The organism is Streptomyces sp. NPDC054757, from assembly GCF_053612185.1.
Window position 1 is genome coordinate 1 of the sequence record NZ_JBSHBW010000022.1, and the last position, 56832, is coordinate 56832.

A 56832-nucleotide genomic window follows, 5' to 3' on the forward strand; every position below is an offset into this window, starting at 1 on the left:
GTTCAACGCTGGGACCAAAGGTCCTTTTTTTATTTCCCGAAGCGCACCGGATCGCCGAGTGCGTGAGAATGATCGCGGTACCCGAAGACAGGAGCCCCACCCATGTCCACCAACTCTCCCGACGACCGACCGGAGCGCGAGCCGCGTCGCCGGGACGGCGGTGACCAGGGCGGATTCCGCGGTGGTCGTGACAGTCGACCCAGCGGCCCGAGCCGGGACAGCGACCGCGGTGGCTACCGCCGGGACGACAGCCGTGGCGGAAGCCGCGGTACCGGTGGCAGTGGCGGGGGCTTCCGTGGCGGTCGTGATGACCGTTCATCGGGCGGCCCGCGCCGTGACGATCGCGGAGGACGTCCGGGCGGCGCCGGTGGGTACCGGGGTGGCCAGCGTGATGACCGTGGTGGCCGTCCGGCCGGTGGTGACCGCGGTGGGCGTCCGGGCGGTGACGGAGGCGGTTTCCGGCGAGATGACCGGCGTGATGGCCGTCCGTCGTTCCGGCGTGATGACAGTCGCGGCGACCGGCGTGATGACGGTCGTGGTGGGCGTCCTGGCGGTGGTTTCGAGCGTCGTGATGACCGGGGCGGTGACCGTGGTGGGTACCGCGGTGGTCGTGATGACCGTTCGTCCGGTGGGCCGCGTCGTGATGACCGTTTCTCGGGTGGTCCGCGTCGGGATGGTGAGCGCAGTGGTGGTTTCCGCCGTGACGACCGTTCCGGCGGTGGCGGCTTCCGCCGTGACGACCGGGGCAACGACCGCGGCGGGTTCAGGGGTGGTCGTGACGACCGTCCTTCGGGTGGTCCGCGCCGCGATGACGACCGCGGTGGCCGTCCGGGTGGTGGTTTCCGGCGTGACGATCGGCGTGATGACCGTCCGTCGTTCCGGCGTGATGACAGCCGTGATGATCGTTCGTCCTTCCGCCGTGACGACAGTCGTGGTGGGCGTCCCGGTGGTGGTTTCGAGCGTCGTGATGATCGGGGCCGTGATGACCGGGGCGGTGACCGTGGTGGGTACCGCGGTGGTCGTGATGACCGTTCGTCCGGTGGGCCGCGTCGTGATGACCGTTTCTCGGGTGGTCCGCGTCGGGATGGTGAGCGCAGTGGTGGTTTCCGCCGTGACGACCGTTCCGGCGGTGGCGGCTTCCGCCGTGACGACCGGAGCAACGACCGCGGCGGCCGTCCCTCCGGTGGTGACCGCGGTGGCTACCGAGGTGGCCAGCGCGACGACCGGGACCGTGGTGGGTACCGCGGCGGCCAGCGTGACGAGCGGGGCGGCGGATTCCAGCGGGACGACCGTGACCGGGACCGTGAGCCGGTCAAGCGGCTTCCGATTCCCGAGGATGTCACCGGCGAGGAGATCGACAAGGACGTACGGCAGGAGTTGATGAGCCTGCCCAAGACCCTGGCCGAGGATGTCGCCAAGAACCTGGTGATGGTCGCCCGGCTGATCGACGAGGACCCCGAAGAGGCGTACGCGTACTCGCGTATCGCCCTCCGGCTGGCCTCCCGGGTCGCCGCCGTGCGTGAGGCGGCCGGGTTCGCCGCATACGCGACGCAGAAGTACACCGAGGCGCTCGCCGAGTTCCGTGCCACGAAGCGGATGACCGGAAGCGTCGAGCTCTGGCCCGTCATGGCCGACTGCGAGCGCGGCCTGGGCCGGCCCGAGCGGGCGATGGCGATGGCCGGAGAGCCCGAGGTCCAGAAGCTCGACAAGGCCGGACAGGTCGAGATGCGTCTGGTCGCCGCCGGTGCGCGCCGCGACATGGGGCAGATCGACGCGGCGATCGTCACGCTGCAGAGCCCGGAGCTGGCCTCCCACTCCGTACAGCCGTGGACCGCGCGGCTGCGGTACGCGTACGCCGACGCGCTGCTCGCCGCGGGGCGTGAGGACGAGGCCCGTGAGTGGTTCGCCAGGACCATCGAGTCCGACAAGGACGGCTCGACGGACGCATCGGACCGGCTCGCGGAGCTGGAGGGTGTCGAGTTCGTCGATGTCGAGGAGGAGTTGGGCGACGAGCCCCATGAGTCCCCGTCCGATGCCCCGGACCGGAACCGGAGTCTGGACGATGACGGTACGGACGAGGACAGCACGGACGACGACAGCACGGGCGACGACAGCACCGCGGGCGGCCGGGGCTGAAGTCAGCCCCGGCGCCGGCCGGCCCGTCCGGGCAGTACGGTCGGCGGGCTGAGACGCAGTAGGTGAACGAGCAGGGCCGCACCCCGGGAGACCGGGGTGCGGCCTGCTCGTTGTGGTGGAGCGCTCCCTGCGGCTCAGCCGATGGCGAGGCGGCGCAGCACGAGCCCGGTCGCCGGTTTCGGGCCGAACGAGGTCGATTTACGTGGCATCGTCACACCCTGGCGGGCCAGTTCCCGGACGACCTCCTCGCGTACCGGGTACATCAGGACGGCCGTACCGCCCAGTCGCTCGGCCTGTTCGACGGCCGCGTCCGTCGCATGGATGTACGTGATGTGCTCGGGCGCGTCCGGGACCGACCAGACCTTGTCGAGCAGCGTGTGGTGGAGCACTGTCGCGTCCAGCGTCCGCCAGGCCATGGGGTGGTCGGCGGGGACCGTGCGGGCCAGCAGCTCCGGTGACGGACGGTCGGCGAGATGGAAGCGGCCGTCCCCGGCGAGCAGAAAGGCGTTGCCCGCGGACGCCGCGTCGGCGAGGGCGGCAAGGGCCTCCGGGAGCGCGTCGAACGACTGGACCCGGAAGGCGCCGTCGAGCGCCGTCAGTGCCTCGGAGACCGGCAGCCGGCGCAGTACCCGGTGGATCGCCCTGACCTGGAGCGGATAGTGGACCGTGTCGATGAGGAGCACCAGGCCGTATCCCCAGGGGCCGGGCCCCGGGTGTTCGTCGCGCAGCCGGAGATAGGTCGCCCACCGGTGGTGCCCGTCGGCGATCAGGGCCTGCCGCCCTGCCAGGTCGGTCTGCGCCTCCGCGATCTCCGCCGGATCGGTGACGGCCCACAGCCGGTGGCTGAAGCCGTCCTCGGTGACCGTCGCGAGCAGGGGGTCTCCGGCTATCGCCCGCTCGATGACCGCCGCCGCGCCCCGCACGCGTGCGGCTCCCGTTGCCGTTCCCGCCGGTTCCGTCGCGTCGCCGCGGTAGGTCAGCAGGAGCGGTTCGAAGTTGACGGCCGTGGTCCGCATCAGCGCCGCCCGGTCCGCGACGATGTCGGCCATCACGTCCTCGTGCGGGAGGACCACGCCCTCCTCGGGGGTGGAGAGGGCCAGGGTGCCGATGAGACCGCGTTGGAGCACCTCGCCGTGGCGCTGCTCGTACACATAGAGGGCGGCCTCGGGGTCCGCGGCCAGGATGCCGTCGTCGAACCACTCCGTGAGCGTCGCCGCGGCCTTCTGGTTGCGGGCGGCGGGAGTGTCGGCCTGGGGCAGGATCAGGCGCACGATGTTGTGCGGATCGGCGGACTCCAGATGGTGCAGCCCGTCCGGCCGGACCACGACATCGTACGGCGGGGACGTGACGGCCGCGAGACTGCCGACGCGTTCGGGAACGTAGCGCACTCCGCGGAAAGGGAAAAGACGCAGTCCGTTGTCCGCATGCCGACCACTTGAAGTCATTGGTGCATGGTATGTGGGGATCCGTCATACGGGATGATCGGAGAAGAACAGCGACAAGGAGTGCGATGACCCGGCAGACCAGGACCAGCCCAGACGGCATGACGACCCCCTTGAGTGAGACGTACGACACAGCCCTGCTCGACCTGGACGGGGTGGTGTACGCGGGCGGCGCGGCCATCGCCCACGCCGTCGATTCGCTCGGGAGCGCGCGGGACGGCGGGATGCACCTCGCGTACGTCACCAACAACGCGCTGCGGACACCGGAGGCGGTGGCGGACCACCTCACCGAACTGGGCGTGCCCGCCGATGCCTCCGATGTCATCACATCGGCCCAGGCGGTCTCCCGGCTGATCGCCGATCAGTTCCCGCGGGGAGCCAGGGTGCTGGCCATCGGCGGGGAGGGGCTCCGGGTCGCGCTGCGCGAACGCGGCCTGGAACCGGTGGACTCGGCCGACGACTCCCCGGTCGCGGTGGCGCAGGGGTACGGCGGCCCGGACATGACCTGGGCGCGGTTCGCCGAGGCCGGGTACGCGATCAACAGCGGTCTGCCATGGTTCGTCTCCAATACGGATCTGACCATTCCCAGCGCGCGCGGGATCGCTCCCGGTAACGGCGCCGCGGTCGAGGTCGTCCGGATCGCGACCGGGGCCGAACCGCAGGTGGCCGGGAAGCCGCTGCCGCCGATGCACCGGGAGACCGTGCTGCGGACCGGCGCGAAGCGGCCGCTGGTCGTGGGGGACCGGCTGGACACCGACATCGAGGGCGCGTTCAACGGCGGGGTGGACTCGCTGCTCGTACTGACCGGCGTGACGGACGCGGCCCAGCTGCTGGCCGCACCGCCCGAGCACCGGCCGACCTATGTGGACGCGGATCTGCGCGGGCTGCTCACCGGCCAGCCCGAAGTGACCGAGGACGGCGGGGTGTTCCGCTGCGGCGGCTGGAGCGTATCGGTACGGGACGGGGAGCCTGCCGTCGACGGTGACGGGGGCCCGCTGGACGGGCTGCGGGCGCTGTGTGCCGCGGCCTGGACAGAGGCGGGCGACGGTACGTACGGTCGGGACGCCGGCAAGGCGATCGCCCGCATCGGGCTCTGACCTCGCAGGGCTTCGGCGCCCGCCCGGTCCCGGGGCGGGTGTCCACGCCCGGTCCCGGTGCGGCTGTCCGCTTCGGGCTCCGGGGCCGGCCCGTACCGCCGCCCGGTCGGAGAACCGCCAGGGTTAGGCTAACCTAACCACGTGTTGGTCGACAGTCCCTCCAGGCAGAGCGCGGAGCAAGCCCCCGCGCCACCCAGGCGCAACGCGGCGCGCGCAGCCGGGCTGCTGCTGTCGCTCGCCCTGCTGCTCCTGGTCGTCGTCGCGAGTATCGCGATCGGTGCCAAGGCGGTGCCGCTGGGTGAGGTGTGGCACGGTCTGGCGCACAGCTCGGGCACGGGCGACGACGTACTGATCCGGGATGTGCGCGTCCCCCGCACCGTCCTCGGGGTCCTGGTCGGGGCCGCGCTCGGGGTCGCCGGAGCGGTGATGCAGGCGCTCACCCGCAACCCGCTCGCCGAGCCCGGCATTCTGGGCGTCAACGCGGGTGCGTCCGCCGCCGTCGTCTCCGCGGTGAGCTTCCTCGGGGTCAGCTCCTTCACCGGCTATGTGTGGTTCGCCTTCGCGGGCGCCGCCGTGGTCTCGGTCCTCGTCTACGTACTGAGCGGGAGCCGCGGGGCCACCCCGGTACGGCTCGCGCTCGCCGGTACGGCCGCCACCTACGCGATGTTCGGCTACGTCAACGGTGTGGAACTGCTCAACTCGGACGCCCTGGACAAGATGCGCTTCTGGACGGTCGGTTCGCTGGCGTCGGCGACCTCCGGGACGGTGACGCAGGTCTGGCCCTTCGTGGTGGCCGGCCTGCTGGTGGCGCTGCTGCTCGGCCGCCCGCTCAACGCCATGGCGCTGGGCGACGACACGGCCAGGGCGCTCGGCGCGCACCTCACCCGCACCCGGGTCCTCGCGATGCTCGCCGTGACCCTGCTCTGCGGATCGGCGACCGCCGCCTGCGGGCCGATCGTCTTCATCGGGCTGATGGTCCCGCACATCGTCCGGGCGATCACCGGACCCGACATGCGCTGGACGCTGCCGTACGCCGCGGTCCTCTCGCCCGTCCTGCTGCTGGGCGCCGACGTCGTCGGCAGGATGGTCGCCCGGCCCGCCGAGCTCCAGGTCGGCATCGTGACCGCGCTCATCGGCGGCCCCATCTTCATCTTTCTCGTACGCCGCCGGAGGATGACTCAGCTGTGAAAGCGATGCACGCGATACGTACCCCGGGCGGGCTCTCGCTGCGGGTCGAGGCCAGAGCAGCGGTCGTGGTCGTCCTGCTTGCCGTGGTCGCCCTGGTGGCCGGTGTGGTGCTCATCGGCAGCGGTGACTACCCGATCGCACCCACGGACGTGATCCGCACCCTCCTGGGCAGCGGCACCACGGCCCAGGAGTTCATCGTCAACGACCTGCGGCTGCCCAGGGCGCTCGTCGGGCTCCTCGTCGGGGCGGCGCTGGGCGTCGGGGGCGCGGTCTTCCAGTCCATCTCCCGCAATCCGCTGGGCAGTCCGGATGTGATCGGCTTCGGACAGGGGGCGAGCGTCGGAGCACTCGCGGTGATCGTGCTCTTCCACGGCGGAGCGACCGCGGTGGCCGGCGGGGCGGTCGTCGGCGGCCTGGCCACCGGCATCGCCGTGTACACGCTGGCCTGGAAGCGGGGGGTGCACGGCTACCGGCTGGTTCTCGTCGGTATCGGCGCCGCCGCGATGCTGACCGCCTGCAACAGCTATCTGCTCACCAAGGCCGGCCTGGTCGACGCGACCCGCGCCGTCGTCTGGATGACCGGCTCACTCGACGGCCGCGACTGGTCGCAGGTCTGGCCGCTCCTGGCCACCTCTGTGGTGCTGATGCCGCTGGTCATCGGGTACGGGCGCAATCTCAGGATGCTGGAGATGGGCGACGACGCCGCGTACGCCCTGGGCGTACGGGTCGAGCGGACCCGGCTGGTGCTGATGCTGGCAGCGGTCCTGCTCACCGCGGTGGCCACCGCCGCCGCCGGGCCGATCGCCTTCGTGGCTCTCAGCGCACCTCAGCTCGCCCGGCGGCTGACCCGCTCGCCGGGCGCCAACCTCATCCCCTCGGCCCTCATGGGCGCCGCCCTGCTGGTCGTCGCCGACTGGACCGCCCAGCGGGCCTTCGGCGACCGGCAGCTGCCGGTGGGAGTGGTGACGGGGGTGCTCGGCGGCTGCTACCTGCTGTGGCTGCTGGTCTCCGAACGGAAGGCAGGACGGATCTGATGACAACCAGGAGTACCACCATGCAGCGACTCACCGCCGAATCCGTCACCCTCGGCTACGAGCAGCGGATCATCGCCGAGAACCTCTCGGTCGAGATCCCCGACAACTCCTTCACCGTCATCGTCGGCCCCAACGCCTGCGGCAAGTCGACACTGCTGCGCGCCCTTTCGCGCATGCTGAAGCCCTCCCAGGGGCGGGTGCTTCTCGACGGGCAGGCGATCGGCTCGATGCCGGCCAAGAAGGTGGCCAGGACGCTGGGCCTGCTCCCGCAGTCCTCGATCGCCCCCGACGGGATCACGGTCGCCGACCTGGTGGCCCGCGGCCGCTACCCGCACCAGGGCCTGCTGCGCCAGTGGTCGCCCGATGACGAGCGCATCGTCGAGGAGGCGATGGCGGCCACCCGGATCGGCGAGCTCGGCGACCGTTACGTGGACGAACTCTCCGGCGGCCAGCGCCAGCGCGTGTGGATCGCGATGGCGCTCGCCCAGCAGACCCCGCTGCTCCTCCTCGACGAGCCGACCACCTTCCTCGACATCCAGCACCAGATCGATGTGCTCGACCTCTGCGCCGAACTGCACGAGACGCAGGGGCGCACCCTGGTGGCCGTGCTGCACGACCTCAACCACGCCGCGCGCTACGCGACCCATCTCATCGCCATGCGGGACGGCGAGATCGTCGCCGAAGGGGCGCCGGGCGATGTCGTCACCGCCGCGCTCGTGGAGAAGGTGTTCGGGTTGCGCTGCCAGATCATCGACGACCCCGAGACGGGAACACCGCTGGTGGTGCCCGCCGGGCGCCGGGCGCGGACCGCGGCCGTGGTGGCGCCCACCACGGCTGCTGCCGCGTCCTGAGGCACGGCCGGGGCAGTGTCCCGAGCCGTAGCTGGAGCGGCGTCCCCGGGCACGGCTGGGGCCCTGAGACGTGGCTGGAGCGGTGCCCTGGGGCGTGCCCGCGGCAGTGTCCTGAGGCGCGCCCGCAGCAGAGCCCCGGTCGCTGCGGCTAGAGCAGCGTCCTGAGGCGCAGCAGATCGCGGAAGCCCGCTTCGAGCCGTACCCGGCCCGAACCCCAGGCCTTGGCGAAGTTCAGCTCGCCCCCGACCAGGGCCACCAGATCGTCGCCCTTCATCGCGAGCCGGATCTCCGCCTTGCCACGCGGCGGTCCTTCAAGGGTGTCGAGCACCTGGATCCGGCCGTCCACCAGACGCCCGGTGAAGGTGACGTCGAGATCGGTGATGTGGCAGCTCAGCGAGCGGTCCAGCGCTGCCGCGCCGCGTACCTGGCTGTTCGCCTCTGTCATGTTGTCCGAGAGCCTGTCGAGGGCGCTGCGGCACTCTTCTGTCGTCGCCATCGTGACCGACCGTACCGCAGCGCTTCGGGGTAGCGTCTGGGCATGAGTGACGCGATGCCGGAGCCCTCCGGGGCGCAGGCCGGGAGCCAGGACGGCCAGGACCGTACGGAAGACGCCCCGGCGCCGCTGGGTGTGGTCCGCACACCCACCGGGGACGCCGGGGTGGACCGGGTGCTCGACCGGCTGGCCGACGCCGACCACCTCGACGCCGACGGACATGTCGAGGTGTACGAAGATGTACATCAGGGGCTGCGCCGGGCGCTGGACGCGCTGGACGCACCGCCCGGACCGCCGGTCCCGGCCCGTGGCCCCCTCCCTCAGACCGTCCCTCACAACAGCAGGAGCTGAACCGAACGTGGCAGGAGTGGCACGCCGACGTCTCGACGCCGAGCTGGTCCGCCGGAGTCTCGCCCGCTCACGGGAGCACGCGAGCCAGCTGATCGCCGCGGGGCGGGTGACCGTCGCGGGCACCACCGCGACCAAGGCGGCCACCCAGGTCGAGACCAGCGCGGCGGTCGTCGTGCGCAAGGACGACACCGACCCCGACTACGTCTCGCGGGGCGGTCACAAACTCGCCGGCGCCTTCGCGGCCTTCACCCCGCTCGGCCTGCGGGTCGCGGGGCGCCGGGCGCTCGACGCGGGCGCGTCGACCGGCGGCTTCACCGATGTCCTGCTGCGGGCGGGCGCCGCACAGGTCGTCGCGGTGGACGTGGGGTACGGGCAGCTCGCCTGGTCGTTGCAGAGCGACGACCGGGTCACCGTCAAGGACCGTACGAACGTACGCGAGTTGACGCTCGACGCCATCGGCGGAACCCCCGTGGACCTGGTCGTGGGCGACCTCTCGTTCATCGCGCTGGGGCTGGTGCTGCCCGCTCTCGTGGGGTGCGCGGGCCCGGACGCCGACCTGGTGCTGATGGTGAAACCGCAGTTCGAGATCGGCAAGGACCGGCTGGGCAGCGGAGGCGTGGTCCGCAGTCCCGGGCTGCGGGCGGAGACCGTGCGGACAGTGGCCGGGCAGGCGGCCGGGCTCGGACTCGGCGTGCGGGGTGTCACCGCGAGCCCGCTGCCGGGGCCCTCGGGGAACGTCGAGTACTTTCTGTGGCTGCGGGCGGACGCGCCCGCGCTCGATCCGGCGGATGTGGAGCGTGCAGTGGCGGAGGGGCCGCAGTGACGGAGTCAGCATCAGCACCGGCAGCGGGCCGGGCAGCGCGGGGAGCGGCACCTGCCGTGGCGGCGGGACCCGCGGTGGAAGCGCCTGCGGAACCGGCGGCGGCGCCCCCCGGGGACCGTACGGTCTTCCTGCTGGCGCACACCGGGCGGCCCGCCGCCGTCCGCAGCGCCGAGCGCGTGGTGGAGGGGCTGCTGAAGAACGGCCTGCGGGTGCGGGTCCTGGCGGCGGAGGCGGCCGACCTGCCGGTGCCGCCATCGGTCGAACTCGCCGACGAGGCCACCCCCTCCTGCCTGGACGGCTGCGAGCTGCTGATCGTCCTCGGCGGCGACGGAACGCTGCTGCGCGGCGCCGAGTTCGCCCGCGCCTCCGGGGTGCCGATGCTCGGCGTCAACCTCGGCCGGGTCGGCTTCCTCGCCGAGGCCGAGCGCGACGACCTGGACAAGGTCGTCAACCGGGTGGTCTCACGTTCGTACGAGGTCGAGGAGCGGATGACCGTCGACGTCCTCGTGCACAACAACGGGGACATCGTGCACCGGGACTGGGCGCTCAACGAGGCGGCCGTGCAGAAGACCGAGCCCGAGCGGATGCTGGAGGTCGTCCTGGAGATCGACGGCCGCCCCGTCACCGGCTTCGGCTGCGACGGCGTCGTCTGCGCCACCCCGACCGGTTCCACCGCGTACGCCTTCTCGGCCGGGGGACCGGTGATCTGGCCGGAGGTGGAGGCGCTGCTGATGGTGCCCATCGGCGCGCACGCCCTGTTCGCCAAGCCGCTGGTGACCTCGCCCTCGTCCGTCCTCGCCGTCGAGGTCCAGCCGCACACCCCGCAGGGCGTCCTGTGGTGCGACGGGCGCCGCTCGGTGGGACTGCCCGCCGGGGCACGCGTCGAGGTGCGCAGGGGAGCCGTTCCCGTACGGCTGGCGCGGCTGCACCACGCCTCCTTCACCGACCGGCTGGTGGCCAAGTTCGCACTGCCCGTTGCGGGCTGGCGGGGCGCTCCGCACTGAGCCCTACCGGACCCCCGCCGGGTACCCGGTGCGGCCCGGCCGGCGGGCCCTGCGGCCGGGCCACGTCGCACGGGACCCGGGAAACCTCGTATGGTCATGTGCGTGTTGGAGGAGATGCGGATACGGTCGCTCGGAGTCATCGACGACGCTGTGGTGGAGCTTTCACCCGGCTTCACCGCGGTGACGGGTGAGACCGGCGCGGGCAAGACCATGGTCGTGACCAGCCTGGGGCTGCTGCTCGGCGGGCGCGCCGACGCCGCCCTGGTACGGCTCGGCGCCAAGTCGGCGGTGGTGGAAGGGCGGATCGCGCTGCCCGACGGCGCACCCGCCGCGGTACGGGCCGAGGACGCGGGCGCCGAACTCGACGAGGGCGCGCTGCTCATCAGCCGTACGGTCTCGGCCGAAGGGCGCTCGCGGGCGCACATCGGCGGGCGTTCCGTACCGGTCGGGCTGCTCGCCGAGCTCGCCGACGAACTGGTCGCCGTACACGGACAGACCGACCAGCAGGGGCTGCTGCGCCCGGCCAGACAGCGCCAGGCGCTCGACCGGTACGCCGGGGATGCGGTGGCGGTCCCGCACACCAAGTACGCGGCTGCCTACACGCGGCTGCGAGCGGTCGCCGCCGAGCTGGCGGAGCTGACCACCCGGGCACGGGAACGGGCCCAGGAGGCCGATCTGCTCCGCTTCGGTCTCGACGAGATCGCCGCGGTCGAGCCGCTGCCCGGTGAGGACACCGAACTCGCCGCGGAGGCCGAGCGGCTCGGGCACGCCGAAGCGCTCGCGTCCGCCGCGTCCGCCGCGCACACCGCGCTGGTCGGCAACCCGGAGGACCCCGAGGGCATCGACGCGACGACCCTGGTCGCCGGGTCGGGGCGGGCGCTCGACGCGGTACGCGCCCATGACCCGGCGCTGGCCGGGCTCGCCGAACGGATCGGCGAGATCGGCATTCTGCTCGCCGACGTCTCGGGGGAGCTGGCCGGTTACGCGGACGACCTCGACGCCGATCCGCTGCGGCTGGCGGCCGTCGAGGAACGGCGGGCGGCGCTGACCCAGCTGACCCGCAAATACGGTGAGGACATCGCGGCCGTCCTGGCGTGGGCCGATGAGGGCGCGGCGCGCCTCACCGAGCTGGAGGGCGACGACGACCGGATCGGTGAACTGACGGCGGAGCACGAGGCGCTGCGCTCCGAGCTGTCCGGTCTCGCGCAGGCGCTCACCGACGCGCGCACCGAGGCGGCCGAACGGTTCGCGGACGCCGTCACCGCCGAACTCGCCTCGCTCGCCATGCCGCACGCCCGGGTGACGATCGACATCCGGCAGACCGACGACCCCGAAGGAGTGGAGGTCGGCGGGCGTACGGTCGCCTTCGGTCCGCTCGGGGCCGACGAGGTGGAACTGCTGCTGGCCCCGCACCCCGGTACGGCAGCCCGCCCCATCTCCAAGGGGGCGTCCGGCGGTGAGCTGTCCCGGGTGATGCTCGCGGTCGAGGTGGTCTTCGCGGGGTCCGATCCCGTACCGACGTATCTCTTCGACGAGGTCGACGCCGGGGTCGGCGGCAAGGCCGCGGTGGAGGTGGGCCGGCGGCTCGCCAGGCTCGCGAGGTCCGCGCAGGTGGTGGTCGTGACGCATCTGCCGCAGGTGGCGGCCTTCGCCGACCGGCAGCTGCTCGTCGAGAAGACCCACGACGGCTCGGTCACCAGCAGCGGTGTCACCGTCCTGGAGGGCGAGGACCGGGTACGGGAGCTGTCGCGGATGCTCGCGGGCCAGGAGGACTCGCAGACGGCACGGGCCCACGCCGAGGAGCTGCTGGCCACGGCGCGGGCGGACGGCTGAACGGGTGGACGGCTGAACGGACGGACGGCTGAACGAAGCGGCGGGACCGGGATCCCCGGTCCCGCCGCCCCGTCCCTGGGTGCGGCGGAGGGGCCGCCTAGGGTGGGCGCATGACCAGACACGGCGCCCGCACCACCGCACTTCTCGTCTCGTTCGGCGCGACCCGCGCCGCGGCGACGGGGCTGCGCCGCCGGTTCCCGGGCGGCGCGGCGCGCTGGGAGCGCACCAACTACGCCGGGCGCACGGTCGATCTCTGCGCGGGCCCCGCCACCACGGTCGGGGCGGCGCTCGGCGCGCTCGCCTGCACCCTTCCGCCCCGGGCGCGCGGTGCGGCGGCTCTGGCCGTGCTCGCCGCCGGGGCCTGCGGGGCGTACGACGACACCGCGGGTGCGGGCGATCCGCGCCGTGGGTTCCGAGCCCATCTCGGGGCGCTGCGCCACGGCGAGATCACCAGCGGCGCCGTGAAGCTCCTGGGGATCGGCGCGGCGGGTCTGGCCGCGGGCGCGCTCCTCAGGGACCGCCCGGCCGACCGGGTGCTGGCCGGTGTCGTCGTCGCGGGCAGCGCCCACCTCGTCAATCTGGTGGACGTGCGCCCGGGACGGGCCGCCGTCGCGGTCCTCGGTCTCACGGCGCCGGGTCTGCTGCGGCGCGGCCCGGCGGCGGCGCTCGCCGCCGCACCGCTCGGGGCCGCCGCCGCGGTCGTCATCGACGATCTGGCCGAACAGACCATGCTGGGCGACGCGGGGGCGCATGCGCTCGGTGCCGCGCTCGGTGTGGCGATCGTCGCGGGCAACGGCCGGGCCGGGCTCGCCGCACACGCGGCGGCGGTGGTCGCCGCCGCCGCGTACGGTGACAAGGTGAGCCGCGCGGCAGCCTGTTGAGCCGCATCTCACCCATGCGAGTGACAGCGCCCGCGCGTTGACGTGCCCGTACCGGGGCCAGGCCCCCGGGGAGTGCCGGAACCCGCGCGCGGGCTGGCATCCTGGGGCGCACACATCCGTCCGACGCCGACTCAGGAGCTCCGGTCAGTGAGCAGCACCCAGGTCCCGCCGTACGGCCGTTCACCTCTCCGCGCCGTACAGGTGCTGGGCGGCGGCAGCGCCGGCAGCAGCGCACATGTCCGGTCGCTCACCGGGGGCCTGGTCGAACGGGGCGTGCACGTCACGGTGTGCGCCCCCGTCGAGCTTGAGGGGACGTACGGCTTCGGCGAGGCAGGCGCGCACTTCGTGCCCGTACCCCGGCGCAGTGATCCGGCGGCCGTCGCAGCGCTGCGCGCCGCCTGTCTGCGGGCCGACATCGTCCACGCGCACGGTCTGAACGCCGCCGTACGGAGCTCACTCGCGCTCAGCGGAGTGCGCAGGCCGCTCGTCGTCACCTGGCACACCCGCCCGCACGCCGAAGGGGCACGGGCGCGGTTGCTGCGGCTGATGGAGCGAAGGGCCGCCAGGGCGGCGGCAGTTGTGCTCGGTACGTCGTCCGAACTGGTCGACAGGGCGCGCAGCCGGGGGGCGCGCGACGCGCGGCTCGCGCCGGTCGCTGCCCCCGCGCCCCGAACGGCGGCGACCGGCCCCGAGAGCAAGGCGCGGGCGGAACTGGGTGCGGTGGACCGGCCGTTGGTGATGGCGGTGGGAAGCCTCGTCGCGCACCACGGTTACGGGACGCTGCTCGACGCGGCGCGGCTCTGGCAGCACCTCGACCCGGTACCGCTGCTGGTGATCGCGGGCGAGGGCGCGGAGCGTGCCGCGCTGCAGAGCCGGATCGCGGCCGACGGGCTCGCGGTCCGGCTCATGGGCAGCCGCGAGGACGTGACGGAGCTGCTCGCCGCCGCCGATGTGGCGGTGCTCTCCAGCCGTTGGGAGGCACGGTCGCTGCTGGCGCAGGAGGCGCTGCGACTGGGGGTGCCCCTGGTCGCCACGGCGGTCGGCGGGGTGCCCGAGCTGGTGGGTGACGCGGCCGAACTCGTCCCGTACGGGGACCCGCAGGCGCTGGCCGCGCGGGTGACCGCCCTGCTCGGCGACCCCGGACACCGGGAGCGGCTCGCCGCCGCGGGCCTCGCTCAGGCCGCGAGCTGGCCGACCGAGGACGAGACGGTGGCCCATGTGCTCAGTGTCTACGACGAGTTGACCGAATCCATGGCGAGTTGACCGAGTCCACGGCGATCTGAACCAATCCACGGCGAGTTGAGCGGGACCGCCGACGGGCGCTGACCGTCTGTCACCCGCAGCCCGGTGGCGGGGGCTGGGGCGGGGCGGGATGCCGGCTCAGGGGGTGTGCCGGCGGGCCCGCAGGGCCAGGCTCAGGGCGAGCACCGTCTGCGGGTCGTCCAGGTCCGTACCGAGCAGTTCGGCGATCCGCGCCAGCCGGTTGTAGAGCGTCTGGCGGTTGAGATGCAGCTCGCGGGCCGTCTCGGCCTTGCGGCCCGCGTGCGCCAGATAGGTCTGGAGCGTCGGCAGCAGTGCGGGCCGCGAGGTCCGGTCGTGCTCGCGCAGCGGCCCGATCGCCCGGTCCACGAAGGCCGCGAGGTCAGGCTGGTCGCGCAGCCGCCACAGCAGCAGGTCGATGTCCAGGCGCCGCGCGTCGTACCAGGGGCGGTCGGGCAGCCCCTGTGCGGCCGTCGCCGTCTCGGCGGCGTGCCGCAGTCCGGCCGACGCCGCCGCCCAGCCGCCCGCCACCCCCACCACGACGACCGGCGGATGCGCGCCGGCCCGCTCCAGACCCGCGCGCGCCACACCGGCCCGCAGCGCGACCGCGACCCGGTCGGCCACGGCGGAGCGCTCCGACTCCGTACGCAGAGCCAGCAGCAGCGGGACCCGGCCCTCCACCGGGCGTACGCCGAGCAGCACCGGCGCCCCGACCGAACCCAGCTCCTCCAGGACCGCGCGGGCCAGCACCGCCCAGTTCCCCGACGGCGACAGCTCGGCCGCCAGCCGCATCACCACGGGCAGCAGCGGGCCCTCACCCGGCCGGAAACCGAGGACCCGGGCCTGCGCGGGCGCGTCATGAGCGGAGACCCGCCCCTCGGCCAGATCGGTCAGGAAGTCACCGCGTCCGCGTGCGGCCAGCTCCTCCTCCTGGCGGGCCTGCATCAGCACGACGGCGAGGATCCCGGCGGTCCGCTCGGCGGCCATCCGGTGCACCTGGGCCAGCGGCGCCGACACCGGCAGCAGGGCCAGCCTGGCCCGCACCGAACCGCTGCCCGAGCCGCCGCCCGCCACATCGACCAGGACCGCGCCCGCCGGGCGATGGCCCCGCAGCCCCTCCCACACCTGAAGCGGCTCGCCCTCGCCCGCCGCGTACAGCAGCTGTCCGTCCGGGGTTTCGAGGAAGACCGGGTTGGCGGTGAACTCGGCCAGGATCGCCAGGACTTGAGGCACTCCGCCGCCGCCGAGCAGCGCCTCGGTGCACCGCCGGTGCACCTCGTCGGCGCGCTGCACCAGGGCGTAGTGACCGTTGACGATCTCGGTGTGCACCTCCTCCGTCACCGAGACGAAGGGCACCTCGCGGTGCAGCTGGACCAGCGGCAGCCCCGCCGCCCGCGCGGTCTCCACGAGCGTCGAAGGCAGCCGCGAGAAACGCGGCCCGAGCTCCACCACCAGGGCGGCGATACCGCGGTCGGCGAGGCGGCGTACGAACGCCCGCTGCTCGGCGGGGCGGGTACCGAGCCCCAGCCCCGTGGTGAGCAGCAGCTCGCCGCCCTTGAGCAGCGAGGCGATGTTCGGCACCTCGCCCGCGTGCACCCACCGGACGGTACGGGTGAGCCGGTCGGCGCCCGCGACGACCTCGGGCAGCCCACCGCGCAGTCCCGGCAGCTCAAGCGCCCGCTGCACCGTGATCCCGCCCTGGTTCTCCATGGGCCGGACGCTACCGGAAGCCGTCCGGCCGCAGGTCACCCTCCGTGGGCCCCCGGCCGCAGGTCACCCTCCGTACGCCCCCGAGGCCGTGAGCCGCAGCGCAGTGTCGATCAGCGGCACATGGCTGAAGGCCTGCGGGAAGTTGCCCACCTGCCGCTGGAGCCGCGGGTCCCACTCCTCGGCGAGCAGCCCGAGGTCGTTGCGGAGCCCGAGCAGCTTCTCGAAGAGCTTGCGCGCCTCGTCCACCCGCCCGATCATCGCCAGGTCGTCGGCGAGCCAGAACGAGCAGGCGAGGAAGGCGCCCTCGTCGCCCTCCAGGCCGTCGACGCCCGCCGAGCCGCCCGTCGTCGGATAGCGCAGGACGAAGCCGTCCGGCGTGGACAGCTCGCGCTGGATGGCCTCGACGGTGCCGATGACCCGCTTGTCGTCCGGCGGCAGGAACCCCATCTGCGGGATGAGCAGCAGGGAGGCGTCCAGTTCCTTCGAGCCGTACGACTGCGTGAACGTGTTGCGCTCCGGGTCGTAACCCCGCTCGCAGACATCGCGGTGGATGTCGTCGCGCAGCTCGCGCCAGCGCTCGACGGGTCCCTCGGCGTCCCCGGACTCGATCAGCTTGATGGTCCGGTCGACAGCGACCCAGGCCATCACCTTGGAGTGCACGAAGTGGCGGCGCGGTCCGCGCACCTCCCAGATGCCCTCGTCCGGCTGGTCCCAGTGGTCCTCCAGGTACCGGATCAGCTTGATCTGGAGCAGCGACGCGTAGTCGCTGCGGGCCAGACCGGTCATATGCGCGAGGTGCAGGGCCTCGGTGACCTCGCCGTACACATCCAGCTGGAGCTGTCCGGCCGCGCCGTTGCCCACCCGGACGGGGCCCGAGTTCTCGTACCCCGGCAGCCAGTCCAGCTCCGCCTCACCGAGCTCGCGCTCGCCGGCGATCCCGTACATGATCTGCAGGTTCTCCGGGTCGCCCGCGACCGCCCGCAGCAGCCACTCGCGCCAGGCTCGGGCCTCCTCGCGGTAGCCGGTGCGCAGCAGCGACGAGAGCGTGATGGCCGCGTCGCGGAGCCAGGTGTAGCGGTAGTCCCAGTTCCGCGAGCCGCCGATGTCCTCGGGCAGTGAGGTTGTCGGGGCGGCGACGATGCCGCCGGTCGGCGCGTAGGTGAGCGCCTTGAGGGTGATCAGCGAGCGGACCACGGCCTCGCGGTAGGGGCCGTGGTACGTGCACTGGTCGACCCAGTCGCGCCAGAAGTCCTCGGTCGCCTCCAGCGAGTTCTCCGGCTCGGGCAGCGCGGGCGGGGCCTTGTGCGACGGCTCCCAGCTGATGGTGAAGGCGACTCTGTCGCCCGGTCCGACGGTGAAGTCGGAGTACGTCGTCAGGTCCTCGCCGTAGGTCTCGGCCGAGGTGTCCAGCCAGACCGAGTCGGGCCCGGCGACGGCGACGGTCCGCCCGTCCACCTTGTGGACCCAGGGCGTCACCCGCCCGTAGCTGAACCGCATGCGGAGGGTGGAGCGCATCGGGACGCGCCCGCTCACCCCTTCCACGATCCGGATCAGCTGGGGTGCGCCGTCACGGGGCGGCATGAAATCCGTCACACGGACGGTGCCGCGCGGCGTGTCCCACTCCGATTCGAGGATCAGTGAATCCCCGCGGTAGCGGCGCCGGTCGGCGGCCGGCGGGCATGCCGAAGCGGCATGTGCGGGGCCGAGCCGCCAGAAACCGTTCTCCTCGGTTCCCAGCAGTCCGGCAAAGACGGCGTGCGAGTCGAAGCGGGGAAGGCACAGCCAGTCGGCCGTCCCGTCCCGGCAGACCAGGGCGGCGGTCTGCATGTCTCCGATGAGTGCGTAATCCTCGATGCGCCCGGCCACGTGCAATCTCCAGTCGAACGGCCACGTCGCCCCTCGGGGCGCTTGTGTTGCAGTCAGGGGCTTTTTGAATAAGCGCTGGCGGGCGCTCGTTCCGGAGAACGGGCGGGGGTGGTGCCGTTTCCGGCCGCCTCGGCAGCGAGTGTCCGAGCAGGATACGACGCACCCAGGTGATCCGCATGACCCGCCCGGCAACGCGACTGCGCTGAACGGGTGAGTGTTGGGTGACCGGATGATGACCTTCCCGTGAAGCCTGAGCTGTGCGTGGCGGAGTCGGCGCGGTGCGTGGCCGGAAGCAGCCTCTCGCGGTCGCTGATACCCTGGTGGCCCGTGGACCGGTGGTCATCACGCCCCGAACCGCAGCGACGGCACCCCCGGAAGTCTCCGGGCCCCGTGTCGGCACGCACTCCAGATCGCGACCACGGGAGCCCCCTCTTGGCCATGCAGGCCCGCAACTCAGCATCCGCGACGACCAAGCACATCTTCGTCACCGGGGGTGTCGCATCCTCGCTCGGCAAGGGGCTGACCGCCTCCAGTCTCGGTGCGCTCCTCAAGGCCCGCGGCCTGCGCGTCACGATGCAGAAGCTCGACCCGTACCTGAACGTCGACCCGGGCACGATGAACCCGTTCCAGCACGGCGAGGTGTTCGTCACCAACGACGGCGCTGAGACGGACCTGGACATCGGCCACTATGAGCGTTTCCTCGACGTGGATCTCGACGGTTCCGCGAACGTCACCACCGGTCAGGTCTACTCCACGGTCATCGCCAAGGAGCGGCGCGGCGAGTACCTCGGTGACACCGTGCAGGTCATCCCGCACATCACCAACGAGATCAAGCACCGTATCCGCCGGATGGCCACGGAGGACGTCGACGTCGTCATCACCGAGGTCGGGGGAACGGTGGGCGACATCGAGTCGCTGCCGTTCCTGGAGACCGTCCGCCAGGTCCGCCATGAGGTGGGCCGGGACAACGTGTTCGTGGTGCACATCTCGCTGCTGCCCTACATCGGCCCGTCGGGCGAGCTGAAGACCAAGCCCACCCAGCACTCCGTCGCGGCCCTGCGCAACATCGGTATCCAGCCGGACGCGATCGTGCTGCGGGCCGACCGTGAGGTGCCGACCGCGATCAAGCGCAAGATCTCGTTGATGTGCGATGTCGACGAGGACGCCGTGGTCGCCTGTGTCGACGCCAAGTCGATCTACGACATCCCGAAGGTGCTGCACACCGAGGGCCTGGACGCCTATGTCGTGCGCAAGCTCGACCTGCCGTTCCGCGATGTCGACTGGACCGTCTGGGACGACCTGCTGGACCGTGTCCACAACCCCGACCACGAGGTCACCGTGGCTCTGGTCGGCAAGTACATCGACCTGCCCGACGCCTATCTCTCGGTCACCGAGGCCATCCGGGCGGGCGGCTTCGCCAACCGGGCCCGGGTGAAGGTCAAGTGGGTCACGTCCGACGACTGCCGGACCCAGGCCGCCGCGAAGAAGCAGCTCGGTGACGTCGACGCGATCTGTATCCCGGGCGGCTTCGGTGAGCGCGGTGTGGACGGAAAGGTCGGCGCGATCCAGTACGCCCGTGAGAACCGGATCCCGTTGCTCGGTCTCTGTCTGGGTCTGCAGTGCATCGTCATCGAAGCGGCGCGGAACATCGCGGACATCCCCGACGCCAACTCCACCGAGTTCGACGCGGTCACCGGCCACCCGGTGATCTCCACGATGGAGGAGCAGCTGGCCTACGTCGAGGGCGCGGGCGACCTGGGCGGCACCATGCGGCTCGGCCTCTACCCGGCGAAGCTCGCCGAGGGCTCGCTCGTCCGTGAGGCGTACGAGGACCAGCCCTACGTCGAGGAGCGCCACCGCCACCGCTACGAGGTCAACAACACCTACCGCGCCGAGCTGGAGACCAAGGCGGGCCTGGTCTTCTCGGGCACCTCCCCGGACAACAAGCTCGTCGAGTACGTCGAGTACCCGCGCGAGGTGCACCCCTACCTGGTCGCCACCCAGGCCCACCCGGAACTGCGCTCCCGCCCCACCCGGCCGCACCCGCTCTTCGCGGGCCTGGTCAAGGCCGCCGTGGCGCGCAAGACGGGCAAGTAGCCGCCGGGCGGTACGCGGACACGGGCGTCACACCCGGGCGTTACCGTTGGCCGGGGCGGGGATCTCATGACCCCCGCCCCGGTTTCCGCTTTTGAGAGGACGCTTCCATGGCCATCAGGGACACCGCCGAGGAGTGGCAGGTCACGGCGACCACCACCCCCTTCACCGGGAACAAGACCAGCGTCCGCACCGACGACGTGGTGATGCCCGACGGCACGGTCGTACACCGCGACTACCAGGTCCACCCCGGCTCGGTGGCCGTCCTCGCCCTGGACGACGAAGGCAAGGTCATCGTCCTGCGCCAGTACCGCCACCCCGTACGCCAGAAGCTCTGGGAGATCCCGGCGGGGCTGCTCGACATCCCCGGCGAGAACCCGCTGCACGCCGCGCAGCGCGAGCTGTACGAGGAGGCGCACGTCAAGGCCGAGGACTGGCGGGTACTCGCCGATGTCTACCCGACGCCCGGCGGCTGCGACGAAGCCGTACGGATCTTCCTGGCCCGTCAGGTCTCCGAGGCCGAGGGCGCGCGCTTCGAGGTCTCGGAGGAGGAGGCCGACATGGAACACGCCCGGGTCGAGCCCGCGGAGCTGGTCCGGGGCGCGCTCGCCGGGGAACTGCACAACACCTGCCTGGTCGTGGGGATCCTGGCGTTCACCGCCGCGCTGAACGGCGAAGGACTGGACGCGCTGCGCCCGGCCGACGCCCCCTGGCCGGCCCGCCCCTTCGAGGCGTAGAACCCGTCGCGGAGGCCCCGAGCCCTCCGATTGCTGGTGTGATGATCGGCTGACCCGATTGAGGGACATGCCTATGGTCTCCGCCCCGCCCCGCCTGGTTCGTCCGGCCATCTGAACTACGCTCGGCACCGTCCCGTCCGGGCCCCCGGCGGGCCGGTGTGCAGGCGGACGGAGCGAGCCCGTGACGGATCAGGCGGTGGATGCGGTCGACCGGGTCACGACATCGGCATCAGACCGGACGGGCAGTCACTTCTTCGGCAGGCAGAGGGAGTTGAAGGCGCTCCGGGCCGACATCGCCCGGGCGGGCCTGGACACCCTGGCCGGCCGCAAGGGCGCTCGCCCCCGGGTGCTGCTCATCGCGGGAAAGCCCGGATCGGGACGCAGCGCGCTCGCCGCCGAACTGGCCGGACAGCTCACCGCCGACTACCCGGACGGGGTGCTGACCGCCCGGCTCACCACATCCGGCGGCGACCCGGTGCCCGCGGGGGACACCGCACGTCTGCTGCTGGGCGCGCTCGGGGTCCCGGCCCCGGCCGGCGCCGCCGACGACGACCTCGCCGCGCTGGTGCGCGAGGCCCTGGCCAGGCGCCGGGTACTGCTCGTCCTGGACGACGCGGCCGACGCCGGACAGGTCGACCCGTTCCTCCCCGATGTCTCGCGCTCCCTGGTGGTCGCCGTCTCCACCGGTCCGCTGACCGGCATCCCCGACGTCAGACCCTGCACGCTCGGCGGTCTGGACACGGCATCGGCCGTCGGACTGCTGGGCCGCTTCGCAGGCGCGGTCCGCATCACCGTCGACCCGCGGACCGCCGAGGCGCTCGCCGAGGAGTGCGGCGGGCAGCCCGCGGCCCTGGTGCTCCTCGGCGGCTGGCTCGCCGCCCGGCCCAAGCTGTCGGTCGCGGACGTCGCCCAGCAGCTGCGGAACATGCCCGAAGGACCCGACGAGCCCGCGGCCGCCCGCCCGCTGGCCCGCGCCTTCCGGTTCGTGTACGCCTCGCTCCCGCAGCCGGCCGCCCGGATACTGCGGCTCCTCGCCCTCGCCCCCGCGGGACTGGCCGACGCGCATACGGCGTCGGCGCTGGCCGGCTGCTCGGTGTCCGCGGCCCACTCCACCCTGGAGGACTTCGCCGGGCTCGGGCTGCTGCACGCCTGCCCGCAGGGACAGTACGAGGTGCCGGGCTGTCTCGCCCCGCTGCTCCGTGCGCTGACGGAGGACCACGACCGGCCCGCCGAGATCCAGCTGGCCAGGGCCCGGCTGCTCGAACGGACCGTACGGCTGCTCCAGTCCTGCCGGGCGGTGACCGACCCGGACGGCTCGCCGTCCCGCAGGAAGCTGGCCGGGCTGCCCCGCACGCTGCGCTTCCCGAACGCCCCGGCCGCCGCCGAGTGGCTCCGGCTGCGGGAACCCGCGCTGCTCGCGAGCGCACGGCTGGCCGTCGCGGACGGTGAGCTGGACACGCTGGCCCGGCGGCTGGTCGCCGCCTTCGTACGGGCCCTGACCGCGCACCGCGGCGCCGAGGCGGCGGCCGCCGAGCTGTACGGACTCCACCAGCTGGTCCTCGGTGTCGCCGAGCGGCGCGGGCTGCACCGGGAACAGGCGGCGGCGCTGCTCAACCTCGCCGATCTCGACGCGAGGACCGGCCGCACCCGGGAGGCGCTGACCCGCTACCGGGCCGCACTGGACGCGGGGCGCAGGGCGAACGACCCGTACGCGACCGGCCGGGCGACGGAATCCGTCGGCGGCGCCTACCAGGAGCTGGGGGACTGGCAGCGGGCCTGCGACTGGTACGGGCGGGCGCTCGCCCAGCGGCAGGCGCGCGGGGAACTGGCGGACGAGTCCCGGCTCCACGGACGGCTGGGGGCCGTCCACACCTATGCGGGGCACTACACCGACGCGCTGCGCAGCTGGCGGGCCGCGGTGGCCGGCTACCGCCGCACCGGGGACCTGCCCGCCCAGGCGCGGGCGCTCAGCGAGGTGGCCCGGGTGCAGGAGTACGCGGGCCGGCCCGAGGAGTCGCTCCGCACCTGCACGGAGGCGGTGGAGTGGGCGCGGCGCGCCGATGACGTGCGGCTTCAGGCGGCGCTGCATATGCGGCTCGCCGACACCCTGGAGCGACTGGGCGACGCCGCGGCCGCGCGACTGCACCGCGGTTCGGCTGAGAGATTGCTGGCCGATTGAGGATTTGCCTACGAAATCCGTGGTTGCTCGACTGAAGATTATTGCTTTGGAAGGCTAGACAGTACGAAGTCCTTCATTAACACTGGTTTTCGTCGCGTCCATCCGGGATGCCGCCAGCTCTGCTGTGCATAGCCGGATATGTGCGTCATCTCCAGAACATCACCCCCCAGATTCAAGGACCGTGATCGACGTGCTGGTCGGCATCCCCCGCGAGGTCAAGAACAACGAGTTCCGGGTGGCCATCACCCCGGCAGGCGTGCACGAGCTGGTGCGCCACGGACATCAGGTCGTCATCGAGCAGAGCGCCGGTATCGGCTCGGCGATCACCGACGAGGAGTACATGGCCGCGGGGGCGCGCATCCTCCCCACCGCCGACGAGGTGTGGGCCACCGCCGATCTGCTGCTCAAGGTCAAGGAGCCGATCGCCGAGGAGTACCACCGGCTCCGCAAGGACCAGACGCTCTTCACCTATCTGCACCTCGCCGCCTCCCGCGCCTGCACGGACGCCCTCCTGGAGTCCGGCACCACCGCCATCGCGTACGAGACGGTCGAGACGGCCGGACGCCAGCTGCCGCTGCTCGCCCCGATGTCCGAGGTGGCCGGCCGGCTCGCCCCGCAGGTCGGCGCGTACCACCTGATGCGCTCGGCGGGCGGCCGCGGTGTGCTGCCCGGCGGTGTGCCCGGTACGGCGGCGGGCGAGGCGGTCGTCATCGGGGGCGGTGTCTCCGGCTGGAACGCCACCCAGATCGCCATCGGTATGGGCTTCCACGTCACCCTGCTGGACAAGGACATCAACAAGCTCCGCGAGGCCGACAGGATCTTCGGCACCAAGGTGCAGACGATCGTCTCCAACGCGTTCGAGCTGGAGAAGGCGGTCGTCGCAGCCGACCTCGTCATCGGCGCCGTGCTCATCCCCGGTGCCAAGGCGCCGAAGCTCGTCACCAACGCGCTCGTCGCCAAGATGAAGCCCGGAAGTGTACTTGTCGACATTGCGATTGATCAGGGCGGCTGCTTCGAGGACTCACGACCGACCACGCACGCCGAGCCGACGTTCCAGGTCCACAACTCGGTGTTCTACTGTGTGGCGAATATGCCGGGTGCAGTGCCGAGTACGTCGACTTATGCCCTCACCAACGCGACGCTCCCGTACATCGTGGAGCTCGCTAACCGGGGCTGGGAGGACGCCCTGCGCCGGGATCCGGCGCTCGCGCTGGGCCTCAACACGCATGACGGGCAGGTCGTTTACCGCTCCGTCGCCGAGGACCTCGGTCTTCCCCACACCGAACTGGGCACCCTGCTCGGCTGACCCGTCAACAGGCGTCGTCAATCTCACGCAACCGGCCGGACCTTGCTCGCCGAGGTCCGGCCGGTTGCGCGTCTGCCCCCTTTGCGCCCCTCGTTCAACTCGCCGTGAACGTAACCCTTTAGCCGATTCGTACACCCGTGAAACCCGCCGAGTGATCCCCGTACGCCCTTGACACCGGGGTGTTCCGTTGCCGACACATCGGGCCGGGTCCGGCGGATTGTGTTGCTGCGGACCGGTGACACGCCATAGAGTCGCCCATCGTCGGCATGGTGCCACGCTGACCTATCGATAAAGTTTCCTGGTCACGTCCAAGGAGGTAAGACGACTTGTGAATGAGTCGACATTTACTCCCGGGGGTGGTCGATCAGGAACGCCTGCTCGGGGCCACGGCCCTGCGGGGCGCGAGGCTGTCGGCTCCGTCGCTGTCCGCACCTCCGCGAGCCACCAGACCCACCCGCACATGACGACAGCCCACCAGAGTATGGACGGCCTACACGTGAACGCCAGGGCCGGCGACCGGAGTGGCGATTCGACCACCCATCTCGCCGTCTACAACGAGGTACCCGAGGGTCACTTCTACGACCCCGACGCCGAGTACGAGCCCGACCCGGAGTACGCGGCCACGCTCGCCCCGGACGCTGCCCGTCAGCGCCGCGAGCGGATCGGCCCGACCGGACGGCCGCTGCCGTACTTCCCGATCCCAGGACCGCTGACCGACCACGGTCCCGCCAAGATCATCGCGATGTGCAACCAGAAGGGCGGCGTGGGCAAGACCACGTCGACCATCAACCTGGGCGCCGCCCTCGCGGAGTACGGACGGCGGGTGCTGCTGGTCGACTTCGACCCGCAGGGCGCGCTCTCCGTCGGTCTCGGCGTGAACCCGATGGAGCTCGACCTCACCGTCTACAACCTGCTCATGGAGCGGGGCATGGCGGCGGACGAGGTGCTGCTCAAGACAGCGGTGCCCAACATGGACCTGCTGCCCAGCAACATCGACCTGTCGGCCGCCGAGGTGCAGCTCGTCAGCGAGGTCGCCCGCGAGTCCACGCTGCAGCGCGCGCTCAAGCCGCTGATGCAGGACTACGACTACATCGTGATCGACTGTCAGCCCTCGCTCGGTCTGCTGACCGTGAACGCGCTGACGGCCGCGCACAAGGTCATCGTGCCGCTGGAGTGCGAGTTCTTCGCGCTGCGCGGGGTCGCCCTGCTGACCGAGACCATCGAGAAGGTCCAGGAGCGCCTCAACCCCGACCTGGAGCTCGACGGGATCCTGGCCACGATGTACGACTCCCGCACCGTGCACAGCCGTGAGGTACTCGCGCGGGTGGTCGAAGCCTTCGACAATCACGTGTACCACACAGTCATCGGCAGGACCGTGCGCTTCCCGGAGACCACCGTCGCCGGTGAGCCCATCACGACGTACGCCTCCAACTCGGTCGGCGCCGCCGCCTACCGCCAGCTCGCCAGGGAGGTGCTCGCCCGGTGTCACGCCGAGTGAGTCTGCCGGGAGCCGACGAGCTGTTCCGTACGACCGGGGGGACAGCGCTCCAGTCGTCGTCCCCGCGGAGGCCGGCCAACGGCGAGGCCCGGGTCCCGGGGCCCGCGGGTGAGAGCGACCCGGTGACACCGGCCGCGCCGCCCGCCGAGCGGGCCGGGTCCGCCGCGGCGGAGCACTCCACCGCGGCGGCGGAGACCGCCGAGTCCCGCAGCAGGACCGCCGACGCGGAGACGGCCGCCGGCCGCAGACCGCAGGAGGCGCGGCCCATGGGTGCGCCCGCCGCACCGGTGGGCCAGCAGCGCCGCCGGGGCGGCGGCCGGGGCGCCAACCGGCGGCCCACCGGGCGTGAGCGGCACGACGAGAAGATCACGGTCTATGTCTCGGCCGAAGAGCTGATGGACCTCGAACACGCGCGCCTCGTGCTGCGCGGGGAACACGGCCTCGCCGTGGACCGCGGGCGCATCGTCCGGGAGGCGGTCGCCGTGGTCCTCGCCGACCTGGAGTCGCGCGGCGACGCCAGCATTCTCGTACGGCGGCTGCGCGGACGCTGAGCGGCTGCGCGGCGGTGATCCCGCCGCGCCCGTCCTTCCGTACCCTGGACCGCGATGTCTGCCGCCGACGACCCAGCTCCGACCCGCCGCCGCGCCCTGGGGCGCGGCCCCGGGGCGCCGTCCGTACGGCAGGAGGCCCCGGAGCCCGCCGGGACGCCCGGGGCCGTGCCTGCGGCCCTGCCAGGGGCCGGGGCGCGGGAGGCTCCCGAAGTGCCGGACGCCGCGGAGGTGTTGGAACCCGCGGAGACGCCGGAACCCGCCGGGGTGCTGGACCGTGCTGTCGTGCCGGAGCCCGCCGGGGAGTTGGACCCGGCCGAGGTGCCGGAGCCCACGGAGGGGCCGGACCCCGCTGTGGTGATGGAGCCCGCCGAGGCGTCGGTCCCCGCCCAGGTGCCGGAGGCTCCCGAGGCCCTGGAGCCCGGGGCGCCCGGGCCCACCGGGGCGCCGGAACCCACCGGGGCGCCGGAACCTTCCGGGATGCCGGAACCGCCGGTGGCGCAGGGGCGTCCGTCCGGGCCCGGTGGTGGTCCCGACGAGCCGGGCGACGGCCGGTTCACGGTGCGCCTCACCAATTTCGAGGGGCCCTTCGACCTCCTGCTCCAGCTGATCTCCAAGCACAAGCTCGACATCACCGAGATCGCGCTGTCGAAGGTCACCGATGAGTTCATGGCGCACATCCGGGCCATGGGCGCCGAGTGGGACCTGGACCAGACCACCGAGTTCCTGGTGGTCGCCGCCACCCTCCTCGACCTGAAGGCGGCCCGGCTGCTGCCCGCCGCCGAGATCGAGGACGAGGCCGACCTCGCGCTGCTCGAAGCCCGGGACCTGCTCTTCGCCCGGCTGCTCCAGTACCGCGCGTACAAGCAGATCGCGGACATCTTCGGCGCGCGGTTCGAGGCCGAGGGCAAGCGGTATCCGCGGACCGTGGGCCTGGAGCCGCACCACGCGGCGCTGCTCCCCGACGTCGTGATCAGCATCGGCGCCGTGGGCTTCGCGAAGCTCGCCGTGAAGGCGATGCAGCCGAAGGCCAGACCGCAGATCTACGTCGACCACATCCATGCCCCGCTGGTCTCCGTACAGGAGCAGGCCGAGATCGTGGTGGCCCGGCTGCGCTCCTGCGGCGAGGTGACTTTCCACACCCTCACCGAGGACGCGGCCGACACCCTCACCGTCGTCGCCCGCTTCCTCGCCCTGCTGGAGCTCTACCGGGAGAAGGCGGTCGCCCTCGACCAGCCCGAGGCGCTCGGTGAACTGCTGGTGCGCTGGACCGGCGGCGACGGCGCCGAGCCCGTCGTGACCGACGAATTCGATCAAGTGGTGGAGGAGACGGCGTGAGCGATCTCAAGCCCGAACTCGAAGCGGTGCTCATGGTCGTCGACGAACCGGCCACCGAAGAACACCTGGCCAAGGTCCTGGACCGGTCCCGGCGCGAGATCGCCGACGCGCTGCGTGAACTCTCCGACGAGTACACCGTCCAGGGGCGCGGCTTCGACCTGCGGCTCGTCGCGGGCGGCTGGCGGTTCTACACCCGGCCCGAGTACGCGGGGGCCGTCGAGAGCTTCGTCCTGGACGGGCAGCAGGCCCGGCTCACCCAGGCCGCCCTGGAGACCCTCGCGGTGGTCGCCTACCGCCAGCCGGTCAGCAGGTCCCGGGTCTCCGCGGTCCGCGGGGTCAACTGTGACGGGGTCATGCGGACCCTCCTGCAGCGGGGTCTGGTGGAGGAGGCGGGCGCGGAACCCGAAACAGGTGCGATCCTGTACAGGACGACGAACTACTTTCTGGAGCGGATGGGCCTGCGCGGCCTGGACGAGCTCCCGGAGCTCGCGTCCTTCCTCCCGGAGGCGGATGCGATCGAGGCCGAGACACAAGAAGGTGTGCCGTCGTTCGATCCGGATGCACCGGACGGTCCGGACACCGACGCAGACGACAAGACGGAACTTTGATGCGAAGCAACGGCAGGAACAGCGGAACCGGCAGCCGGGACAACCGTGGTGCGGGCGGGAAGCCGCCCCGTCGGACGTCCGGCGGGGCCGGCGGCGCCGGAGGGCGAGGCGACAAGCAGGAGGAGCGCCCGCGCCGCCCCCGCCCCGAGGAGCGGCGTTACGACGTCGGCACGGGTTCCTCCGACGACCAGGGCCGCAAGCCCGCGGGTGGCGGCCGGGGCCGCCCCGCCGCCGGTGGCAAGCCGGGCGGTACGGGTGGCAAGCCGGGCGGTACGGGCGGCAAGTCCGGCGGCAGCCGGGGCGCGGCGGCGCGCGGCGGTGCCAAGGGCGGCCCGAAGAAGAGCACGCAGGGCCAGCCCCCGCGCCGCGGCCCGCACGGCCAGCGGGAGACCTCGCGGCCGCGCGAGCTCGACGCCAGGATCGAGGAGCGCAACCGGGAGCGGCACAACAGGCCGCAGGTGAAGACGCCCAAGACCTTCCCCGGTGCTGAGGAGGAGGGCGAGCGCCTGCAGAAGGTGCTGGCCAGGGCCGGTATGGGCTCGCGTCGCGCCTGTGAGGAGCTGATCGACCAGGCCAGGGTCGAGATCAACGGCGAGATCGTCATGGAGCAGGGCCGCCGGGTCCTGCCGAAGGACGAGATCAAGGTCGACGGACTCACGGTCGCCAGCCAGTCGTACCTGTTCTTCGCGCTGAACAAGCCGGCCGGTGTCGTCTCCTCGATGGAGGACCCGGACGGCCGCCAGAACCTGGGCGACTACGTCAACAACCGCGAGACGCGGCTGTTCCACGTGGGCCGTCTCGACACCGAGACCGAGGGCATCATCCTGCTCACCAACCACGGCGAGCTGGCCCACCGGCTGACCCACCCCCGGTACGGCGTGAAGAAGTCCTATCTCGCCGCGATCCAGGGCCCGTTGCCGCGCGATCTCGGCAAGCGCCTGAAGGACGGGATCGAGCTGGAGGACGGGTACGCACGCGCCGACCACTTCCGCGTCGTCGAGAACACCGGCAAGAACTACCTGGTCGAGGTGACCCTCCACGAGGGCCGCAAGCACATCGTCCGCCGGATGCTGGCCGAGGCCGGTTTCCCGGTCGAGAAGCTGGTACGGGTCAGCTTCGGCCCGATCGCGCTGGGCGACCAGAAGTCCGGCTGGCTGCGCCGCCTCACCAACACCGAGGTCGGCATGCTGATGAGGGAAGTCGGTCTGTAACCGCGGCACCGGACACCTCCGGAACCCGGTCCCCGCTCCGTGCGGGGGCCGGGTTCTCTTGTACCGGCCCGCTTCTCTCTTGTACCGGCTCGCCGGCTGCTTTATAGTCAGAGCGACCATTAAAGCCCCCCGAAGGGGAGGGCGGCGGGTGCGCGTCCGCCCGGCGAACCGGGCCCACGGGGGTGGACCGGATCTCCGGGAGGCCGGGCACCGGCAGGGCCGGAGGGGGCCGCGCATGGAGGAACACCAGCCCTACGACCCCTACGCCTTCACGCCGTTCGCGGTCGCCGTCGACCTGGCCGTCTTCACGGTCAGGGACGGGGCGCTGCACGTCCTGCTGATACGCCGGGGTGAGTCGCCGTACCGGGACGCCTGGGCGCTTCCCGGCGGATTCGTCCGGCCCGACGAGTCGGCCGACGAGGCCGCCAGGCGCGAACTGGCCGAGGAGACCGGTCTGTCCGGGGAGACGGCCGCCGCGCTCCATCTGGAGCAGCTGCGGACGTACAGCGAACCCCGCCGCGACCCCAGGATGCGGGTCGTCTCCGTCGCGTACGCCGCGCTCGTACCGGATCTGCCGGAGCCGCGGAGCGGCGGTGACGCGGCCCACGCCCAGTGGATGCCGGCCCGCACGGAGCGCACGCTCGCCTTCGACCACACCCGGATCCTGGCCGACGCCCACCGCCGGATCGGCGCCAGGATCGAGTACAGCTGCCTCGCCGCCTCCTTCTGCCCGCCGGAATTCACCCTCGGCGAGCTCCAGCAGGTGTACGAGACGGTCTGGGGCACCGTGCTCGACCGCCCCAACTTCCGCCGCAAGGTACTCGCCAGCCCGGGTTTCGTCGAACCCGTGCCGGGCGCCGCGCGGCTGACGGGCGGCCGGGGCAAACCGGCCGCCCTCTACCGGGCGGGCCCCGCCACCGCTCTGCACCCACCTCTGCTGCGCCCGGAAGGACGACCAGAATGAGCACCGTCAGCCGTACCGGCCGAACAGCCACCGCCACCAGCCGGGCCGCCACAGGAGCCCTCACCGGACTCGCCATCGGGGACGCCCTGGGCTTCCCCACCGAGTTCGACGACGTACCGTCCATCCTCGCCGCGTGCGGGCCCTGGCGGGAGATGGAGCTGCCCCGCCCCGCCCTGGTCACCGACGATACCCAGATGACCCTCGCGCTGGGCCGGGCCCTGCGGACCGTCATGGACCGCGGGGTGCTCGAACCTTCGGCGATGGAGCCCGCGGTCCGGCAGGAGTTCGTCGGCTGGTACCACTCGCCCGAGAACAACCGGGCGCCCGGGAACACCTGCCTGACCGCCTGCGGGCTCCTCGACAGCGACCGGCCCTGGCAGCAGGCCAGTCAGGTGCACTCCAAGGGGTGCGGAGCCAATATGCGGGTCGCGCCGCTCGGTCTCGTACCCGGACTGAGCACCGAACAGCGGGCGGGAGCAGCCCAGTTGCAGTCGGCCCTCACCCATGGCCACCCCACGGCGCTGGCCGCGAGCGATCTGACCGCCCACGCCGTGTTCCTGCTGGCGCAGGGGGCCGAGCCGACCGGTCTTGCCGGACAGCTGCGCTCGTACGCCATCGAGAACCGCACCCGCTACCACGAGCGGTGGCTCGGCGGCCTCTGGGCGTACGCGCAGGACGCCGGGGACGCGACCCCCGCCCACTTCATGGCGCGCGGCTGGGACGACTGCCTCGCCGCCCTGGACCGGCTCGTGGCGGCACTGCGCACACCCTCGCCCGAGACGGACCCCTGCCTGGCCACGGGGGACGGCTGGATCGCGGAGGAAGCCCTCGCCACCGCGCTGCTCTGCTTTCTGCTCTTCCCGGACGAACCGCTCCTGGCGGTGCGCAGGGCGGCCTGCACCCAGGGCGACTCGGACTCGATCGCCTGTCTGGCGGGGGCCTTCGCGGGTGCCCGCCTCGGCCCCGGCGCCTGGCCCCGGGAGTGGGCGGAGCGGATCGAGTACCAGGGCGAACTGCTGGCGCTCGGGGCGCTCTGGGACACCTGAGCCGGGACACCTGGGCCGGACACCTGGGCCGGGATGCCTGGGCTGGGACACCCGAGCGGTCACTGAGCGGAGGGCCGCTCCCGCCGGGACACCCGAGCGGTCACCGCGTGGCGGGCCGCTCCGGCCGGAGCGCCGAGTCCCGGCGGGTCCGGAAGAGGAAGTCCCCGACCCGGGCGGTGTCCGGTTCCGCCGGCAGCGGGGTGCGGGCTGCGGCCTGTTCGGTCTCGTCGGCGAGGCGGGACATCCGCCGCTCGATCTCCGGCCAGGCCACCTCGCCCCGCCGGACGGCGAGCAGCGGCTCCCGGGCGTCACCGACACCGATCACCAGCTCGCCGGTACGGAGCAGATCGCGGCAGCCGGTCATCAGCCGCAGCAGATGCATCGCGTGCTTCCAGCGCGGGGCGCCGTACTGCCGTACGTCCGCGGCCAGCTTCTTCCGCTGGCCCAGCGCGTACCGGGTGAAGGTGCGGTGGACCTCACGGGAGAGGAACGCGCCACGCAGCGAAAGGAGTTCGCGGCCGGTGGCGTCGGTGTGCTCGACGAGCGGCGAGTGCAGGCACTCCAGGATGTTGGGATTGGCGCGCAGGGCCAGCTCGCAGAAGCGCTCCAGCTCCCAGGAGAACTGCTCGTCCGCCGGGCCCTCCACATGGGTCGGCGGTTTACCGAAGCTCCAGAACAGCGGGGTCGGTGCGAGGAAGACCCCGCGGCGGTCCGTGTCGCTGTCCCCGGTGGCCAGGCCGAAGGCGCGTGAACCCATCACACAGGAGTAGACGGTGTGGTCGCGGACCAGATCGGCGTGGGTGAGCTGCATGCCGAGAGGCTAAGGGCTGTCCGTAATCCCTGGTGGATCAGCGCGCGGCGTCAGATGCGGTGCATCGCAAGGCGGAGGGGCGTCCGCATACTGGATGTATTCGGGCGTCCCGACAACGCGGCGAGGCGCCGTAGCTGTCGTCGTGCGCCCGCCAGGGATTGCGGGACAGCCCTTAGGCGAGGTCCGGCGGGCCGCCGAGTGCTTTTCCCGGCGGGCCCGGGTCCGGGCCCGCCCGGTCCGGCCCCCGGGCCTGCCCCCGGTCCCGGCCTGTCCCCGCACCCGTCCCCGTCTCGCAGGGCGGGCGCGGGAGGCCGGATGTCCGTACGGCTGACTACTCTGGGCGGAGCCGGTGCGGCAGACGCGCGGCGGAGGTTTCACGGGAGCGAGGAGCGGGACGTGGCGGTACGAGCGGTCAGGGGAGCGGTCCAGCTGGAGCGGGACGAGGCCGGACACCTGGAGGACCAGGTCGCCGCCCTCCTCACGGCCATCCTGGAGCGCAACGGGCTCGCCGCCGACGACCTCATCAGCATCTGGTTCACCGCCACCCCCGATCTGCACAGCGCCTTCCCCGCGGCGGCGGCGCGCGGACTCGGCATCGTGGACGTCCCGCTGATCTGCGCCCAGGAACTGGACATCGCCGGGGCCATGCCGCGCGTCGTGCGGATCCTCGCGCACATCGAGAGCGATCTGCCCAGGTCCGAGATCACCCATGTCTATCTCGGCGCCGCCGGGGCCCTGCGCAAGGACATCGCCCAGTGAGAACCGCCCTCGTCATCGGCACCGGCCTGGTCGGCACCTCCGCGGCACTCGTCCTCGCGGCCCGGGGCGTCACGGTCCACCTCGTCGACCACGACGAGGCCCAGGCCCGTACCGCTGCCTCGCTCGGCGCCGGCACCGACGCACCGCTCGAAGGGCGGGCCGACCTCGCGATCGTCGCCGTGCCGCCCGCCCATGTCGCGGCCACCCTGGCCGACGCGATCGGCCGCGGCGCCGCCCGCGCCTACCTCGACGTCGCCAGTGTGAAGAGCGGGCCGCGCCGCGAGCTGGAGGCGCTCGGCTGCGACCTGGCCCAGTACATCGGCACCCACCCGATGGCGGGCAAGGAACGGTCCGGCCCGCTGGCGGCGACCGCCGACCTCTTCGAGGGGCGCCCCTGGGTGCTCACCCCGACCAGGGACACCGAGACCGAGGTGCTCAACCTCGCCCTGGAACTGGTCGCGCTCTGCCGGGCGGTGCCGGTGGTGATGGACGCCGAGGCACACGACAGGGCCGTCGCCATGGTCTCGCACACACCGCAGCTGATCTCCTCGATGGTCGCCGCCCGCCTGGAGCAGGCCGACGAGACGGTCGTACGCCTCTGCGGCCAGGGCATCAGGGACGTCACCAGGATCGCCGCGTCCGACCCCCGGATGTGGGTGGAGATCCTCTCGGCCAACCCGGGCCCGGTGGCGGACGTCCTGACCGGCGTCGCCGACGACCTGGACGAGACGGTACGGGCGCTGCGCGCCCTGCAGTCGGCCGACGACGAGAAGCGGCACACCGGGGTCACGGGCATCGAGTCCGTACTGAAGCGGGGGAACGCCGGCCGGGCCCGGGTGCCGGGCAAGCACGGGGCCGCACCGGCCGCCTACGAGGTCGTGGCCGTGCTCATCAGCGACCAGCCGGGCGAGCTGGCCAGGATCTTCGCGGACGCGGGCCGGGCCGGGGTCAACATCGAGGACGTACGGATCGAGCACGCGACGGGACAGCAGGCCGGTCTGGTGCAGCTGATGGTGGAGCCGAGCGCGGCCCCCGCACTCGCCGCCTCGCTCCAGGAGCACGGCTGGTCGCTGCGCCAGTAGCGGTGTGCGGTCCGCTTCGGCCGGGGGCCTGGTTCCGCCCTCCCGCGGCGGCCCCCGCACATGCCGCGGAGGCCGGGCGGGGCGCCGCCGCCGGACGGCGTAACGGGACGGTCGCCCCAGCCAGTAACCTTGTGCGGGGCGCACCGGCGTCCCGCACATACCGCCCGTGAAGCAGGAAGGTGCCCGTCACCGTGGAAACCGCCGCCCGGAACACCCCGGCAGCAGTGATCGTCGCCATCGACGGCCCCTCCGGCACGGGCAAGTCCAGCACGTCGAAGGCGGTCGCCGCCAAGCTCGGGCTGAGCTACCTGGACACCGGCGCCCAGTACCGGGCGATCACCTGGTGGATGATCAGCAACGGGGTCGACGTGCAGGACGCGGCCGCCGTCGCCAACGCGTCGGCCAAGCCCTCCATCGTCTCGGGCACCGACCCGGCCGCCCCGACCATCACGGTCGACGGCGCCGACGCCTCGGGCCCCATCCGCACCCAGGAGGTCACCGCCAAGGTCAGCGCGGTGAGCGCGGTCCCCGAGGTGCGGACCCGTATCACGGAGCTCCAGCGGGACATCGCGGCCTCGGCCGTGGGCGGCATCGTCGTCGAGGGCCGCGACATAGGGACGACCGTCCTCCCGGACGCGGACCTCAAGGTCTTCCTGACCGCTTCCCCCGAGGCGCGGGCCGCCCGCCGCAGCGGCGAGCTCAAGGGCAGCCAGGCCGCCGGCCTCGCCGCCACCAGGGACGCCCTGGTCAAGCGGGACGCGGCCGACTCCAGCCGTAAGACGTCGCCCCTCGCCAAGGCGGACGACGCGGTCGAGGTGGACACCACGGAGCTGACCCTTCAGCAGGTCATCGAGTGCGTCGTCACCCTCGTCGAGGAGAAGCGGGCCGCCAGGTGACACCACCCGGGCCACGCGGTGCCGCGGTCGGGCGGGGCATCGGCATCGGGCTGATGTACGGCCTGTGGCGGCCCCGCGTCCTGGGCGCGCGGCGGGTCCCGGCGAGCGGCCCGGTCATCATGGCCGTGAACCACTCGCACAACATCGACGGACCCATGCTGATGGGAACCGCACCCCGGCCGGTGCACTTCCTGATCAAGAAAGAGGCGTTCACCGGTCCTCTCGACCCGTTCCTGCGCGGAATCGGTCAGCTGAAGGTGGACCGGACGACCGCCGACCGTACGGCGGTCACGGACGCGCTCACGGTGCTCGCGGGCGGGGGAGTGCTCGGGATCTTCCCCGAGGGCACCAGGGGCGAGGGCGACTTCGCCTCGCTGCGCGCGGGACTCGCGTACTTCGCGCTGCGCGCCGGGGCGCCCATCGTCCCGGTGGCCGTGCTGGGCAGCACCGAGCGCGCCGGACGCCTCGTCAGGGCGCTGCCGCCGCTGCGCAGCAGGGTCGACGTGGTGTTCGGCGAGCCCTTCGACGCGGGCGACGGCAGCGGACGGCGTACCCGCAAGGCGCTGGACGAGGCCACCGTACGGATCCAGCAGCGGCTCACCGGCCACCTGGAAAGTGCCAGGCGCCTCACCGGGCGCTGAGCGAGACTTGAGTAGTGGACCGCGCAACCGCGGTCCATCGATGACGCAACAGAGGAACGGACTTCATGAACGACCAGCACGACCACGGAGCGCTCGGCGACGCCGAGTACGCGGAGTTCATGGAGCTCGCCGCGGAAGAGGGCTTCGACGCCGAAGACGTCGAAGGCGCTCTTGAGGAGGCCTCGCACGGCCCCCTGCCCGTCCTCGCCGTCGTCGGCCGCCCGAATGTCGGCAAGTCGACCCTGGTGAACCGCATCATCGGCCGCCGCGAGGCAGTCGTCCAGGACAAGCCGGGCGTCACCCGCGACCGCGTCACCTACGAGGCCGAGTGGGCAGGCCGCCGCTTCAAGGTCGTCGACACCGGCGGTTGGGAGCAGGACGTCCTGGGCCTTGAGGCCTCGGTCGCGGCCCAGGCCGAGTACGCCATCGAGGCGTCCGACGCCGTGGTCTTCGTGGTCGACTCGACGGTCGGCGCGACCGACACCGACGAGGCCGTCGTGAAGCTGCTGCGCCGGGCGGGCAAGCCCGTGGTGCTCTGCGCCAACAAGGTCGACGGGCAGAGCGGCGAGGCCGACGCCAGCACGCTCTGGTCGCTCGGCCTCGGCGAGCCGCACCCCGTCTCCTCGCTGCACGGCCGCGGTACCGGCGACATGCTGGACGCCGTACTCGAAGCGCTCCCCGAGGCACCGGCGCAGACCTTCGGGACCACGGTGGGCGGCCCGCGCAGGATCGCGCTCATCGGCCGTCCGAACGTCGGGAAGTCCTCCCTGCTCAACAAGGTCGCGAAGGAGGACCGGGTCGTCGTCAACGAACTGGCGGGCACCACCCGCGACCCGGTGGACGAGCTGATCGAGCTCGGCGGCATCGTCTGGAAGTTCATCGACACGGCGGGCATCCGCCGCCGGGTGCACCTCCAGGAGGGCGCGGACTACTACGCGTCGCTGCGCACCGCCGCCGCCGTCGAGAAGGCCGAGGTCGCCGTCGTCCTGATCGACGCCACCGAGTCCATCAGCGTCCAGGACCAGCGCATCGTCACCATGGCTGTCGAGGCCGGCCGGGCGTTGGTCCTCGCCTTCAACAAGTGGGACACCCTCGACGAGGAGCGCCGCTACTACCTGGAGCGGGAGATCGAGACCGAGCTCGGCCAGGTCGCCTGGGCACCCCGGGTCAATGTCTCCGCCCGCACCGGGCGCCACATGGAGAAGCTGGTCCCGGCGATCGAGACGGCCATCAAGGGCTGGGAGACCAGGGTCCCGACCGGCAGGCTCAACGCGTTCCTCGGCGAGATCGTCGCCGGGCACCCGCACCCGGTCCGCGGCGGCAAGCAGCCGCGCATCCTCTTCGGCACGCAGGCCGGGACGATGCCGCCGCGCTTCGTCCTCTTCGCCTCCGGCTTCCTGGAGGCCGGCTACCGGCGCTTCATCGAGCGCAGGCTCCGTGAGGAGTTCGGCTTCGAGGGGACGCCGGTCCACATCTCGGTCCGGGTGCGCGAGAAGCGCGGCCGCAAGAAGTAACCGGACGGGCGGCAGGACCGGCGGGTGCCACCGGTCCGGCAGTCGGTCCGGTACCGCCCCGCACGGGCCCGCCCGTCAGAGACCCCGGCGCGGGCCGGGCGGCAGCGCGGGCCGGGAGTGCCCCGGGTTGTGCTGCCGCTGCCAGCCCCCGGGGTTCTCCGGCGGGCGCTGTCCGCCGCTGCCGCCGTGGTAGGTGCCGCTTCCGTGCATCCCGGTGCCGAACGCCGTGAAGCCGGTGTGCTCCTCGTTGCTCCGGTCGCCGGGGAGCGTACGGAACGATCTGCGGTACTCGGAGTAGAGCGCGTCGTAGATCGGTGTGGCGGAACGGGGCCCCGCCGGGTCCTGGGACGGACGCATCGCGGGGATCGGCGTCTGGTACGGCTGGCGGCTCGGCTCGTATGGGTGCACACAGGGGCCAACGACCCCGGGGCCCATCGGATGCGGGGACGCGGGCGAGAAGTGCGGATTTTCCCGTACGAACATGCCGATAACCCCCCGGGCCGGAGAGGGCGGGGGGAAGGGCATCGGGTCTCTCAGGTGCCGGCCAGCGGCAGAGCGGCGGCCACCAGCGCGCCGCGCATGGCGGCCCGCTCCAGCGCGTCACGCAGCAGGTCCTCGCGGCCCTGCTGTCCGATCGAGCCCGCAGGGGCCGCGAAGACCAGCACCGTGTGCGACCTGTTGGCCGCCGTGCGCCAGCCGTCGGTGACATGGAGCGGCTGGTGCGCCTGCCACCAGGAGACCGGGCTGCCGCCGCCGGTGCCCGGCTGGAGGATGGCGTGCAGCTGTCCCATGGCGAGCAGCACGGACCAGCCCGGCAGCGCGCGGGGCACCTGCTCCAGATCGGCGACGGGCAGGAAGCCCTGCTCGGTGAGGAGCTGCAGGAAGTCGTCGCCCGTGCCGGTGGAGCCGGGCCGGACGACCGGCGCGGTCGGCTCGACGACCAGCGCCGGGTGGAGTTCGCCCTGGATCAGCACGAGACCGCTGGTGATGCCGAGCACCGCCTGCTCCGGCGCGGCCGCGACCGGAGGGGACTGCGGGGCCTGCTGCCGGGGCTCGGCGTCCTCGCCCGTGATGCTCCGCACGGCGCCCTGGAGCTGCGTCTCGGCGACCTTCACGACCTGTGAGGGGATGCAGGTGGCGTGGGCGAAGGCGAGCACGGCGGTCTCGTCGCCGACGAACAGCACCGTGCTGGTGCGCTCCTGCTCGGAGTCTCCGGGGGTACGGCAGGAGGTGCAGTCGTAGCTGCCCGGGGCGTTCTCCCCGGCGAGCAGGAGATCGGCTTCTTCGTCGCCGATCTCGGCACGTACGTCCTGGCTGACGTCGAGCATGCGCGGCACGGATGGCTCCTCGAACTCGGTTCGTGCGCCGGGCAGTTCCCGGCCGACAAGAGAACAACGGGAGACCGGCTTCCGGGGTCACGCGTAAAGGCGTACGGAAATGGGCCGGGCGCCGGGGGTGGCAGTGCCGGGCGGCAGTGCCGGGGTGCGGCGCCGGGCTGTCTTCGGTGACGGGCGCCTGGTCCGCCGACCGGGTGGGGCGGCCGCGGTCCTTCGCGCGGCACGATCATCATCTGATCCGCTCTGCTTAACGTGGCCCGATGCCGACCCCTCGTGTGTGGCCCGCCGCCCTGCTGGCCCTGCTGATCGCCCTGGCGCCGTCCGGTGCGCACGCCGCCCGGCCGCCCGCGGCAGGGGTCCCCGCGCGGGCCGGCGCATCCGGGCCGCTGCCCTGCACCGGTGACCAGCGGCCCTGGGGATGTATCGCCGCGTGCGAGAGCGGTGGCCACTGGGACGCCAACACCGGCAACTCCTTCTACGGCGGGCTCCAGATCCTCCAGTCGACCTGGGTCGAGAACGGCGGTCTCGCCTACGCCCCGCGGGCCGATCTGGCCACCCGTGAGGAGCAGATCACCGTCGCGGAGCGGATCCTCGCCACCCAGGGCTGGCGGGCCTGGCCGGTCTGCTCCAGGCGGTACGGCTTCCACGACCCGGCGGGCCGGGTCCATGTCGTGAGGCCCGGCGAGACCCTCAGCTCCATCGCCAGGCACCACCGGGTCAGGGGCGGCTGGTCCGCGCTCTACCGGACCAACGCCCGTACCGTCGGCCCGCACCCCGACCGGCTCGCCGTCGGCACCCGGCTGGCGCTCCCGGCCGGGACCGGGGCTCCGCCGGAGCGGCCGGCGGGCGCCGAGTAGAGTCCCTTCGCACGGCAGTCGCGGGGGAGCCCCGGGACACCGGGGGCGCCGGGGTGCCGCGGTCCCGGGCACACGGCGGCGACGCGGGGGACACGACGGCGACATGCACATTACTTTCATGCTCCACAACGCCTACGGCATCGGCGGCACGATCCGTACCACCTTCACGCTGGCCGGGACGCTGGCCGAGCAGCACGACGTGGAGATCGTCTCCGTCTTCCGCCATCTCGACCGGCCGACCCTGGGCGCCCCCGACGGCGTACGGATGAGCCATCTCGTCGATATGCGCAAGGGCAGCCCGTCGTACGCGGGGGACGATCCGCTCCACGCCCGGCGGGCCACCGTCTTTCCCCGGGGCGATCACCGCCACCGCCAGTACAGCCGGCTCACGGACTCACGGATCGCCGGGTACCTGAAGTCCCTGGAGGCCGACGTGATCGTCGGGACCCGGCCAGGACTCAATGTGCAGATCGCCCGCCAGGCGCGGCGCGGCCCGGTCCGGGTCGGCCAGGAGCACCTCACGCTCGACAGCCACAACGCCCTGCTGCGCCGCGAGATCGGTTACCGCTACGGCCTGCTGGACGCCGTCACCACGGTCTCCGAGGCCGACGCGCACGCCTACCGCACCCGGCTGGCCGTGCCCGGTCTGCGGATCGACGCCATCCCGAACAGCGTTCCCGAGCCGCGTCTGCCAGTCTCCGACACCACGGCGAAGTGGGTCGTGGCGGCGGGCCGGCTGACCGAGACGAAGCGGTTCGACCTGCTGATCCGGGGCTTCGGGCAGGTGGTGTCCGTCCGCCCGGACTGGCGGCTGCGGATCTACGGCAGCGGCGACGCCAGCGGCAACGAGAAGAGCGCCCTGCGGGCCCTGATCGAGGAACTGGGCCTGTACAACCATGTGTTCCTGATGGGCCCGGCCAACCCCATCGAGTCGGAGTGGGTCAAGGGCTCGGTCGCCGTGGTCACTTCGCGGCTGGAGTCCTTCGGCATGTCGCTCGTCGAGGCGATGCGCTCGGGCCTGCCGGTGGTCTCCACCGACTGCCCGCACGGTCCCCGCGAGATCATCAGCGACGGCGCCGACGGGCGCCTTGTCCCCGTGGGAGACACCGACGCCATCGCCGCCGCCCTGCTCGAACTGATCGGGGACGACGCCCTGCGCGGCGCGATGGGAAAGGCCGCACGCGAGAGTGCGGCGCGCTTCGACCCCGCGCCGGTCGCGGCACGGCACGAGGCGCTCTTCACCGAACTGGCCGCCCGGCACGGCGGCGGACCGCCCCGCGGGCCGCTGGCCGAGGGGCTGCTGCGCGCCCGTGGCACGGCCGGGAGCGGAGCGTACGGACTGCGGCACCGGATATCCGGTGCGGTGCGAAGGAGGAGGGCCGCATGACAGGGACCGGTGAGGACCGGCTGCCGTACGCAGTCGACTGCACGGCGGGCGCCGACGGAACCATCGGCTTCGCGGTGACGGCGGCCGGGCCGACGGGGCTGGTGCTGAAGCGGCGCAAGTCAGGCGACCGGGTCAGGCTGGCGCTCACCGAGTCGCCGGACGGCCGGCCGTCCGCGGTGCTGGACGCGGCGTACATGCTCGGTGAGGGCCGCTGGGACATCTTCGTGGAGGACGGCGCGGCCGGTGAGCAACGGGTCGAGCCGGGGCTCAGGGACCTGCGGAAGCTGATCGCCCGCACACCGGCGCCCACGGCCACACGCGTGGTCGCCCGTGTCCCGTACCGCACGGCCGACGGCATGCTGGCGCTCCGCTGCTGGTCGCGCGCCCCGCACGCGGAGGCCGGTGAGCTCACCGTACGGGAAGGCGCGCTCACGCTCCGGGGACAGCTGTACGGGGTGGTGCCCGGCCCGGACGCGGTGATCGAGGCGAGGCTGCGCGGCGCCCCGGGGCAGGTGCACCGGGAGCCGGTGCGGGCCGGCGGCGACGGGGAGTTCAGCTGCACGCTGCCCTACGGGCCGCTGGGGGGCGGGGACGGCGCGGAGGAGGCACGGTTCTGGGACCTCTGGCTGCTTGCCGGGGACGCGGAGCGGGGCGGGCGGGGTGCGCGGATCAGCCGGATCCTCGACGACATCGCCGACCGCAAGTCCGTTTTCGTCTACCCCGGTTCACCGTGCACGGGGGGTGCGGGGCGGGCCGCCACGGCCACGCCGTACTACACGGTGGACAACGACCTCAGTGTGCGGATCGATCCTCCGAAGCGCTGAGGAGCGGGGTATCCGGGTGGTGCGGATTCTGTAGGGAATTCGTGAACCAGCCGCGTTCCTGTTATTTTGGCGCGGGCTCTATTCACCGGAGAATTCGACGTTCGCGTGCGGCCTGGTTCCTGTGATATCGCGGGTGTCAATTACTCCGCTGCCGGCCTTCTGCGCAATGACGATTCGACAGGGGTGATACACCCCTTCGGGTGACGGGGCGCGGCCGGACAGGTGTCTTGATGCTGTGACAGAAGCGTGACAGGCCACGGATGCCGCCGTGGTGCGGAGACGGTTCGTGGAAGGGATCCTTCCGGTCTTCCACCGTCTTGGCGGGGGGCCTACGGTGGGTGTCATGGCACCCATTCCGACCCCTCCCGTACAGCCCGACGACGCCCCCGACAGCTATGTGGGCCTCGATGAGGAGCGCGCCGGGCAGCTGGCCAGGGAACGCGGCTGGTCCACCGTGCGAGCGCTGCCCACGGGCACCGTCATCACCATGGAGTTCCAGTCGGGCCGGCTCAACTTCGAGGTCGACGGGGGGAAGGTCGTCCGCTGCTGGCCGGGCTGATCCCCGCTTCCACCGGGGCAGGGCACCCACCCGCGCCCGCGGTACGCGGACGAAGGCCCCGGCCGGGGAGAGATCCCTGGCCGGGGCCTTCGTGCTGCGGGGGAGTCTGTGCGTACCGCCCCGGGGTCAGGTGGAGCCGCCGGGCACCGGGCGGGTCTGCCCGGTGCGGGGGGTGCGGTCGGAGTGCGGGGGACGGCGGCTGCCGGCCGGTGTGACGGGGGTGCGCTCCGAGCGCGGGGCGTGGGTCCGCTGGAGCGTGGTGGGGTGGGTGGCGCTTCGGGGGGTACTGGAGCGCCCCGCGATGCTCACCGGCTCCAGTGGCTGGCCCGCCTCGTCCGGGCCCTCGGCCCGGGGGTGGCCGTGCGGCAGCAGTACCGGCTGGACATCGGCCGGTACGGGCACGGGCGCGGCGGGCCCGCGGGAGGCGCGGAACCTCTCGCGCGCCGCGAAGACCGCGGTCTCGGTGCGGCCGATCAGCGGCTCGAACCAGGGCAGGGCCAGCAGCACCAGCAGCCCGGCGGCCCAGCCGAGCAGGACATCGCTCAGCCAGTGCGTACCGAGGTAGACCGTGGTGGCTCCGACACCCAGGGCCAGTGCGGCCGAGCCCACCGAGAGCCAGCGCCTGGCCAGCGGGGTGGTGGCCAGATACGCCAGGATTCCCCAGGTCACGACGGCGTTGGCGGTGTGTCCCGAAGGAAATATATCGCCGCCGGCGAAGAGCTCGGCCGAACCGATCTGGGTGGCGTAGTGCGGCCCGAGGCGGCCGAGGCCGAGCTTGACGGCGCCCACCGTGACATTCAGCAGCAGCAGGGCGGCGCCGAGGGTCAGCAGGGGTCTCAGGGTGTGCTGCCGCCAGGAGCGCCAGCCGAGCCAGGCCGCGACCATCACCGCGGTGGGCCCGCGCTGGCCGAGCACCACGAAGTAGTCGAGGAAGGCGTGCAGCTGCGGCCACTGCTGGTAGGGCCGGAAGAGCATGACCTTCCAGTCCAGCTCCACGAGCCAGGACGTGGTCAGCACGGCGACGACGATGGCCAGATAGAAGGCCAGCGTCGAGCCGAGCAGGGCGACCCGGTGCCGGCTCATCCGCGGGATCTCTAGCTTCGGCGGTTCCGGCTCCCGGTCCAGACGGGCAAAGATTCGGTCGATACGCACTCAATCGACGTTACAGCGGGTGAGTGACAGGGCTGGCCGATCCGGTCTCTTTGTGATGACGATGTGATGTGGACTTTGTCTCAGGGACTTGTTTATTCCAACGCAATGTCGAATACCGGTTCGCGGGTCTCGTTATATGCAAGAAGGCCCTTACGCTCGTGTTATCGGCCTTCTGGTAAATACTTTCGCGAGTATGCACTCGGCATTTCTTCCCGGCCGAAGCTGCCGCACCGCCGCCCTCCCAAGATCGTTTGAGCTGGCGCGGCAGGGGTGCGGACCCGTGGAGCGGGAGGTGAGATGGGCCACGTGAGAGTCGCGCGGTCTCGCGTACGCTGACGGCTCGCTCGCCCGTCGAAGCCGGGCCGCGGAGGGCATCCGGCCCCCGCTCGCCCGCCGAGCGCGAGGGAGACACTGCTGTGGGAGGTACGCGCATGTCAGGGACGTCCGTGACCGGCCGGCGCCCGCGCGTCGCCGTCGCAGCCGGCGCCAACCGCTGGGTCGTGCTCGTCGTCCTCTGTGTCAGCCTGCTGCTGGTCGCCCTCGACGCGACCGTCCTGCATGTCGCGGTCCCCGCCGTCACCGAGGACCTGCGCCCGGGGGCGATCCAGCTGCTCTGGATCGTCGACGCCTATCCACTGGTCTGCGCCTCGCTGCTGATCCTCTTCGGCACGCTCGGCGACCGGGTGGGCCGCCGGCGTGTTCTGCTGATCGGTTACGCCCTCTTCGGCGCGGCCTCGGCCGTGGCCGCCTTTTCTCCCACCCCCGGGCTCCTGATCGGGGCACGGGCCCTGCTCGGTGTCGGTGGCGCCATGATCATGCCGGCCACCCTCTCGGTGCTGCGGGCCGTCTTCCCCGACCGCAGGGAACGCGCCGTCGCGATCGGGGTGTGGACCGCGGTGGCCGCGGTGGGCGCCGCCATCGGACCGGTGCTCGGCGGATTCCTGGTGGAGCACTTCTGGTGGGGCTCGGTCTTCCTGATCAACCTCCCGCTGATGGCGGTGCTGCTTCCGCTGGCCCGCTGGGTGCTGCCCGAGTCGCGGGGCAGCGCGGACGGTCCGTGGGACGTGCTCGGTGCGCTGATGGCGGCGGCCGGGGTGCTCGGTGTGGTCCTCGGGGTGAAGCGGATCGGCGGCGGCGAAGGGGTGCTCGGCGCCGCGACGCTCGTGCCGCTGGTGGCGGGAGCCGTGCTCCTCGTGCTCTTCGTCCGGCGGCAGCGCAGACGCGAGCACCCGCTCATCGACATCCGGATGTTCTCCCGGCCCACGTTCACCACCGCGGTCGGCTGCATCGTGATGGCCATGCTGGCCCTGGTCGGCCTGGAGCTGATCGCCGTCCAGTACCTCCAGCTGGTGCTCGGCCTCAGCCCGCTGGCGACCGGACTGCGGCTCCTGCCGCTCACCTTCGCCGCCATCACCGCCGGGGCGATGGGCTCCTGTGTGCTGCGCCGGGTCGGACCGCGCCGGATGGTCTGCTTCGGATTCGTGCTGACCGCGGCCGCCGTGCTCTGCCTCGTACGCATGGGGCCCCACGACGATCCGCTGCTGCTGACCTTCGCCTTCGTTCTGCTCGGCTTCGGCCTTCAGGCCACGCTCTTCGGTGCGTACGAGTCGATGCTCAGCGAGGTCCCCGCCGACCGGGCCGGGGGCGCGGCGGCGATCGGCGAGACCTCGTACCAGCTGGGCGCCGGTATGGGCATAGCGCTGCTCGGCAGTGTCATGAACGCCGCCTACGGTCCGTCGCTCAGATCGGTGCACGGGGTCCCGGCGGCCGCGAGCCACCAGGCCGCCAACTCGCTGGGCGAGGCGTACCAGGTGGCCACCCGGCTCGGCGGTCCCGCCGGGACCGCGCTGCGCAGCGCCGCCCGGGACGCCTTCGTGCACGGGCTGCACATCACCCTGCTCGTCAGCGCCGGTCTGCTGCTGCTCGGCGCGCTCGCCGCGCTGCGGCTGCCCCCGGAGATGGAGTGCGCGGCCCTCGCCGGGGAGTCCGGGCGCATCGGGGGCCCGCAGGCGGAGCGCACGGAAACCGGCCGGGCGGCCGTCGGGCAGCCGTCCGACGGGCGGGCCCGCGAGGCCCTGCCGCAGGGGGCCCCGTCCGCTCTCCAGCGCCCGGTGCCCGCCGACGCGGCCGGGTCTGGACGAGCGGGACGCTGAGCCGTAACGTCGGCGGAACCCCGTAACTAACGCTGCTAGTTTTATCCGTTGTCCGTGCGAGCCGCCGGAGGCACCCCCATGTCCGCACCGTCCAAGCTGCCGCCCTTCGACCCCGCCGACCCCATCGGCCTGGACGACCTGCTCGGCGACGACGATCTCGCGATCCGCGGCACCGTCCGCGCCTGGGCGGCCGACCGGGTACTGCCGCACATCGCCCAGTGGTACGAGGAGGGGGAGCTGCCCGGTATCCGTGAGCTCGCCCGCGAGCTGGGCTCCATCGGCGCGCTCGGCATGTCACTCCAGGGGTACGGCTGCGCGGGCGCCACCGCCGTCCAGTACGGCCTGGCCTGTCTGGAGCTGGAGGCGGCCGACTCCGGGATCCGCTCGCTGGTCTCCGTACAGGGATCCCTCGCGATGTACGCGATCCACCGCTTCGGGTCCGAGGAGCAGAAGCAGCGGTGGCTGCCCGGCATGGCGGCGGGGGAGATCATCGGCTGCTTCGGGCTCACCGAGCCCGACCACGGCTCGGACCCGGCCGGGATGCGGACCCACGCGAAGCGCAGCGGCACCGACTGGGTGCTGACCGGGCGCAAGATGTGGATCACCAACGGCTCGGTGGCGGGCGTCGCCGTCGTCTGGGCGCAGACGGACGACGGGGTCCGCGGTTTCGTCGTCCCCACGGACACGGCCGGATTCTCCGCTCCCGAGATCCGGCACAAGTGGTCACTGCGCGCCTCGGTCACCAGTGAGCTGGTGCTGGACGAGGTCCGGCTGCCGGCCGACGCGGTGCTGCCCGGGGTCACCGGGCTCAAGGGGCCGCTGAGCTGTCTGAGCCATGCCCGGTACGGGATCGTCTGGGGGGCGATGGGCGCCGCCCGTGCCAGCTTCGAGGCCGCGCTCGACTACTCACGGACGCGCGAGCAGTTCGGCAGGCCGATCGGCGGCTTCCAGCTCACCCAGGCGAAGCTCGCCGACATGGCGGTCGAACTCCACAAGGGCATCCTGCTCGCGCACCACATCGGGCGGCGGATGGACGCCGGGAGGCTCCGGCCGGAGCAGGTCAGCTTCGGGAAGCTCAACAACGTGCGGGAGGCGATCGAGATCTGCCGCACCTCGCGCACGATCCTCGGCGCCAACGGGATCTCGCTGGAGTACCCGGTGATGCGGCACGCGACCAATCTGGAGTCGGTGCTGACCTATGAGGGCACCGTCGAGATGCATCAACTGGTGCTCGGCAAGGCGCTCACCGGTCTCGACGCGTTCCGGTAGACCCGGGGCCCGGCCGCTGGGGCCCGGCCGTCGGGGCCCGCAGGCCCGGGACCCGTCAGATCCGGAGCCCGGCAGAGCTGGGCCCGGAGGCTCCGGGACCGCTCGGCCGCCGGCCGGGCCGGGCTCCGGGGGGTTCCCCGGAGCACCGCCGGTCCGGCTCCGGCTCAGCTCTGGTTGAAGAAGCCGTCCTCGGTGGACCGCCCGGCGGCCTCCCCGCTCACGATCTTCGTGTCGGACGGGGTCAGCAGGAAGACCCGGTTGGCCACGCGGTCGATCGAACCGCGCAGGCCGAAGATCAGCCCGGCGGCGAAGTCCACCACGCGCTTGGCGTCGGCGGGCTCCATCGACGTGAGGTTGACGATCACGGGAACACCGTCCCGGAACATCTCGCCGATGCCGCGGGCGTCCCGGAAGCTGTCGGGCGTGATCGTCGCGATCCGGCGGCTCTGCGCCTGCGCCGCCTCGGACGCGACCCTGACCCTGGGGTCGGTCACCCACGCCTCGGCCGGAGCCTGGGACTCGGCGCCCTCCGTGTAATCGTCGTCGTAGTAGCGGTCGTCGTCGTTGTCCTCGACGAGCCCCAGCCAGGCACTCGCCTTGCGTACCGATCCCATGGACGCCTCCTTTCGCCGCGGTCCCTCTGCGTTCTGCCCCCATCGTCGTCCATGATGTGGATCGCGCGCCAAGTGGATAGTCGGCGCGCAGGGCATTCGTGACGGTACTGGTGCAGAAGTTGTGGCGGTTCGTCAGGTTTCTTCCTACGTACGACTGCTGACAGAATGAAAATAGGATGTCTCCAGCCGTATGGGTGACGGTGGGGTCGTACGGGTGAAAGAGCCGCTCGCTACGATGCCGGGGACGTCGGCACACACCGTGCGGCGTCGGTGGAAGAGGCTCGGGGGAGCGCCGTGTTCGGAATCGTCAGGCCCTGTGCGCACCGGCTCTCCGCAGGGCTGCGGGCCGAGTGGACGGCCCATCTCTGCGGACTCTGCCTGGCGCTGCGCGGCGACCACGGCCAGTTCGCGCGGATCGCCACCAACTACGACGGCCTGATCGTCTCCGTGTTGACGGAGGCTCAGACAGAGCGGCCCACCGGTCATCGGCGGACCGCGGGCCCCTGTCCGCTGCGCGGGATGCGCACCGCACCCGTCGCACGGGGCGAGGGCGCCCGGCTCGCCGCCGCGGTCTCGCTGGTGCTGGCATCGGCCAAGATGCGGGACCATGTCGCCGACCGTGACGGGCTCCTGGCGCGCAGACCGGTCGCCGCTGCCGCCCGCCGCGTCGCCACCCGCTGGGACCGTGCCGGTGCGCGGACCGGTGCCGAGCTCGGGTTCGACACCGCACTCCTGGTCGACGCCGTCGACCGGCAGACCGGGATCGAGGCGCTCGCGGGGCCCGGCACACCCCTGCTCACCGTCACCGAGCCGACCGAGACCGCCACCGCGGCGGCCTTCGCGCACACCGCCGTACTCGCCGGCCGACCGCAGAACGTCCGGCCGCTCTCCGAGGCCGGACGGCTCTTCGGGCGCCTTGCCCATCTGCTCGACGCCGTGGAGGACCGGGAATCTGATGCCGCGTCGGGTGCCTGGAACCCGCTGACCGCGACCGGTACCTCCACCGGCGAGGCCCGCAGACTCTGCGACGACGCCCTGCACGGCATACGGCTCGCACTGCGGGACGCCCAATTCGCCGACGACCGGCTGGCCCACGTACTGCTCGCCCATGAACTCGGGCGCTCAGTCGACCGGGTATTCGGCGGGAGCTGCGCCCACCGGGAGCCCGGACCCCACGGTTCGCCGCCGGGATCCGACCCCGGCGTCCCGGAGGACGGCGACCCCGGCCGGCACGGGCACCGTGGTCAGGAGAGCCGCCCTCCGCGGGGCTTCCTCGCGGGGTGCGCCGTCGCCACCGGGCTCTGCTGCACCTGCCAGGTCTGCTGCTCATCCGAGTTCGAGGGCCCCTGGTCGAGGCGTAAGCGCGAGGGCTGCTGCAACGACTGCGACTGCGGGGACTGCGGCGACTGCGGTGGTTGTGACTGTGGCGGGTGCGACTGCGGTTGTGACGGCTGTGACTGCTGCTGCCCCTGCGACGGCTGCTGACCGGCTCCCGTGCGCTACTTGATCTCGGGCGGCGAGATGCGCGACTCCTTGATCCCGGACGGTACGGTGCCCCACTTCTTCAGGATGCGCCGGTACGTCCCGTCCTTGATCAGCTGATTCACCGCGGCCCGGAAGGCCGGAGCCAGCGGAGTCCCCTTCTTGAAGGCGAATCCCACATCGAGGCGGTGGAACTCATTGAGGAACCTCAGCCCCGGCTGCTGCCGGACGGCGAAACGCAAGCCGTTGATCGTCGACATCACCACATCGCTGCGGCCCTGCTGGAGCGAGCCCCAGAGCGCGGCGGTGTCCGCGTAGGTCTGGACCTTGTACGGCTTCTTGCCCGAGGCCGCGCACTGTTTCTTCGCCGCTTCGAGCGTCGCCTCGAAGGTGGTGCCCGCGCCGGTCGCCACATTCAGGCCGCACAGCTGGGTCAGCGCGGTGACCTTCCGCAGCTTGCTGTCCTCGCGTACGGCGAAGCCCTGGCCGTCGTTGATGTACGTGACGAAGTCGATCGCCTTGCGGCGCTCGTCGGTCACACCGAAGTTCCCCACGCCCAGATCGAATTTGCCGCTGTCGAGCGCGGGCAGGATCGTCTCGAAACCGGCGGCCTCGCGCTTCAGCTTCAGACCGAGCGTCCTCGCCGCGGCGTCCGCGAAGTCGATGTCCTGGCCGGCCATGGTCTTGCCGTCGGGCAGATAACTGGTGCCGGGCGGGGTCCCGCCGACGGCGGTCGCCAGTGTCAGGGTGCCGCCTTTCCGCAGGCCGGCGGGGAGCAGCGCGACGGCCGCGGGATCGGCGCGTAGGTCCGAGACCACGTCCCGGGTGGGGAGCGCGGCCGACTTCGCCACGGACTTCGAACCGCTGCCCGTGGTGGCAGGGTCGCCCGAACCACAGGCCGTCAGGGCCAGCGCGGCCGCGGTGATCAGAGCGGAGGCAGCGCCTCTTCGGGTCTTGCTCATGATGTCGGAATCTCCAGAACAGCCCGCAGGAGAAGAGCGGGCAGGGGGAAACAGAAAGGGAACAGCGGGGGAGCCGAGGCGAGGGAGAGCGAGGGGAGGGGAGAAAGACGCTGCGCAGGTGAAGGCGTGAGTGATCAGCGCGATGCCGCACCGCGGATGCGCGGCGGGACCGTGTGAAAGGGGCCCGGAAAAGGGCACTGGAGTGAACGCGGACGCGGTACGCGGAAGAGCGCGCAGCGAGAGGGTGCGGGGGTCAGCTCAACAGGAAGAGGACCACACACGACCGAAGTCGATGTGGGAGCGCGTGACCAGCCACTGCTGCGGATGCATGGCCCAAGTGGAACAGGCATCCGTTTCCCCGTCAACTGCCGCAAGACGGAACGCCCACAGTGTGGACACCCTTGACAGAGCATGTAACCAGCCCCGTACCTTCAGCAGTGGACCGTGCTGAGGGGCTCGGCCCGCTGCCGCATCGCGTGAAGGCACCACCGTGTTCGATCTCTGCATCCACGGAGCCTTCTCATGTCCGCGTCGTCAGACACCCTTCCCTCACTCTCCCTGGCACCACCCGCGGACGACGACCCGGTGCCGCGCATCGTGCCCGTCCGCCGTACCGGCCAGTGGGCGGCGGCCGCCGTGGTGCTGGTGCTCCTCGCCGGCGCCCTCACCTCCGTCGTCCGTAACGACGCCTTCCAATGGGGCGTCGTCGGCGACTACTTCGCCACCACCGCCGTACTGCGCGGACTCGGCCTGACCCTCTGGCTCACGGCGGCCGTCATGGTGCTCGGCTTCGCCCTCGGCACCCTGCTCGCCGTCATGCGGCTGTCCGCCAACCCGGTGCTGCGCGCGGTCGGCTGGGGGTACGTCTGGCTCTTCAGGTCGACGCCGATCCTGGTGCAGCTGCTGTTCTGGTTCAACATCGGAGCGCTCTACCCGCAGATACTCGGCGTCAGGACCGTCAACCTGCTCGGACCGGTCACCGTCGCCATCGTCGGACTGACCCTGCACGAGGCGGCCTACGCGGCCGAGGTCGTACGCGGCGGCATCCTCTCCGTCGGACGGGGCCAGATCGAGGCCGCCGAGTCGCTGGGGCTCGGCCGCCTGCGCAGGCTGCGGCGGATCGTGCTGCCGCAGGCCATGCGGTCGATCGTGCCGCCCGCGGGCAACATGCTCATCGGCACCCTCAAGGGCACCTCGATCGTCTCCGTCATCGCCGTACAGGACCTGCTCTACTCCGTACAGCTCGTCTACCACCGCACCTACCAGGTCATCCCGCTGCTCCTTGTCGCCACCCTCTGGTACGCGCTCGTCACCTCCGTGCTCAGTGCCGGGCAGCACTACGTCGAGCGGTACTACGCGCGCGGTGCCCGGTGAGGGCGTCCGTCGCGGTGGTCGGCGCCGGGCCGCGCGGCACCGGTTTCCTGGAGCGGCTCGCCGCCAACGCCCCCTCGCTGTACGGGAACAGGCCGCTCGACATCCACCTGATCGACCCGTACCCGCCGGGCGGCGGGCGCATCTGGCGGCAGGACCAGTCCCCGCTGCTGTGGATGAACTCCATGGCGGGCGACGTCACCATGTTCACCGACGAATCCGCCCAGCCCCTGGAAGGACCCGTGCGGCCGGGTCCCGACTTCGCCGAGTGGTCAGGGGCCGACCCGCAGTCCTTCCCCAGCCGGCAGGCGCAGAGCGGCTATCTGCGCTGGGTGTACGAGGAGGCCGTGGCCGCGCTGCCGCCGGGCTCCACGGTGCGCGAGCACCGGACGCGCGCGGTACGGGTCAGCGGCCCGGCCCACGGCCGCCAGCAGGTGTGGCTGGAGGGGGAGGCCGAACCGGTCGTCGCGGACCTGGTGGTGCTGACCGTCGGCCACCTCGACGCCGACCCCGACGAGGAACAGCGGGAGCTGGCCAGGTTCGCCCGGCGGCACGGACTGGTGCATCTGCCGCCCGCCTTCACCGCCGACTGCGACCTGTCCGTACTCGAAGCCGGTGAACCGGTCGTCGTCCGCGGCTTCGGTCTCGCCTTCGTCGACCTGATGGTGCTCCTCACCGAGGGGCGCGGCGGACGGTTCGACGCGCGGGGGGAGTACCTGCCCTCCGGCAGGGAGCCGGTCCTGTACGTCGGATCGCGGCGCGGAGTGCCGTACCACTCCAAGATCGGCTACACCTGGACCGGTGAACGCCCGCCGCTGCCAAGGTTCTTCGGCCCGGAGCAGGTGGACGGGCTTCTCGCCGGGCCGGGCCCTGTCGACTTCGACCGTGAGGTACGCCCGCTCATCGACCGGGAGCTCGGGTACGCCCACTACCACCGCCTCTTCACCGTGCACCCCGGGCGCACCACCGTCGACTGGCCGGTCTTCGAGGAGAAGTACGCCGCGGCCGCCACCGCGGCCGAGCTGGCCGCGCTGGCCGAGGACGCCGTACCCGACCCCGCCGACCGCTTCGACCCCGTGGCGCTCGACCGGCCGCTCTACGGCGTACGCCATGACTCCTTCGACGCGCTCCAGGAGGGGCTGCGCGGCTATATCGAGGCCGACCTCACCCGCCGCCATGACCCCGCGTACAGCCCGGACCTGGCCGTCTTCCTCGGACTGCTCTCGGTCTACGGGCAGTTGACCCGCCTCGGCGACACCGGAGAGGGCGGCGCCCGCTGGCACGGCTTCTTCAGCTATCTGGCGTCGGGCCCGCCGGGGCCGCGGCTGCGCCGGCTCCTCGCCCTGTCGCGGGCCGGGGTGGTGCGCTTCCTCGGCGCCGGGATCACCGTGACCGCTGACGAGAGCCGCGGGGTGTTCAGCGCGGGCAGTGCGAGCGTGCCGGGCGCGCGCGTCGAGGCCCGCGCCCTGGTCGAGGCGAGGCTGCCCGCGCCCTCGCCGGCGCGCACCCGCAGCGCCCTGCTGAACGCGTTGTACGAGGACGGGGCGCGGTCGAGCACGGCCGGGCTGCTGGTCGTGGACCCGGCGGACGGGCGGGTCGTGGAGCGCGGAACGGGGCCGCATCCACGGCGCTTCGCGCTCGGCCCGCACACCACGGGCCGCTCGGCCGGCGCCTTCGCGAGACCGCGTACGAACGCCCCCGCCTTCCGGCAGAACGACGCCACCGCGCGCGCCGCCCTCACCCTGCTCAAGGAGACCGCACGATGACAGCGAGCCTGACCAAGACCGGCCTGACCAGGACCGGCCTGGCGAACACCTCGGCTCCCGAGCGGGATCCGGCCCCCGGCCCGGCCCCCGCCATGGTCGAGATCCGGTCTGTGCACAAGAGCTTCGGCTCCCTCGAAGTGCTGCGCGGTATCGACCTGACGGTCCGCACCGGTGAGGTCACCGTCGTCCTCGGCCCTTCGGGCTCCGGGAAGTCGACCCTGCTGCGGACCATCAACCACCTGGAGAAGGTGGACCGCGGCTGGATCAGCGTGGACGGTTCACTGATCGGCTACCGCCGCTCCGGCGACCGCCTCTACGAACTGCCCGAGCGCGAGGTGCTCAAGCAGCGCACCCGGATCGGTTTCGTCTTCCAGAACTTCCACCTCTTCCCGCACCTGACCGTCCTGGAGAACATCACCGAGGCCCCCGTGGCCGCCCTCGGGAAGCCCAGGAAGCAGGCCGAGGCGGCAGCGGCGGAGCTGCTGGCCCGGGTCGGGCTCGCCGACAAGGCGGACGTCCACCCGGGCAGGCTCTCCGGCGGACAGCAGCAGCGGGTGGCCATCGCCCGCGCGCTCGCCCTGGAGCCCAGCCTGCTCCTCTTCGACGAGCCCACGTCCGCGCTCGATCCGGAACTCGTCGGTGAAGTCCTCGACGTGATCGCGGACTTGGCCGCGCGCGGTACCACGATGATCGTCGTCACCCATGAGATCGGCTTCGCCCGGGAGGCCGCCGACACGGTGGTCTTCATGGACGGCGGCCGGATCGTGGAGCAGGGGCCGCCCGCCGCCGTACTCGACCACCCGGAGCACGAGCGCACCCGCGCCTTCCTCTCCAAGGTCCTGTGAAAGGACACCTGACCATGACAGTGCCCCGCCCTCTCCACCTCGCCGCCGAGATCGGCGGCCGGCCGTGTTACGACGCCGGGTACTACACCCGGCTCGCGCTGCTCGCCGAGCGCGGCACGCTCGACTTCGTCACCCTCGACGACTCCTTCGCCCGGCCGGGACCCGACGCGCTGGCCGTGCTCGCCCGCGTCGCGCCGCGTACCCGGAGGATCGGTCTCGTACCGGCCGTCACCACCACCCACACCGAGCCCTTCCATGTCTCGTCGGCCGTCGCCACCCTGGACTGGGTCAGCCGGGGCCGGGCCGGCTGGAGCACCACGGTGTCGGCGTCCGCCGCCGAGGCCGCCCTCTTCGGACGGCGGGAGGCCGCGCCCCGCGCGGAGCTCTGGCACGAGGCGGGCGAGGTCGCCGACGTGGCGGCCAGACTGTGGGACAGCTGGGACGACGACGCGGAGATCCGCGATGCCGTCACCGGCCGGTTCATCGACCGCGACCGGCTCCACTACACCGACTTCACCGGCCGTACGTTCTCCGTCCGGGGGCCCGCCATCGTGCCCAGACCGCCGCAGGGCCACCCCGTCACGGTGGTCGACGGAACCGGCGCCGAGGCCCGTGAGGCGGCGGTCCGTCATGCCGATGTCGTACTCGTCCGCGCCGAGGATCCGCTGACCGCCCGTACCTTCAGGGAGGAGATCAGGAACCGGGTGGCCGCCCACGGCCGCAGCCCCGACCAGCTGCGTGTCCTGGTCTCGCTCCCGGTCGAACTGCACACCAGCGCCGACGCGGTGGGCCTGGCCCGGCTGATCGCCGACTGGTACGCGCAGGACGCGGCCGACGGCTTCCAGCTGCTCCCCGCCGATGTGGAGCGCGACCTCCCGCTGATCGTCGACGGGACGGTCCCGGTGCTCCAGCACCACGGCCTGCTGCGCCGCTTCTATCCGGGTGCGACGCTCCGCGAGCATCTGGGTCTCGCCCGCCCCGCGGGCCGGTACGCGCAGGACCGGCGGGTCCCCGCCGGCCCGCAACGGCCGCACGCGCGGGACGCCGTCGCCGGGAGGAAGCCGTGACAGGACCGCGGGAACCGCGGAAGCAGATCCATCTCGCCGCGCACTTCCCGGGCGTCAACAGCACCACCGTCTGGACGGATCCGCGCTCACGGAGCCAGATCGACTTCTCCTCCTTCGAGCATCTCGCCCGGACGGCCGAGCGCGGCCTGTTCGACTTCTTCTTCCTCGCCGAGGGGCTGCGGCTGCGCGAGTACCAGGGGCGTATCCACGAGCTGGACGTGGTCGGCAGACCCGAGTCGGTCACCCTGCTCAACGCCCTGGCGGCGGTCACCGGACAGCTCGGTCTGGCGGCGACCGTGAACGCCACCTTCAACGAGCCGTACGAACTCGCCCGCAGGCTCGCCACCCTCGACCACCTCAGCGGCGGCCGGGCCGCCTGGAACGTGGTCACCTCGTCCGACGCCTTCACCGGGGAGAACTTCCGGCGCGGCGGCTATCTCGACCGGGCCGACCGCTACACCCGCGCCGCCGAGTTCGTCGCCACGGCGCGCGAGCTGTGGGACTCCTGGACCCCCGACGGCAGCCCGCGGCCCTTCGCCCACACGGGCCGGCACTTCGACATCGCGGGCGAGTTCACCGTCCCGCGCTCCCCGCAGGGTCATCCTGTCGTCATCCAGGCCGGGGACTCGGACGAGGGCCGGGAGTTCGCGGCCTCGTCGGCCGACGTGATCTTCACCCGGCACGGCACCCTGGAGGCGGGCCGGGCCTTCTACGCCGACACCAAACGGCGGCTCGCGAAGTACGGACGTGAGCCGTCGGAGCTGAAGATCATGCCGGGCGTCAGCTATGTGCTCGGCGACACCGCGGCCGAAGCCGCGGAGCGGGCCGCGGCCATCCGCGAGCAGCAGGTCTCCCCGCAGAACGCGATCCTCGCCCTGGAACAGATCTGGGGCCGGGACCTCTCCTCGTACGACCCGGACGGGCCGCTGCCCGAGTCCGACCCCGAACCCGGCTCGGACTTCGTCCAGGGGCGCGTCAGGGTGGCCGATCCGCTCTCCGTCGCCGCCAGGTGGCGGGCGCTCTCGCAGGAGAAGGGGCTGTCCATCCGGCAGACGGTCATCGAGACCACCGGGCGCCAGTCCTTCATCGGCACCCCCGATGCGGTGGCCGCCGAACTGCACGCGTTCGTGGCGGCCGACGCGGCCGACGGGTTCGTCCTCGTCCCGCACCTCACCCCGGGCGGGCTCGACGACTTCGTGGACCGGGTCGTGCCGCTGCTCCAGGAGCGCGGGGTGTTCCGTACCGCGTACACAGGCACGACGCTCCGCTCCCACCTCGGCCTCGCCGAGCCGGTATGGAAGGGTTGATCACATGACAGAAGGAACGGACAGGACGGGTGGCACCGGTCCCGCGGACCCGGTGGACGCAGCGGCCGACTCCACGGAGGCGGAGATCACGGAGGCAGCGGCCACGGACACGGCGGCCGCCGGACCGGACAGCTGGCGGGCGTGGCACGAGGAGCGCACGGCGGCGGTCTCCGCGCCCTACGGCCCGCTGGCCCTCACCGGCACCCACTGGCTGGACGACGCGCCGGACGGGCGGATCCCGGGCGTCGGGGGCCACTGGGCGGCGTCCGGCGACCAACTGGTGCTGACGGCCACCGCCGACGACGGGCTCTCGCTCGACGGGCAGCCGTTCACCGGCCGGGCCGCGCTCACCGCCGACCACGCCCCGGCCGCGCGGGCCCGCCTCGCCCAGGGCGGCCGGCGGCTGGCCGTGGTGCGCAGGGAGGGCCTCTGGGCGGTCCGCGTCTGGGACCCGGACTCGGCGAACCGGCGGGCCTTCGCGGGGATCGAGGCCACCCCGTACGACCCGGCGTGGGTGCTCCCCGGCCACTACCGGCCGTACGGCGCGAGCCGCACCGTCCAGGTCGCCAACGCCGACGGCCGCGACCGCGGTCTCGGCCTCTCGGGCGAACTCGTCTTCCGCCTGGCGGGCGAGGAGCACACCCTCCAGGTGGCCGAGGAGGAGGACGGCTCGCTGTGG

Annotated in this window: 51 protein-coding genes (1 of these 51 only partly in view); 41 read left to right on the plus strand and 10 right to left on the minus strand. The window is 72.4% G+C overall.

Going from position 1 to position 56832, the window contains the following annotated elements; genetic code table 11:
• Positions 1 to 295 precede the first annotated feature (295 nt).
• Both ACWGKJ_RS23940 and ACWGKJ_RS23945 read left to right on the plus strand, forming a co-directional pair.
• A complete protein-coding gene (locus ACWGKJ_RS23940; RefSeq protein WP_453315811.1) occupies positions 296 to 1381 on the plus strand; it encodes a hypothetical protein in 1086 nt (361 codons plus the stop codon).
• Positions 1381 to 2136 (plus strand): tetratricopeptide repeat protein, encoded by a 756-nt coding sequence (locus ACWGKJ_RS23945; protein ID WP_385034190.1) that lies wholly within the window; start codon positions 1381 to 1383, stop codon positions 2134 to 2136. Before ACWGKJ_RS23940 ends, ACWGKJ_RS23945 begins: the two co-directional genes overlap by 1 nt.
• Before the next feature lie 134 nt (positions 2137 to 2270).
• Here the strand turns inward: ACWGKJ_RS23945 and ACWGKJ_RS23950 are convergent, their stop codons facing one another.
• Positions 2271 to 3581, minus strand: coding sequence for a DUF1015 family protein (locus ACWGKJ_RS23950; protein WP_385020791.1), 1311 nt, complete (start codon positions 3579 to 3581; stop codon positions 2271 to 2273).
• Between the two features lie 65 nt (positions 3582 to 3646).
• Between ACWGKJ_RS23950 and ACWGKJ_RS23955 the strand changes: the two genes are divergently transcribed.
• The 4 genes from ACWGKJ_RS23955 to ACWGKJ_RS23970 all read left to right on the plus strand — a co-directional run bounded on the left by ACWGKJ_RS23955 (position 3647) and on the right by ACWGKJ_RS23970 (position 7748).
• Positions 3647 to 4675 (plus strand): HAD hydrolase-like protein, encoded by a 1029-nt coding sequence (locus ACWGKJ_RS23955; protein ID WP_385020794.1) that lies wholly within the window; start codon positions 3647 to 3649, stop codon positions 4673 to 4675.
• Between the two features lie 141 nt (positions 4676 to 4816).
• The gene (locus tag ACWGKJ_RS23960; protein WP_385020797.1) at positions 4817 to 5863 is read left to right on the plus strand and encodes a FecCD family ABC transporter permease; all 1047 of its coding nucleotides are present in this window, start codon (positions 4817 to 4819) and stop codon (positions 5861 to 5863) included.
• A 5-nt stretch (positions 5864 to 5868) separates the two neighbouring features.
• Complete coding sequence (locus ACWGKJ_RS23965; protein WP_453315816.1) at positions 5869 to 6897, plus strand: FecCD family ABC transporter permease; 1029 nt, start codon at positions 5869 to 5871, stop codon at positions 6895 to 6897.
• A 20-nt stretch (positions 6898 to 6917) separates the two neighbouring features.
• A complete protein-coding gene (locus tag ACWGKJ_RS23970; RefSeq protein WP_385020800.1) occupies positions 6918 to 7748 on the plus strand; it encodes an ABC transporter ATP-binding protein in 831 nt (276 codons plus the stop codon).
• A gap of 148 nt (positions 7749 to 7896) precedes the next feature.
• Here the strand turns inward: ACWGKJ_RS23970 and ACWGKJ_RS23975 are convergent, their stop codons facing one another.
• Positions 7897 to 8244 (minus strand): SCP2 sterol-binding domain-containing protein, encoded by a 348-nt coding sequence (locus ACWGKJ_RS23975; RefSeq protein ID WP_385020803.1) that lies wholly within the window; start codon positions 8242 to 8244, stop codon positions 7897 to 7899.
• A gap of 42 nt (positions 8245 to 8286) precedes the next feature.
• Between ACWGKJ_RS23975 and ACWGKJ_RS23980 the strand changes: the two genes are divergently transcribed.
• The 6 genes from ACWGKJ_RS23980 (at position 8287) to ACWGKJ_RS24005 (ending at position 14396) form a co-directional block, all read left to right on the plus strand.
• The gene (locus tag ACWGKJ_RS23980) at positions 8287 to 8592 is read left to right on the plus strand and encodes a hypothetical protein (protein ID WP_385020806.1); all 306 of its coding nucleotides are present in this window, start codon (positions 8287 to 8289) and stop codon (positions 8590 to 8592) included.
• Between the two features lie 7 nt (positions 8593 to 8599).
• Positions 8600 to 9415, plus strand: a complete 816-nt coding sequence (locus tag ACWGKJ_RS23985) for a TlyA family RNA methyltransferase (RefSeq protein ID WP_385020809.1) — start codon at positions 8600 to 8602, stop codon at positions 9413 to 9415.
• Between the two features lie 56 nt (positions 9416 to 9471).
• On the plus strand, positions 9472 to 10419 hold the full coding sequence (locus ACWGKJ_RS23990; protein WP_385020811.1) for an NAD kinase: 948 nt from the start codon (positions 9472 to 9474) through the stop codon (positions 10417 to 10419).
• 90 nt (positions 10420 to 10509) lie between these two features.
• Positions 10510 to 12252, plus strand: coding sequence for a DNA repair protein RecN (gene recN, locus ACWGKJ_RS23995; protein WP_385020814.1), 1743 nt, complete (start codon positions 10510 to 10512; stop codon positions 12250 to 12252).
• Between the two features lie 110 nt (positions 12253 to 12362).
• Positions 12363 to 13133 (plus strand): hypothetical protein, encoded by a 771-nt coding sequence (locus ACWGKJ_RS24000; protein ID WP_385029574.1) that lies wholly within the window; start codon positions 12363 to 12365, stop codon positions 13131 to 13133.
• A 147-nt stretch (positions 13134 to 13280) separates the two neighbouring features.
• Positions 13281 to 14396 carry a glycosyltransferase family 4 protein gene (locus ACWGKJ_RS24005; protein WP_385029571.1) on the plus strand — a complete coding sequence of 372 codons (1116 nt, stop codon included), beginning with the start codon at positions 13281 to 13283 and terminating at the stop codon, positions 14394 to 14396.
• 117 nt (positions 14397 to 14513) lie between these two features.
• On the opposite strand, the gene ACWGKJ_RS24010 is transcribed toward ACWGKJ_RS24005, so the two are convergent.
• Positions 14514 to 16103: a PucR family transcriptional regulator gene (locus ACWGKJ_RS24010; protein ID WP_385029568.1), complete on the minus strand. Its 1590-nt coding sequence runs from the start codon at positions 16101 to 16103 to the stop codon at positions 14514 to 14516.
• Between the two features lie 63 nt (positions 16104 to 16166).
• Positions 16167 to 17969 carry a glycoside hydrolase family 15 protein gene (locus ACWGKJ_RS24015; RefSeq protein WP_385029565.1) on the minus strand — a complete coding sequence of 601 codons (1803 nt, stop codon included), beginning with the start codon at positions 17967 to 17969 and terminating at the stop codon, positions 16167 to 16169.
• Positions 17970 to 18407: 438 nt separating this feature from the next.
• On the opposite strand from ACWGKJ_RS24015, the gene ACWGKJ_RS24020 reads away from it, so the two are divergent.
• The 11 genes from ACWGKJ_RS24020 (at position 18408) to ACWGKJ_RS24070 (ending at position 31498) form a co-directional block, all read left to right on the plus strand.
• Positions 18408 to 20066 (plus strand): CTP synthase, encoded by a 1659-nt coding sequence (locus ACWGKJ_RS24020; RefSeq protein WP_385029562.1) that lies wholly within the window; start codon positions 18408 to 18410, stop codon positions 20064 to 20066.
• Positions 20067 to 20173: 107 nt separating this feature from the next.
• Complete coding sequence (locus tag ACWGKJ_RS24025; RefSeq protein WP_385029559.1) at positions 20174 to 20800, plus strand: NUDIX domain-containing protein; 627 nt, start codon at positions 20174 to 20176, stop codon at positions 20798 to 20800.
• A gap of 181 nt (positions 20801 to 20981) precedes the next feature.
• Positions 20982 to 22979 (plus strand): tetratricopeptide repeat protein, encoded by a 1998-nt coding sequence (locus ACWGKJ_RS24030; protein WP_385029556.1) that lies wholly within the window; start codon positions 20982 to 20984, stop codon positions 22977 to 22979.
• Positions 22980 to 23169: 190 nt separating this feature from the next.
• Positions 23170 to 24285: an alanine dehydrogenase gene (gene ald / locus ACWGKJ_RS24035; RefSeq protein ID WP_385029586.1), complete on the plus strand. Its 1116-nt coding sequence runs from the start codon at positions 23170 to 23172 to the stop codon at positions 24283 to 24285.
• Between the two features lie 328 nt (positions 24286 to 24613).
• Positions 24614 to 25783 (plus strand): ParA family protein, encoded by a 1170-nt coding sequence (locus ACWGKJ_RS24040; protein WP_385029554.1) that lies wholly within the window; start codon positions 24614 to 24616, stop codon positions 25781 to 25783.
• Entirely contained in the window at positions 25780 to 26334 is a 555-nt protein-coding gene (locus ACWGKJ_RS24045) for a hypothetical protein (RefSeq protein WP_385029583.1), read from the plus strand. Before ACWGKJ_RS24040 ends, ACWGKJ_RS24045 begins: the two co-directional genes overlap by 4 nt.
• Before the next feature lie 54 nt (positions 26335 to 26388).
• Complete coding sequence (locus tag ACWGKJ_RS24050; RefSeq protein ID WP_453315812.1) at positions 26389 to 27669, plus strand: segregation/condensation protein A; 1281 nt, start codon at positions 26389 to 26391, stop codon at positions 27667 to 27669.
• A 32-nt stretch (positions 27670 to 27701) separates the two neighbouring features.
• On the plus strand, positions 27702 to 28277 hold the full coding sequence (scpB, locus tag ACWGKJ_RS24055) for an SMC-Scp complex subunit ScpB (RefSeq protein WP_385029580.1): 576 nt from the start codon (positions 27702 to 27704) through the stop codon (positions 28275 to 28277).
• Positions 28277 to 29488 (plus strand): pseudouridine synthase, encoded by a 1212-nt coding sequence (locus tag ACWGKJ_RS24060; protein ID WP_385029548.1) that lies wholly within the window; start codon positions 28277 to 28279, stop codon positions 29486 to 29488. Before scpB ends, ACWGKJ_RS24060 begins: the two co-directional genes overlap by 1 nt.
• Before the next feature lie 235 nt (positions 29489 to 29723).
• Positions 29724 to 30452 (plus strand): NUDIX hydrolase, encoded by a 729-nt coding sequence (locus ACWGKJ_RS24065; protein ID WP_385029544.1) that lies wholly within the window; start codon positions 29724 to 29726, stop codon positions 30450 to 30452.
• Entirely contained in the window at positions 30449 to 31498 is a 1050-nt protein-coding gene (locus ACWGKJ_RS24070) for an ADP-ribosylglycohydrolase family protein (RefSeq protein ID WP_385029541.1), read from the plus strand. Before ACWGKJ_RS24065 ends, ACWGKJ_RS24070 begins: the two co-directional genes overlap by 4 nt.
• A gap of 100 nt (positions 31499 to 31598) precedes the next feature.
• On the opposite strand, the gene ACWGKJ_RS24075 is transcribed toward ACWGKJ_RS24070, so the two are convergent.
• Positions 31599 to 32309 carry a nucleotidyltransferase domain-containing protein gene (locus ACWGKJ_RS24075; protein WP_385029538.1) on the minus strand — a complete coding sequence of 237 codons (711 nt, stop codon included), beginning with the start codon at positions 32307 to 32309 and terminating at the stop codon, positions 31599 to 31601.
• A gap of 396 nt (positions 32310 to 32705) precedes the next feature.
• On the opposite strand from ACWGKJ_RS24075, the gene aroH reads away from it, so the two are divergent.
• From aroH to der, 5 genes are all read left to right on the plus strand, one after another.
• The gene (gene aroH, locus ACWGKJ_RS24080) at positions 32706 to 33068 is read left to right on the plus strand and encodes a chorismate mutase (RefSeq protein WP_385029535.1); all 363 of its coding nucleotides are present in this window, start codon (positions 32706 to 32708) and stop codon (positions 33066 to 33068) included.
• The gene (locus ACWGKJ_RS24085; protein WP_385029532.1) at positions 33065 to 34150 is read left to right on the plus strand and encodes a prephenate dehydrogenase; all 1086 of its coding nucleotides are present in this window, start codon (positions 33065 to 33067) and stop codon (positions 34148 to 34150) included. Before aroH ends, ACWGKJ_RS24085 begins: the two co-directional genes overlap by 4 nt.
• A gap of 179 nt (positions 34151 to 34329) precedes the next feature.
• Positions 34330 to 35046, plus strand: a complete 717-nt coding sequence (cmk, locus tag ACWGKJ_RS24090) for a (d)CMP kinase (protein WP_385029529.1) — start codon at positions 34330 to 34332, stop codon at positions 35044 to 35046.
• 53 nt (positions 35047 to 35099) lie between these two features.
• Positions 35100 to 35687, plus strand: a complete 588-nt coding sequence (locus ACWGKJ_RS24095) for a lysophospholipid acyltransferase family protein (protein WP_385029577.1) — start codon at positions 35100 to 35102, stop codon at positions 35685 to 35687.
• Positions 35688 to 35752: 65 nt separating this feature from the next.
• Positions 35753 to 37201 carry a ribosome biogenesis GTPase Der gene (der, locus tag ACWGKJ_RS24100; protein WP_385029526.1) on the plus strand — a complete coding sequence of 483 codons (1449 nt, stop codon included), beginning with the start codon at positions 35753 to 35755 and terminating at the stop codon, positions 37199 to 37201.
• Between the two features lie 75 nt (positions 37202 to 37276).
• On the opposite strand, the gene ACWGKJ_RS24105 is transcribed toward der, so the two are convergent.
• Positions 37277 to 37558: a hypothetical protein gene (locus ACWGKJ_RS24105; protein ID WP_385029523.1), complete on the minus strand. Its 282-nt coding sequence runs from the start codon at positions 37556 to 37558 to the stop codon at positions 37277 to 37279.
• Positions 37559 to 37734: 176 nt separating this feature from the next.
• Positions 37735 to 38538, minus strand: a complete 804-nt coding sequence (locus ACWGKJ_RS24110) for a hypothetical protein (protein ID WP_385029520.1) — start codon at positions 38536 to 38538, stop codon at positions 37735 to 37737.
• 260 nt (positions 38539 to 38798) lie between these two features.
• Here ACWGKJ_RS24110 and ACWGKJ_RS24115 point away from each other — a divergent pair, with 260 nt between their 5' ends.
• The 4 genes from ACWGKJ_RS24115 to ACWGKJ_RS24130 all read left to right on the plus strand — a co-directional run bounded on the left by ACWGKJ_RS24115 (position 38799) and on the right by ACWGKJ_RS24130 (position 42165).
• Positions 38799 to 39395: a transglycosylase family protein gene (locus tag ACWGKJ_RS24115; RefSeq protein WP_385029517.1), complete on the plus strand. Its 597-nt coding sequence runs from the start codon at positions 38799 to 38801 to the stop codon at positions 39393 to 39395.
• A gap of 103 nt (positions 39396 to 39498) precedes the next feature.
• Positions 39499 to 40782, plus strand: coding sequence for a glycosyltransferase family 4 protein (locus ACWGKJ_RS24120; protein WP_385029514.1), 1284 nt, complete (start codon positions 39499 to 39501; stop codon positions 40780 to 40782).
• Complete coding sequence (locus ACWGKJ_RS24125) at positions 40779 to 41606, plus strand: transferase (RefSeq protein ID WP_385029511.1); 828 nt, start codon at positions 40779 to 40781, stop codon at positions 41604 to 41606. The genes ACWGKJ_RS24120 and ACWGKJ_RS24125 overlap by 4 nt, the downstream gene beginning before the upstream one ends.
• A 343-nt stretch (positions 41607 to 41949) precedes the next feature.
• Positions 41950 to 42165, plus strand: a complete 216-nt coding sequence (locus ACWGKJ_RS24130; protein WP_385029508.1) for an I78 family peptidase inhibitor — start codon at positions 41950 to 41952, stop codon at positions 42163 to 42165.
• Positions 42166 to 42291: 126 nt separating this feature from the next.
• Here ACWGKJ_RS24130 and ACWGKJ_RS24135 read toward each other — a convergent pair whose 3' ends face one another.
• Positions 42292 to 43317: a phosphatase PAP2 family protein gene (locus tag ACWGKJ_RS24135; protein WP_385029505.1), complete on the minus strand. Its 1026-nt coding sequence runs from the start codon at positions 43315 to 43317 to the stop codon at positions 42292 to 42294.
• 431 nt (positions 43318 to 43748) lie between these two features.
• On the opposite strand from ACWGKJ_RS24135, the gene ACWGKJ_RS24140 reads away from it, so the two are divergent.
• Entirely contained in the window at positions 43749 to 45470 is a 1722-nt protein-coding gene (locus ACWGKJ_RS24140; RefSeq protein ID WP_385029502.1) for an MFS transporter, read from the plus strand.
• 78 nt (positions 45471 to 45548) lie between these two features.
• Positions 45549 to 46739 (plus strand): acyl-CoA dehydrogenase family protein, encoded by a 1191-nt coding sequence (locus ACWGKJ_RS24145; RefSeq protein WP_385029499.1) that lies wholly within the window; start codon positions 45549 to 45551, stop codon positions 46737 to 46739.
• Between the two features lie 164 nt (positions 46740 to 46903).
• Here the strand turns inward: ACWGKJ_RS24145 and ACWGKJ_RS24150 are convergent, their stop codons facing one another.
• On the minus strand, positions 46904 to 47353 hold the full coding sequence (locus ACWGKJ_RS24150) for a cell division protein SepF (protein WP_385032154.1): 450 nt from the start codon (positions 47351 to 47353) through the stop codon (positions 46904 to 46906).
• 294 nt (positions 47354 to 47647) lie between these two features.
• On the opposite strand from ACWGKJ_RS24150, the gene ACWGKJ_RS24155 reads away from it, so the two are divergent.
• Positions 47648 to 48838: a DUF5685 family protein gene (locus ACWGKJ_RS24155; RefSeq protein WP_385032152.1), complete on the plus strand. Its 1191-nt coding sequence runs from the start codon at positions 47648 to 47650 to the stop codon at positions 48836 to 48838.
• 14 nt (positions 48839 to 48852) lie between these two features.
• On the opposite strand, the gene ACWGKJ_RS24160 is transcribed toward ACWGKJ_RS24155, so the two are convergent.
• Positions 48853 to 49797 (minus strand): ABC transporter substrate-binding protein, encoded by a 945-nt coding sequence (locus ACWGKJ_RS24160; protein ID WP_385032149.1) that lies wholly within the window; start codon positions 49795 to 49797, stop codon positions 48853 to 48855.
• Positions 49798 to 50319: 522 nt separating this feature from the next.
• Here ACWGKJ_RS24160 and ACWGKJ_RS24165 point away from each other — a divergent pair.
• The 6 genes from ACWGKJ_RS24165 to ACWGKJ_RS24190 form a co-directional block, all read left to right on the plus strand.
• The gene (locus tag ACWGKJ_RS24165; protein WP_385032146.1) at positions 50320 to 51171 is read left to right on the plus strand and encodes an amino acid ABC transporter permease; all 852 of its coding nucleotides are present in this window, start codon (positions 50320 to 50322) and stop codon (positions 51169 to 51171) included.
• A complete protein-coding gene (locus ACWGKJ_RS24170; RefSeq protein WP_385032143.1) occupies positions 51168 to 52934 on the plus strand; it encodes an FAD/NAD(P)-binding protein in 1767 nt (588 codons plus the stop codon). Before ACWGKJ_RS24165 ends, ACWGKJ_RS24170 begins: the two co-directional genes overlap by 4 nt.
• A gap of 92 nt (positions 52935 to 53026) precedes the next feature.
• Positions 53027 to 53779, plus strand: a complete 753-nt coding sequence (locus ACWGKJ_RS24175; RefSeq protein WP_385032161.1) for an amino acid ABC transporter ATP-binding protein — start codon at positions 53027 to 53029, stop codon at positions 53777 to 53779.
• Between the two features lie 14 nt (positions 53780 to 53793).
• Positions 53794 to 54846, plus strand: coding sequence for an LLM class flavin-dependent oxidoreductase (locus ACWGKJ_RS24180; protein ID WP_385032141.1), 1053 nt, complete (start codon positions 53794 to 53796; stop codon positions 54844 to 54846).
• A complete protein-coding gene (locus tag ACWGKJ_RS24185; protein ID WP_385032138.1) occupies positions 54843 to 56153 on the plus strand; it encodes an NtaA/DmoA family FMN-dependent monooxygenase in 1311 nt (436 codons plus the stop codon). The genes ACWGKJ_RS24180 and ACWGKJ_RS24185 overlap by 4 nt, the downstream gene beginning before the upstream one ends.
• Before the next feature lie 4 nt (positions 56154 to 56157).
• Positions 56158 to 56832, plus strand: partial view of a DUF1684 domain-containing protein gene (locus tag ACWGKJ_RS24190; protein WP_385032135.1) — the 5' portion only. The gene runs 219 nt beyond the window's last position; 675 of the gene's 894 nt are visible here — the first part of the coding sequence; its start codon is at positions 56158 to 56160; its stop codon lies off the right edge, out of view.

Excerpts from the sequence above, each read along its gene's own strand:
- scpB (WP_385029580.1), top strand. The coding sequence starts at position 27,702 with ATGGTCGTCGACGAACCGGCCACCGAAGAACACCTGGCCAAGGTCCTG.
- ACWGKJ_RS24020 (WP_385029562.1), top strand. The coding sequence starts at position 18,408 with ATGCAGGCCCGCAACTCAGCATCCGCGACGACCAAGCACATCTTCGTC.
- ACWGKJ_RS24025 (WP_385029559.1), top strand. The coding sequence starts at position 20,174 with ATGGCCATCAGGGACACCGCCGAGGAGTGGCAGGTCACGGCGACCACC.
- ACWGKJ_RS24120 (WP_385029514.1), top strand. The coding sequence starts at position 39,499 with ATGCACATTACTTTCATGCTCCACAACGCCTACGGCATCGGCGGCACG.
- ACWGKJ_RS24150 (WP_385032154.1), bottom strand. The coding sequence starts at position 47,353 with ATGGGATCGGTACGCAAGGCGAGTGCCTGGCTGGGGCTCGTCGAGGAC.
- recN (WP_385020814.1), top strand. The coding sequence starts at position 10,510 with ATGGTCATGTGCGTGTTGGAGGAGATGCGGATACGGTCGCTCGGAGTC.
- ACWGKJ_RS24115 (WP_385029517.1), top strand. The coding sequence starts at position 38,799 with ATGCCGACCCCTCGTGTGTGGCCCGCCGCCCTGCTGGCCCTGCTGATC.
- ACWGKJ_RS24180 (WP_385032141.1), top strand. The coding sequence starts at position 53,794 with ATGACAGTGCCCCGCCCTCTCCACCTCGCCGCCGAGATCGGCGGCCGG.
- ACWGKJ_RS23975 (WP_385020803.1), bottom strand. The coding sequence starts at position 8,244 with ATGGCGACGACAGAAGAGTGCCGCAGCGCCCTCGACAGGCTCTCGGAC.
- ACWGKJ_RS23950 (WP_385020791.1), bottom strand. The coding sequence starts at position 3,581 with ATGACTTCAAGTGGTCGGCATGCGGACAACGGACTGCGTCTTTTCCCT.
- ACWGKJ_RS24065 (WP_385029544.1), top strand. The coding sequence starts at position 29,724 with ATGGAGGAACACCAGCCCTACGACCCCTACGCCTTCACGCCGTTCGCG.
- ACWGKJ_RS24175 (WP_385032161.1), top strand. The coding sequence starts at position 53,027 with ATGGTCGAGATCCGGTCTGTGCACAAGAGCTTCGGCTCCCTCGAAGTG.
- ACWGKJ_RS23980 (WP_385020806.1), top strand. The coding sequence starts at position 8,287 with ATGAGTGACGCGATGCCGGAGCCCTCCGGGGCGCAGGCCGGGAGCCAG.
- ACWGKJ_RS24160 (WP_385032149.1), bottom strand. The coding sequence starts at position 49,797 with ATGAGCAAGACCCGAAGAGGCGCTGCCTCCGCTCTGATCACCGCGGCC.
- ACWGKJ_RS23970 (WP_385020800.1), top strand. The coding sequence starts at position 6,918 with ATGCAGCGACTCACCGCCGAATCCGTCACCCTCGGCTACGAGCAGCGG.
- der (WP_385029526.1), top strand. The coding sequence starts at position 35,753 with ATGAACGACCAGCACGACCACGGAGCGCTCGGCGACGCCGAGTACGCG.
- ACWGKJ_RS24140 (WP_385029502.1), top strand. The coding sequence starts at position 43,749 with ATGTCAGGGACGTCCGTGACCGGCCGGCGCCCGCGCGTCGCCGTCGCA.
- ACWGKJ_RS24060 (WP_385029548.1), top strand. The coding sequence starts at position 28,277 with ATGCGAAGCAACGGCAGGAACAGCGGAACCGGCAGCCGGGACAACCGT.
- ACWGKJ_RS24095 (WP_385029577.1), top strand. The coding sequence starts at position 35,100 with ATGTACGGCCTGTGGCGGCCCCGCGTCCTGGGCGCGCGGCGGGTCCCG.
- ACWGKJ_RS24130 (WP_385029508.1), top strand. The coding sequence starts at position 41,950 with ATGGCACCCATTCCGACCCCTCCCGTACAGCCCGACGACGCCCCCGAC.
- ACWGKJ_RS24165 (WP_385032146.1), top strand. The coding sequence starts at position 50,320 with ATGTCCGCGTCGTCAGACACCCTTCCCTCACTCTCCCTGGCACCACCC.
- ACWGKJ_RS24050 (WP_453315812.1), top strand. The coding sequence starts at position 26,389 with ATGTCTGCCGCCGACGACCCAGCTCCGACCCGCCGCCGCGCCCTGGGG.
- ACWGKJ_RS23945 (WP_385034190.1), top strand. The coding sequence starts at position 1,381 with ATGAGCCTGCCCAAGACCCTGGCCGAGGATGTCGCCAAGAACCTGGTG.
- ACWGKJ_RS24070 (WP_385029541.1), top strand. The coding sequence starts at position 30,449 with ATGAGCACCGTCAGCCGTACCGGCCGAACAGCCACCGCCACCAGCCGG.
- ACWGKJ_RS23965 (WP_453315816.1), top strand. The coding sequence starts at position 5,869 with ATGCACGCGATACGTACCCCGGGCGGGCTCTCGCTGCGGGTCGAGGCC.
- ACWGKJ_RS24010 (WP_385029568.1), bottom strand. The coding sequence starts at position 16,103 with ATGGAGAACCAGGGCGGGATCACGGTGCAGCGGGCGCTTGAGCTGCCG.
- ACWGKJ_RS24000 (WP_385029574.1), top strand. The coding sequence starts at position 12,363 with ATGACCAGACACGGCGCCCGCACCACCGCACTTCTCGTCTCGTTCGGC.
- ACWGKJ_RS24125 (WP_385029511.1), top strand. The coding sequence starts at position 40,779 with ATGACAGGGACCGGTGAGGACCGGCTGCCGTACGCAGTCGACTGCACG.
- ACWGKJ_RS24075 (WP_385029538.1), bottom strand. The coding sequence starts at position 32,309 with ATGCAGCTCACCCACGCCGATCTGGTCCGCGACCACACCGTCTACTCC.
- ACWGKJ_RS24105 (WP_385029523.1), bottom strand. The coding sequence starts at position 37,558 with ATGCGTCCGTCCCAGGACCCGGCGGGGCCCCGTTCCGCCACACCGATC.
- ACWGKJ_RS24145 (WP_385029499.1), top strand. The coding sequence starts at position 45,549 with ATGTCCGCACCGTCCAAGCTGCCGCCCTTCGACCCCGCCGACCCCATC.
- ACWGKJ_RS23955 (WP_385020794.1), top strand. The coding sequence starts at position 3,647 with ATGACCCGGCAGACCAGGACCAGCCCAGACGGCATGACGACCCCCTTG.